The 55,959-nt window shown below is 71.9% G+C and carries 47 protein-coding genes, 1 rRNA gene and 2 pseudogenes (1 of these 50 only partly in view); 23 read left to right on the forward strand and 27 right to left on the reverse strand.

Annotated features, from left to right (window positions below; genetic code table 11):
* Positions 1 to 205: 205 nt before the first annotated feature.
* The 4 genes and pseudogenes from ACSNN8_RS00900 to tyrS form a co-directional block, all read right to left on the reverse strand.
* Positions 206 to 1,749 (reverse strand): 16S ribosomal RNA (locus ACSNN8_RS00900).
* A 120-nt stretch (positions 1,750 to 1,869) separates the two neighbouring features.
* Positions 1,870 to 2,826, reverse strand: a complete 957-nt coding sequence (locus tag ACSNN8_RS00905) for a transposase (RefSeq protein ID WP_436646214.1) — start codon at positions 2,824 to 2,826, stop codon at positions 1,870 to 1,872.
* A gap of 247 nt (positions 2,827 to 3,073) precedes the next feature.
* A pseudogene (locus ACSNN8_RS00910) lies at positions 3,074 to 3,172 on the reverse strand (IS5 family transposase); the annotation flags it as partial.
* Between the two features lie 148 nt (positions 3,173 to 3,320).
* Positions 3,321 to 4,628 carry a tyrosine--tRNA ligase gene (gene tyrS / locus ACSNN8_RS00915; RefSeq protein ID WP_436646216.1) on the reverse strand — a complete coding sequence of 436 codons (1,308 nt, stop codon included), beginning with the start codon at positions 4,626 to 4,628 and terminating at the stop codon, positions 3,321 to 3,323.
* 9 nt (positions 4,629 to 4,637) lie between these two features.
* Between tyrS and ACSNN8_RS00920 the strand changes: the two genes are divergently transcribed.
* Entirely contained in the window at positions 4,638 to 5,387 is a 750-nt protein-coding gene (locus ACSNN8_RS00920) for a polyphosphate kinase 2 family protein (protein WP_436646218.1), read from the forward strand.
* Here ACSNN8_RS00920 and ACSNN8_RS00925 read toward each other — a convergent pair.
* From ACSNN8_RS00925 to ACSNN8_RS00940, 4 genes are read right to left on the reverse strand one after another with little or no spacing between them, the layout of a single operon-like run.
* Positions 5,384 to 6,037: an adenylate kinase family protein gene (locus tag ACSNN8_RS00925; RefSeq protein WP_436646219.1), complete on the reverse strand. Its 654-nt coding sequence runs from the start codon at positions 6,035 to 6,037 to the stop codon at positions 5,384 to 5,386. The genes ACSNN8_RS00920 and ACSNN8_RS00925 overlap by 4 nt on opposite strands.
* Positions 6,038 to 6,047: 10 nt before the next feature.
* On the reverse strand, positions 6,048 to 6,650 hold the full coding sequence (locus ACSNN8_RS00930; RefSeq protein WP_436646221.1) for a hypothetical protein: 603 nt from the start codon (positions 6,648 to 6,650) through the stop codon (positions 6,048 to 6,050).
* 51 nt (positions 6,651 to 6,701) lie between these two features.
* Positions 6,702 to 7,184: a type II toxin-antitoxin system PemK/MazF family toxin gene (locus tag ACSNN8_RS00935; RefSeq protein ID WP_436646222.1), complete on the reverse strand. Its 483-nt coding sequence runs from the start codon at positions 7,182 to 7,184 to the stop codon at positions 6,702 to 6,704.
* 46 nt (positions 7,185 to 7,230) lie between these two features.
* Positions 7,231 to 8,016, reverse strand: coding sequence for a CAP domain-containing protein (locus ACSNN8_RS00940; RefSeq protein ID WP_436649352.1), 786 nt, complete (start codon positions 8,014 to 8,016; stop codon positions 7,231 to 7,233).
* Between the two features lie 180 nt (positions 8,017 to 8,196).
* On the opposite strand from ACSNN8_RS00940, the gene ACSNN8_RS00945 reads away from it, so the two are divergent.
* On the forward strand, positions 8,197 to 8,988 hold the full coding sequence (locus tag ACSNN8_RS00945; protein WP_436646223.1) for an SAM-dependent methyltransferase: 792 nt from the start codon (positions 8,197 to 8,199) through the stop codon (positions 8,986 to 8,988).
* Here ACSNN8_RS00945 and ACSNN8_RS00950 read toward each other — a convergent pair.
* Positions 8,985 to 9,755: a hypothetical protein gene (locus ACSNN8_RS00950; protein ID WP_436646225.1), complete on the reverse strand. Its 771-nt coding sequence runs from the start codon at positions 9,753 to 9,755 to the stop codon at positions 8,985 to 8,987. The genes ACSNN8_RS00945 and ACSNN8_RS00950 overlap by 4 nt on opposite strands.
* Before the next feature lie 64 nt (positions 9,756 to 9,819).
* Here ACSNN8_RS00950 and ACSNN8_RS00955 point away from each other — a divergent pair, with 64 nt between their 5' ends.
* Both ACSNN8_RS00955 and ACSNN8_RS00960 read left to right on the forward strand, forming a co-directional pair.
* On the forward strand, positions 9,820 to 10,434 hold the full coding sequence (locus ACSNN8_RS00955) for a DNA-3-methyladenine glycosylase (protein ID WP_436646227.1): 615 nt from the start codon (positions 9,820 to 9,822) through the stop codon (positions 10,432 to 10,434).
* Positions 10,435 to 10,502: 68 nt separating this feature from the next.
* Complete coding sequence (locus tag ACSNN8_RS00960; protein ID WP_436646228.1) at positions 10,503 to 11,057, forward strand: hypothetical protein; 555 nt, start codon at positions 10,503 to 10,505, stop codon at positions 11,055 to 11,057.
* Positions 11,058 to 11,270: 213 nt separating this feature from the next.
* Here ACSNN8_RS00960 and ACSNN8_RS00965 read toward each other — a convergent pair whose 3' ends face one another.
* A complete protein-coding gene (locus ACSNN8_RS00965) occupies positions 11,271 to 13,256 on the reverse strand; it encodes an ATP-binding protein (protein WP_436646230.1) in 1,986 nt (661 codons plus the stop codon).
* A 131-nt stretch (positions 13,257 to 13,387) separates the two neighbouring features.
* Here ACSNN8_RS00965 and ACSNN8_RS00970 point away from each other — a divergent pair, with 131 nt between their 5' ends.
* The 4 genes from ACSNN8_RS00970 to ACSNN8_RS00985 all read left to right on the forward strand — a co-directional run bounded on the left by ACSNN8_RS00970 (position 13,388) and on the right by ACSNN8_RS00985 (position 17,847).
* A complete protein-coding gene (locus ACSNN8_RS00970) occupies positions 13,388 to 14,917 on the forward strand; it encodes an MDR family MFS transporter (RefSeq protein WP_436646232.1) in 1,530 nt (509 codons plus the stop codon).
* A 989-nt stretch (positions 14,918 to 15,906) separates the two neighbouring features.
* Positions 15,907 to 16,263, forward strand: coding sequence for a PadR family transcriptional regulator (locus tag ACSNN8_RS00975; RefSeq protein ID WP_436646233.1), 357 nt, complete (start codon positions 15,907 to 15,909; stop codon positions 16,261 to 16,263).
* On the forward strand, positions 16,260 to 17,231 hold the full coding sequence (locus tag ACSNN8_RS00980) for a permease prefix domain 1-containing protein (protein ID WP_436646234.1): 972 nt from the start codon (positions 16,260 to 16,262) through the stop codon (positions 17,229 to 17,231). Before ACSNN8_RS00975 ends, ACSNN8_RS00980 begins: the two co-directional genes overlap by 4 nt.
* A gap of 73 nt (positions 17,232 to 17,304) precedes the next feature.
* Positions 17,305 to 17,847 (forward strand): GNAT family N-acetyltransferase, encoded by a 543-nt coding sequence (locus ACSNN8_RS00985; RefSeq protein ID WP_436646236.1) that lies wholly within the window; start codon positions 17,305 to 17,307, stop codon positions 17,845 to 17,847.
* Between the two features lie 134 nt (positions 17,848 to 17,981).
* Here the strand turns inward: ACSNN8_RS00985 and ACSNN8_RS00990 are convergent, their stop codons facing one another.
* The 5 genes from ACSNN8_RS00990 to ACSNN8_RS01010 form a co-directional block, all read right to left on the reverse strand.
* Entirely contained in the window at positions 17,982 to 19,487 is a 1,506-nt protein-coding gene (locus ACSNN8_RS00990; protein WP_436646238.1) for an MFS transporter, read from the reverse strand.
* An 85-nt stretch (positions 19,488 to 19,572) separates the two neighbouring features.
* Entirely contained in the window at positions 19,573 to 20,175 is a 603-nt protein-coding gene (locus ACSNN8_RS00995) for a TetR/AcrR family transcriptional regulator (protein ID WP_436646239.1), read from the reverse strand.
* Between the two features lie 213 nt (positions 20,176 to 20,388).
* Positions 20,389 to 20,802 carry a CBS domain-containing protein gene (locus ACSNN8_RS01000; protein WP_436646241.1) on the reverse strand — a complete coding sequence of 138 codons (414 nt, stop codon included), beginning with the start codon at positions 20,800 to 20,802 and terminating at the stop codon, positions 20,389 to 20,391.
* Positions 20,803 to 20,849: 47 nt separating this feature from the next.
* A complete protein-coding gene (locus ACSNN8_RS01005) occupies positions 20,850 to 21,683 on the reverse strand; it encodes an NAD(P)H-hydrate dehydratase (RefSeq protein ID WP_436646242.1) in 834 nt (277 codons plus the stop codon).
* On the reverse strand, positions 21,667 to 22,383 hold the full coding sequence (locus tag ACSNN8_RS01010; protein ID WP_436646244.1) for a histidine phosphatase family protein: 717 nt from the start codon (positions 22,381 to 22,383) through the stop codon (positions 21,667 to 21,669). The genes ACSNN8_RS01005 and ACSNN8_RS01010 overlap by 17 nt, the downstream gene beginning before the upstream one ends.
* 150 nt (positions 22,384 to 22,533) lie before the next feature.
* On the opposite strand from ACSNN8_RS01010, the gene ACSNN8_RS01015 reads away from it, so the two are divergent.
* The gene (locus ACSNN8_RS01015) at positions 22,534 to 24,924 is read left to right on the forward strand and encodes an EAL domain-containing protein (protein ID WP_436646245.1); all 2,391 of its coding nucleotides are present in this window, start codon (positions 22,534 to 22,536) and stop codon (positions 24,922 to 24,924) included.
* Here ACSNN8_RS01015 and pulA read toward each other — a convergent pair.
* The 5 genes from pulA to ACSNN8_RS01040 are packed head-to-tail and all read right to left on the reverse strand — an operon-like array spanning position 24,921 to position 35,687.
* A complete protein-coding gene (gene pulA / locus ACSNN8_RS01020; protein ID WP_436646247.1) occupies positions 24,921 to 30,239 on the reverse strand; it encodes a pullulanase-type alpha-1,6-glucosidase in 5,319 nt (1,772 codons plus the stop codon). The two genes, ACSNN8_RS01015 and pulA, sit on opposite strands and share 4 nt — an antisense overlap.
* A gap of 11 nt (positions 30,240 to 30,250) precedes the next feature.
* Positions 30,251 to 32,002, reverse strand: coding sequence for a glycoside hydrolase family 13 protein (locus tag ACSNN8_RS01025; protein ID WP_436646248.1), 1,752 nt, complete (start codon positions 32,000 to 32,002; stop codon positions 30,251 to 30,253).
* Entirely contained in the window at positions 31,999 to 32,841 is an 843-nt protein-coding gene (locus tag ACSNN8_RS01030) for a sugar ABC transporter permease (RefSeq protein ID WP_436646250.1), read from the reverse strand. The genes ACSNN8_RS01025 and ACSNN8_RS01030 overlap by 4 nt, the downstream gene beginning before the upstream one ends.
* The gene (locus ACSNN8_RS01035) at positions 32,838 to 34,433 is read right to left on the reverse strand and encodes an ABC transporter permease subunit (RefSeq protein ID WP_436646251.1); all 1,596 of its coding nucleotides are present in this window, start codon (positions 34,431 to 34,433) and stop codon (positions 32,838 to 32,840) included. Before ACSNN8_RS01035 ends, ACSNN8_RS01030 begins: the two co-directional genes overlap by 4 nt.
* A complete protein-coding gene (locus tag ACSNN8_RS01040; RefSeq protein WP_436646252.1) occupies positions 34,434 to 35,687 on the reverse strand; it encodes a sugar ABC transporter substrate-binding protein in 1,254 nt (417 codons plus the stop codon).
* Positions 35,688 to 35,914: 227 nt separating this feature from the next.
* Here ACSNN8_RS01040 and ACSNN8_RS01045 point away from each other — a divergent pair, with 227 nt between their 5' ends.
* Positions 35,915 to 36,964: a LacI family DNA-binding transcriptional regulator gene (locus ACSNN8_RS01045; protein ID WP_436646253.1), complete on the forward strand. Its 1,050-nt coding sequence runs from the start codon at positions 35,915 to 35,917 to the stop codon at positions 36,962 to 36,964.
* Positions 36,965 to 37,231: 267 nt separating this feature from the next.
* Here ACSNN8_RS01045 and ACSNN8_RS01050 read toward each other — a convergent pair whose 3' ends face one another.
* Positions 37,232 to 38,350 carry a GNAT family N-acetyltransferase gene (locus ACSNN8_RS01050; RefSeq protein ID WP_436646254.1) on the reverse strand — a complete coding sequence of 373 codons (1,119 nt, stop codon included), beginning with the start codon at positions 38,348 to 38,350 and terminating at the stop codon, positions 37,232 to 37,234.
* 228 nt (positions 38,351 to 38,578) lie between these two features.
* On the opposite strand from ACSNN8_RS01050, the gene ACSNN8_RS01055 reads away from it, so the two are divergent.
* The 10 genes from ACSNN8_RS01055 to ACSNN8_RS01100 are packed head-to-tail and all read left to right on the forward strand — an operon-like array spanning position 38,579 to position 50,309.
* Complete coding sequence (locus tag ACSNN8_RS01055; RefSeq protein WP_436646255.1) at positions 38,579 to 39,349, forward strand: polysaccharide deacetylase family protein; 771 nt, start codon at positions 38,579 to 38,581, stop codon at positions 39,347 to 39,349.
* Entirely contained in the window at positions 39,342 to 40,490 is a 1,149-nt protein-coding gene (locus ACSNN8_RS01060; RefSeq protein WP_436646257.1) for an aminotransferase class I/II-fold pyridoxal phosphate-dependent enzyme, read from the forward strand. The genes ACSNN8_RS01055 and ACSNN8_RS01060 overlap by 8 nt, the downstream gene beginning before the upstream one ends.
* Before the next feature lie 7 nt (positions 40,491 to 40,497).
* The gene (locus ACSNN8_RS01065; RefSeq protein WP_436646259.1) at positions 40,498 to 41,733 is read left to right on the forward strand and encodes a glycosyltransferase family 4 protein; all 1,236 of its coding nucleotides are present in this window, start codon (positions 40,498 to 40,500) and stop codon (positions 41,731 to 41,733) included.
* A 2-nt stretch (positions 41,734 to 41,735) separates the two neighbouring features.
* Positions 41,736 to 43,445, forward strand: a complete 1,710-nt coding sequence (locus ACSNN8_RS01070; RefSeq protein WP_436646261.1) for a polysaccharide biosynthesis tyrosine autokinase — start codon at positions 41,736 to 41,738, stop codon at positions 43,443 to 43,445.
* On the forward strand, positions 43,438 to 44,718 hold the full coding sequence (locus ACSNN8_RS01075) for a lipopolysaccharide biosynthesis protein (protein WP_436646263.1): 1,281 nt from the start codon (positions 43,438 to 43,440) through the stop codon (positions 44,716 to 44,718). The genes ACSNN8_RS01070 and ACSNN8_RS01075 overlap by 8 nt, the downstream gene beginning before the upstream one ends.
* A complete protein-coding gene (locus tag ACSNN8_RS01080; protein WP_436646264.1) occupies positions 44,715 to 45,932 on the forward strand; it encodes an O-antigen ligase family protein in 1,218 nt (405 codons plus the stop codon). Before ACSNN8_RS01075 ends, ACSNN8_RS01080 begins: the two co-directional genes overlap by 4 nt.
* Positions 45,929 to 47,059 carry a hypothetical protein gene (locus tag ACSNN8_RS01085; RefSeq protein ID WP_436646265.1) on the forward strand — a complete coding sequence of 377 codons (1,131 nt, stop codon included), beginning with the start codon at positions 45,929 to 45,931 and terminating at the stop codon, positions 47,057 to 47,059. The genes ACSNN8_RS01080 and ACSNN8_RS01085 overlap by 4 nt, the downstream gene beginning before the upstream one ends.
* An 11-nt stretch (positions 47,060 to 47,070) precedes the next feature.
* Positions 47,071 to 48,084, forward strand: coding sequence for a GNAT family N-acetyltransferase (locus ACSNN8_RS01090; RefSeq protein WP_436646267.1), 1,014 nt, complete (start codon positions 47,071 to 47,073; stop codon positions 48,082 to 48,084).
* A gap of 12 nt (positions 48,085 to 48,096) precedes the next feature.
* Entirely contained in the window at positions 48,097 to 49,308 is a 1,212-nt protein-coding gene (locus tag ACSNN8_RS01095; RefSeq protein WP_436646268.1) for an FAD-dependent monooxygenase, read from the forward strand.
* Positions 49,309 to 49,310: 2 nt separating this feature from the next.
* Complete coding sequence (locus ACSNN8_RS01100; RefSeq protein WP_436646270.1) at positions 49,311 to 50,309, forward strand: GNAT family N-acetyltransferase; 999 nt, start codon at positions 49,311 to 49,313, stop codon at positions 50,307 to 50,309.
* On the opposite strand, the gene ACSNN8_RS01105 is transcribed toward ACSNN8_RS01100, so the two are convergent.
* Positions 50,300 to 50,833, reverse strand: a complete 534-nt coding sequence (locus ACSNN8_RS01105; protein ID WP_436646271.1) for an N-acetyltransferase family protein — start codon at positions 50,831 to 50,833, stop codon at positions 50,300 to 50,302. The two genes, ACSNN8_RS01100 and ACSNN8_RS01105, sit on opposite strands and share 10 nt — an antisense overlap.
* Positions 50,834 to 50,855: 22 nt before the next feature.
* Here ACSNN8_RS01105 and ACSNN8_RS01110 point away from each other — a divergent pair, with 22 nt between their 5' ends.
* Positions 50,856 to 51,641, forward strand: a complete 786-nt coding sequence (locus tag ACSNN8_RS01110) for an alpha/beta fold hydrolase (RefSeq protein ID WP_436646272.1) — start codon at positions 50,856 to 50,858, stop codon at positions 51,639 to 51,641.
* Between the two features lie 150 nt (positions 51,642 to 51,791).
* Here the strand turns inward: ACSNN8_RS01110 and ACSNN8_RS01115 are convergent.
* Positions 51,792 to 52,013 (reverse strand): annotated as a pseudogene (locus ACSNN8_RS01115) (leucine zipper domain-containing protein); the annotation flags it as partial.
* 154 nt (positions 52,014 to 52,167) lie between these two features.
* Here ACSNN8_RS01115 and ACSNN8_RS01120 point away from each other — a divergent pair.
* Complete coding sequence (locus tag ACSNN8_RS01120; RefSeq protein ID WP_436646273.1) at positions 52,168 to 53,145, forward strand: IS481 family transposase; 978 nt, start codon at positions 52,168 to 52,170, stop codon at positions 53,143 to 53,145.
* A gap of 131 nt (positions 53,146 to 53,276) precedes the next feature.
* Here the strand turns inward: ACSNN8_RS01120 and ACSNN8_RS01125 are convergent, their stop codons facing one another.
* Both ACSNN8_RS01125 and ACSNN8_RS01130 read right to left on the reverse strand, forming a co-directional pair.
* Entirely contained in the window at positions 53,277 to 53,525 is a 249-nt protein-coding gene (locus tag ACSNN8_RS01125) for a hypothetical protein (protein WP_436646275.1), read from the reverse strand.
* Positions 53,522 to 54,019, reverse strand: coding sequence for a hypothetical protein (locus ACSNN8_RS01130; protein ID WP_436646277.1), 498 nt, complete (start codon positions 54,017 to 54,019; stop codon positions 53,522 to 53,524). The genes ACSNN8_RS01125 and ACSNN8_RS01130 overlap by 4 nt, the downstream gene beginning before the upstream one ends.
* A 247-nt stretch (positions 54,020 to 54,266) precedes the next feature.
* Here ACSNN8_RS01130 and ACSNN8_RS01135 point away from each other — a divergent pair, with 247 nt between their 5' ends.
* Complete coding sequence (locus tag ACSNN8_RS01135; protein ID WP_436646278.1) at positions 54,267 to 54,800, forward strand: hypothetical protein; 534 nt, start codon at positions 54,267 to 54,269, stop codon at positions 54,798 to 54,800.
* Positions 54,801 to 54,862: 62 nt separating this feature from the next.
* On the opposite strand, the gene ACSNN8_RS01140 is transcribed toward ACSNN8_RS01135, so the two are convergent.
* The gene (locus ACSNN8_RS01140; protein ID WP_436646280.1) at positions 54,863 to 55,336 is read right to left on the reverse strand and encodes a GNAT family N-acetyltransferase; all 474 of its coding nucleotides are present in this window, start codon (positions 55,334 to 55,336) and stop codon (positions 54,863 to 54,865) included.
* Positions 55,333 to 55,959: the 3' portion of a hypothetical protein gene (locus ACSNN8_RS01145; RefSeq protein ID WP_436646281.1), read on the reverse strand. Its footprint extends 414 nt past the window's final position; only the last 627 of its 1,041 coding nucleotides appear in the window; its start codon lies beyond the right edge, outside the window; its stop codon occupies positions 55,333 to 55,335. Before ACSNN8_RS01145 ends, ACSNN8_RS01140 begins: the two co-directional genes overlap by 4 nt.

Consider the following 55,959-nt stretch of genomic DNA (forward strand, 5'->3'; position numbering starts at 1 on the left):
GTTCTTTCAGATACCCAACAGGGTGCTATCTCTTGTCGCCAGGTCCCAGCCGCACCAGCTCGTGTTCCACACCCCGAAGGGTTGTACTAGCGATGCCGGCCGTTGCCGGATCCTGACTGGCCAGTGTCTCCGCCTTTGAGCTCCTCGACCTGACATTCGCAGGTCGCAGGCTCCTTGCCACCTTTCGGTGGAAGGTGCTCCTTAGAAAGGAGGTGATCCAGCCGCACCTTCCGGTACGGCTACCTTGTTACGACTTCGTCCCAATCGCCAGCCCCACCTTCGACGGCTCCCTCCCTTGCGGGTTAGGCCACCGACTTCGGGTGTTACAGACTTTCGTGACGTGACGGGCGGTGTGTACAAGGCCCGGGAACGTATTCACCGCGGCGTTGCTGATCTGCGATTACTAGCGATTCCGACTTCACGCAGTCGAGTTGCAGACTCCGATCCGAACTGAGAACAGCTTTGTGCGATTGGCTTCCCCTCGCGGTTTCGCTACCCTTTGTTCTGTCCATTGTAGCATGTGTGTAGCCCAGGTCATAAGGGGCATGATGATTTGACGTCATCCCCACCTTCCTCCGGTTTGTCCCCGGCAGTCTACCTTAGAGTGCCCGACTTAACGCTGGCAACTTAGAACAAGGGTTGCGCTCGTTGCGGGACTTAACCCAACATCTCACGACACGAGCTGACGACAACCATGCACCACCTGTCACTCGCCCCCGAAGGGGACCTCCTATCTCTAGGATTGTCGAGGATGTCAAGACCTGGTAAGGTTCTTCGCGTTGCTTCGAATTAAACCACATGCTCCACCGCTTGTGCGGGCCCCCGTCAATTCCTTTGAGTTTCAGTCTTGCGACCGTACTCCCCAGGCGGAGTGCTTAATGCGTTAGCTGCGGCACTAAGGGGCGGAAAGGCCCCCTAACACTTAGCACTCATCGTTTACGGCGTGGACTACCAGGGTATCTAATCCTGTTCGCTCCCCACGCTTTCGCTCCTCAGCGTCAGTTACAGACCAGAGAGTCGCCTTCGCCACTGGTGTTCCTCCACATCTCTACGCATTTCACCGCTACACGTGGAATTCCACTCTCCTCTTCTGCACTCAAGTTCCCCAGTTTCCAATGACCGGCTCCCCGGTTGAGCCGGGGGCTTTCACATCAGACTTAAGAAACCGCCTGCGAGCCCTTTACGCCCAATAATTCCGGACAACGCTTGCCACCTACGTATTACCGCGGCTGCTGGCACGTAGTTAGCCGTGGCTTTCTGGTTAGGTACCGTCAAGGTACCGTCTACTTGAACGGTACTTGTTCTTCCCTAACAACAGAGCTTTACGATCCGAAAACCTTCATCACTCACGCGGCGTTGCTCCGTCAGACTTTCGTCCATTGCGGAAGATTCCCTACTGCTGCCTCCCGTAGGAGTCTGGGCCGTGTCTCAGTCCCAGTGTGGCCGATCACCCTCTCAGGTCGGCTACGCATCGTTGCCTTGGTGAGCCGTTACCTCACCAACTAGCTAATGCGCCGCGGGTCCATCGTGGTAGCCGAAGCCACCTTTTATATTTGAACCATGCGGTTCAAAGAAGCTATCCGGTATTAGCCCCGGTTTCCCGGAGTTATCCCAAAGCTTACAGGCAGGTTACCCACGTGTTACTCACCCGTTCGCCGCTCGAGCACCCCGAAGGCCTGTCCGCTCGACTTGCATGTATTAGGCACGCCGCCAGCGTTCGTCCTGAGCCAGGATCAAACTCTCCAACAAAAACTTGTTGAACAATCGTCCCGGCAACAAAAAGTTGCCAAAGGAATCCAGCTCATCCCGAAGGACAAGCCAGGGGTAAATCATTCTTGGCACTGGCTTATCAAGCACCCTGTTGAGTTCTCAAAGAACAACCACACCCGGCCAACCGCTCCGGGGCACTCGCTCAACTTTACTCGGGCTTTTCCTTCTCGTCAAACCCCGGTAATCAACCGGAAATTCGCGATCCGAATCTGTCCGAGCCCGCAGAAATGTACACCAGCTTTCGCCGGAGCAATTCCTCGGGGTTCCTCCAGGACGGCCGCGCCGGGCCTCCGAAGAGTCCCGCTCGCTCGCCCGTCTCCCTGGCGGCTCGGTAAACATTACAGGTCGCCGTGGCGGGCGCCAAATCGGCCCCCTGCGAGCCGCGTCACAAGGGTCCGCACACCGGGCCGCGCACTGGGTCGCACACGTGGCCCGCCCTCCCAGGGGGCCCCCGCTGGTCAGTGTGGCGGAAGGAGGCGATCTCTGCTGAGGGGCTGTGGACAGCGGCGGAATGTGGACAGCGGCGGAATGTGGACGAGCGGGGTCGGGGCCCGTCCAGGCCGAGTTTCGTAGGGCTCGAAGCCACTGGTTGATGGCGGCGATGGTGAGGCCGGCTTCGTAGCGGGCGGCGAGTTCGTCGTACCTGGTGGCCATGGCGCGGTGTTGTTCGAGCTGGTTGATGCCGCACTCCACGGCGTGGCGCAGGCGGTAGGCCTCGGCCTCGAGGGCGGGCGTCCGCCCTTCGACCCTTTGGCCTTGCGCTGGGCGCGGGATGCATGCGCGGATGCCACATGAGCGCAGGTGGGGTCGGTCGGCCTTAGACGTGTATGCCCTGTCGGCCAGGACCATGTCCGGTCGCGTCCGGGGCCGGCCGACACCGATGCGAGCGACGCGGAGTTTGGTCAGCACCGTGATGAACTGCGGGCTCCAACCGCGCCGGGCGGCGGTCACCACCACAGCCATCAGTTTGCGGACTTGCTCGCAGGCCGGATGGGTCTTGGTGGTCCGGCCGCCCCGCGAACGCACGAGTCCGTGATCGGCCGGCTTGGCCTGCACCCCACCGGGCGGGTCTTTCTGCGCGTGACCGTCGCGCCGGGCGCCGGCCGCGTGCTGATGAGCGCGGCTGGATGGTCGAATCGACGCTGACCGTCCAGCCGATCAGCCCGGCCGCATCCGCTCGGGCCCGCAACGAGGCTAGGAAGAACTCAGACGCCGTCACGCTGCCGGCGGCGGAACCGATACAAGGTTTGCCAGGGCGGATACACCTCGGGACGTCGCGCCGGGGTGAGCCGGTGCGGACCCGCCACCGGATCCCGTCGACGATCATTCTGACGGTCCATCTGCGTGGCCGATCACGACCCTTCCCCGCGGGCAGCAACGGCTCGAGAACCGCCCACAGCACGGGGTGAAGTCGTGTCGCTTTGCTGCCGCTACGCGCGGCACGAGGTCTCCGGTGTGAAGTTCTGGCTTGGTCGCTGAACCAACCACCGGAGACCTCTTCAGTTATCGATCACCGCCATGCCGCGACATCGACGCCTCTGAAAAACGGCCTAGGCGGAATACTCGACGCCGGCGAAGGTGCGCTTGCCGCGGCGCAGGACGAGGAAACGACCGTGCAGGAGGGAGGTGGGTGCGGGGACGGCCTCGCCGTCGGTGATGCGCTCGTTGTTCACGTAGGCGCCGCCTTCGGTGATCGTGCGGCGGGCCTCGTTGGCGCTGGCCACCAGGCCGGACTCGCGGAGCAGGGTCGCGTAGGTGGGCATCTCACCCCGTACGGCGAGAAGTCCTGCCTCTCCGAGAGCGGCACGCAGCGTCTCGGGAGAGAGGTCGTCGAGCGAACCGCGCCCGAACAGGGCCTGGCTGGCCATGACCGCCTGCTCGGCCTCGGCGGGGCCGTGCACGAGCGCGGTGATCTCGGAGGCCAGCGCGCGCTGGGCGAGCCGGGCCTGGGGACGGTCGGCGGTCGCCTTCTCGAGCTCCTCGAGCTCCTCGCGGCTCTTGAAGCTGAAGAACCGCAGGTAGTTGTTGACGTCGCGGTCGTCCGCGTTGATCCAGAACTGGTAGAACGCGTACGGGCTGGTCATCTCGGGGTCGAGCCAGACCGCGCCGCCCTCGCTCTTGCCGAACTTGGTGCCGTCGGCCTTGAGCACGAGCGGGGTGGTGAAGGCGTGCACGGGGCCGGCCCCGCGGCGGCGCACGAAGTCGACGCCGGCGGTGATGTTGCCCCACTGGTCGGAGCCGCCGAACTGCAGCGCGCAGCCGTGCCGCACGTGCAGCTGGTAGAAGTCGTTGGCCTGCAGCAGCTGGTAGCTGAACTCGGTGAAGCTGATGCCGCTCTCGAGCCGGTTGCGCACCACGTCGCGGGCGAGCATCTTGTTGACCGGGAAGTGCTTGCCGACGTCGCGCAGGAACTCGACGACCGAGGTGGGGCCGGTCCAGTCGAGGTTGTTGACCAGCGTCGCCGCGTTGTCACCCTCGTACGTCATGAAGGGCGCGAGCTGGGCGCGGATGCGCTCGACCCAGCCCTCGACCACCTCGGGCGAGTTCAGGATCCGCTCGGCGGACTCGCGCGGGTCGCCGATCTGCCCGGTGGCACCGCCGACCAGCAGCAGCGGACGGTGCCCGGCCTGCTGGAGCCGGCGCGCGGTCACGACCTGCATGAGGTTGCCGACGTGCAGCGACGCGGCGGTGGGGTCGAAGCCCACATAGAACGTGATCGGCCCGCCGGTGAGCGCCTCGGCCAGCGCGGCCGGGTCGGTCGAGTCCTGGATCAGTCCACGCCATGTCAGGTCGTCTACGAGAGTCACCCGGGAATTGTCCCGCACGCCCCGATCGCAAGGACACCGGGTTTCGGCCATGCTGTACGGATGAGTCGCCTGGGCAGCGGGGATCCGCCGATCGACATCTCGAAGAAGAAGGCTGTGGCCCGTCTCGAGGAGGCACAGCAGCGGCTGCTGCGGCTGCGCCTGATCCTCGGCGGGCAGATCGGCACGAAGGAGATCGGCCCGCCGCTGTGCTGCGTGTTCGAGGGCTGGGACGCCTCGGGCAAGGGCGGCGCGATCAAACGGCTGGTCAACCCGCTCGACCCGCGGCACGTCCGCGTCTCGCAGTTCGCCGCGCCGACGTACGACGAGAAGCGCCACCACTTCCTGTGGCGGTTCTGGCCGAAGCTGCCCGGCTGGGGCGGCATGGCGGTGTTCGACCGGTCCTGGTACGGGCGGGTGCTGGTCGAGCGGGTCGAGGGCTTCGCGAGCAAGGACCAGTGGTCGCGGGCGTACAACGAGATCGTCGAGTTCGAGCGGACGCTCGTGCACGAGGGCATGATCATGGTCAAGTTCTGGATGCACGTGTCCGAGGACGAGCAGCTGCGCCGCTTCGAGGACCGGGCGGGTGACCCGCTGCGGCAGTGGAAGCTGACCGACGAGGACTGGCGCAACCGCGAGAAGCGGCCCGCGTACGAGGCGGCGGTCGAGGAGATGCTCGAGCGCTGCGACCCGACGTGGGCGCCGTGGCACGTGATCCCCGGCAACAACAAGCACTACGCGCGGTTCGCCGTGGTGGAGGCGGTCTGCGACGCGATCGAGGCCGAGCTGCACAAGCGCGGCATCGAGTTCTAGGCGGCCGGCTTCCAGGGCGGCAGGCCGAGCGAGTCGCGGATGGCCTGCTGCACCTGGTCGGAGCCCGGGCTCGCGTCGATGTCGTGGACGACCTCCTTGCGCCCGAACAGGTCGAGCACCGGGCGGGTCTTCTCGTGGTAGTCGCGCAGCCGGGCGTCGAGCGCCTCGGGGGTGTCGTCGGCGCGGGTGATCAGCTGGTGGCCGCAGATGTCGCAGCGGCCCTCGACCTCGGGCCGGTCGGCGATCAGGTTGTAGTCCATGCCGCAGTTGGGGCACAGCCGCCGGCTGAGCACGCGGCGGCGCACCTCGTCCTCGGCCAGCTCGAGGTGGATGACCGCGTCGATGTCGTAGCTCTCCATGAAGAACTCGGCCTGCCGGCCGTTGCGTGGGAAGCCGTCGATGACGAACCCGTAGTTCCAGTCGTGCCGGTCGAGCCGTTCCCGGACGACCGACTCGACCAGGTCATCGCCGACCAGCTCGCCGGCGGCCATGGTGCGGCGCACCTGAGCGCCGAGCTTGGTGTGGCTCTGCACGTTCCAGCGGAAGATGTCGCCGACGGAGATGTGCACCAGGTCCAGGTCCTTGCAGAGCAGCTCGCTCTGCGTGCCCTTGCCGCTGCCCTGCACTCCCATGATGACGAACTTGCGCATGGTGACCCTCTCAGTCGGCCGCGCCTATCCGCAGCGGTCCCGGCGCCGGGCGCCCGGTCAGGGTGGTGGGGTCGATGCTCCAGGCGCCCGCCACGGCGAGCACGTCCTTCTCGCCCACCAGGACGGTTGTCTCCTCCTGCAGCACGCCGGGCAGGCCGGCGTCGCGTTCGGCCGGGTCGGGCTCGCCGTGCCACGACGTGACCTCGCCGGTCTGACCCACATACCCGAACGCGCGCACGAGCTCACCTCGGACCGCGCGCTGCCAGCGGTGCAGCTCGGTGACCCGGTGGGTGGCGAACAGCTGCACCTCGGTGCCGAGTTCGGCGGAGAGCCCGGCGACCTCGACCGGCGTGCCGGGCCGCATCAGCCAGCGGCCGGTGGCGAGCACCCACAGCTGGTCGCGCGCGCCGGGCAGCGGCGGCGAGACGGCGAGCCGGTCGTCGGTCAGGTGGGCCAGGTCGATGCCGTCGCGCCACGGCACCTCGCCGAGGTCGCGCAGGCCCAGCGCGGCGAGCAGGCTCTGCGGATCGACGTCCGGGCCGTCCCGGCCGTCGGCACGGACGGCGAGCCAGGCCTGCTTGCCGCCGAAACCGACCATTACGTCCTTATCCATGCCCCCACGCTATCCGGCCGGCACGCCGGTCCGTCCACCGAAGGCGCGAGCTCAGCGCCAGCCGTACTCCTGGCGGAGCCGAGCGGCGACCTCGTCGAAGCGGGCGCGGTCGAGGATCGCGCCCTCGCGCCGGATGCCGTCGGCGTCGACCTCGATCACCCGGTCCAGCCGGATCCAGCTCGGGCGGGCCTCGCGGTCCCAGTCCCCCGGGCCGAGCGCCAGCCAGTTGTGCTGCCCGTCGCGCTCGCTCTGCGAGGAGAGCATCAGCGTGAGCACGTCGCGGCCGTCGCGGCCGACCACGAGCACCGGGCGGTCCTTGCCCTGCGAGGGGTCGTCCTCGTACGGCACCCAGGTCCACACGATCTCGCCGGGGTCGGCGTCGCCGTCGCGGTCGGGGGCGTACTCGATGTGGCGGCCACGCTCGTGGGTGGGCACATGGCGCGGGCGCGGGGCCGCCTGCGGGGCGCGAGGCGCCGGCACGGCGGAGACACGTGCCGTCACACGGCGGAGGAGGTTCTTGAGAATCTTGACCACGGCTGCACTCTAGGCCGCCCGCGGCGGCCCGGCCCGGTGGCGGTCGTCAGTTGACGAAGTCCTGGGTCATCCAGGTGACGCCCTTGCTGTCGCGGACGATGCTCAGGCCGATGCGCTTGAGGCCCGGGTTGAGCAGGTTCTTGCGGTGCCCGTCGTTCGGGGGCGTCTCGGCCAGCATGCTGTCGGTGAGGCCGTTGGCCGCCTGCACCTTCGCGGCGTCGCTGGAGCCGCTCGAGCCGTAGCCGATGTTCTCGGCGGCGGCCGACCACTTGACGCCCTGCGCGCTGAAACGGTCGCCGATGCCGCCCTCGCCCGGGCACTGGTGGGACAGGCCGCAGCCGTCGATCATCAGCTGGGTGTGGATGGCGGCCGCCCGGGACAGGTCGGCGTCGAGGCTGAGCGTGCCCAGGCCCTCGTCCTTGCGGGCGGCGTTGATGTGCGCGAGGACCTGCTCGGCGACCGAGCCGCTGGTCTGCGGCGCGCTGGTGCTGGGCTTCTTGGTCTTCTTCTTCGTCGGCGTGGGCCGCGGCGAGGTCGTCTGCGTCTTCTTGCGCGCGGGGGCGGTGGTGGCCGGCGCCTTGGTCGTGGGCTTGACCGACGGGGACGCGGAGGCCGACGGGGACGGCGGCAGGGTGGGCGGCGCCGACGTGTCGGCCAGGGGCGCCGCCGGGGTGCCGGGGTCGGCGGCGAGCGGCTGCTCGGCGCCGGTGGTGACCGTGGTGGTCTCGGCGTCGGCGTCCTTGGTGAGCCCGGCGAAGGTGAAGCCGCCTCCGATCACCACGGCGGTGGCGCCGGCCACCAGGGTGTAGCGGAAACGGGCGGCAGCGGACATCGACACGGGAAAGGCACCTCGGGGATCGGTGGGGACAGCGCGACCCCACTATGCGGGTCACCCGGGGCTTGATCCGCCCGGCTAAGAAGTCCTTAAGGTTCGGGACACCGAGATCTAAAGATCGACGCCGCTGCGGGTGAGCGGCCGGCCGCCGCCGATGATCCAATTAGGATGGCCGCCATGACCGACAGGTTCGACACCGGCGTGGCCCACCCGGCCCGGCGCTACAACTACTGGCTGGGCGGCAAGGACAACTTCGCCGCCGATCGCGAGTCCGGCGACCTGCTCGCCAAGTCGTACCCGGCGGCCCGCATCGCGGCCCGGGCGAACCGCGCCTTCCTGCGGCGGGCCGTGCGCTACGTGGCGGCCGAGGCGGGCGTACGCCAGTTCCTCGACATCGGCACCGGCCTGCCCACCGCCGACAACACCCACGAGGTCGCGCAGCGCATCGCGCCGGAGTCACGGATCGTGTACGTCGACAACGACCCGATGGTCATGGTGCACGCCCGGGCGCTGCTCACCAGCACCCCCGAGGGCGCGACCCGCTACCTCGAGCAGGACCTGCGCGACCCGGCCCGCATCCTGGCCACGGCCGAGATCCTCGACTTCGCCCAGCCGGTCGCGCTGATCCTGGTCGCGGTCGTGCACTTCCTGCCCGAGCAGGAGCAGGCGCAGCGGATCGTGCGGACGCTGGTCGACGCGCTGCCCTCCGGCAGCCACCTGGTCATGTCGATGGCGACCACCGACCTGCTGACGCCCGAGCTCAAGGCGGCGTGGGACGAGTCGCTGCGGACCGGCCGCTCCGACGTGCATCCGCGAACCCGGGAGCAGTTCGCGTCGTTCTTCGACGGCCTCGAGCTCGTCGAGCCGGGGATCGCGCCGGTCGGCGACTGGCGGCCCGACCCGGACGCCGAGGAGCGCCCCAGCCCGGTCGAGGCGTCGATCTTCGGGGCCGTGGGGCGCAAGCCCTAGACGGGTGCGCCGACCCTGGCGAGGGTCTCGCGGGCCGTGGCGACCAGCTCCCTGGAGTGGGCGCAGGCGGCCCTAGCCCGGTCGAGGTTCGCCTGATGGCGGTGGGGCTGCGGCGGGGGCGCCTCGGCGATCGGCGGCGGCGCGGGGCGTGGGCGGCTGCCGCTGCTGCGGCGCTCGATGCCGTACTCGACGAGCAGCTCGCGGACGGCCTCGGCGCTGACCCCGGCCCGCTCGGCGATGCGCGGGCAGCTGAGGCCCTCGTCCTGGTAGAGCCGCAGCAGCGTCTCGCGGGTCAACCGGCGGCGCAGCCGCGGCGCGGGGCCGGGCCGGCCGGTCGACAGCTTGTAGTGCGCGAGGCGGTAGCGCACCTGGCGCGCGGTGGTGCCGGTCAGCGCGGCCACCTGCGCCGCGGTGAAGCCCTCCCGGACGACCCAGTCGCGCAGCAGCCGCTCGGGCAGCGGGTCCTCCGGGGAGCCGATCACGAAGTAGCTGCGGTCGGGCACGAGCACGGCGGCGGTCACCAGCCGCTCGCGGACGCCGTCGGCCGCGACACCGGTCTCGATCGCGATGCGCGAGGCCAGCATGCCCGCCCGCCAGAACCCGATCAGGCGATCCTGCGGCACGAACGGGGCACCCGCGACGATGCCGTAGCGGCGCAGCCAGCCGTAGCCCGCGGCGCGGCTCAGACCCAGCCGGGCGCCGACCCCGGAGGCCGGGACGCCATCGCGCAGCACCCACTGCTGCAGCCGGTCGGGATCGGGTCGCATGCCTCGCCTCGTCGCTTACGTTCCCCACCATCATGGCGCTTCGCGGGTGTGCTTGGGTGTCCCTGTGGACAGTTCGTGGCTCGATCTTCCGGCGAGCGAGGTGGACGAGGCCGCGCGGCAACTGCTCGGGCGGCGGCTCACCGCGCACGGCGTCACCGTCCGGCTGACCGAGGTCGAGGCGTACAGCGGTCTCGGCGAGGACCCGGCGTCGCACGCGCACCGCGGGATGACCAGCCGCAACGCCGTCATGTTCGGTCCCGCCGGGCGGCTGTACGTCTATCAGATCTACGGCATGCACTTCTGCGCGAACATCGTCTGCGGCGAAGAGGGCCGCGCCGCGGCGGTGCTGCTGCGCGCGGGCGAGGTGGTCGAGGGCCTCCCGTACGCCCGGGAGCGCCGGCCCGCCGCGCGCAAGGACACGGATCTGGCCGCCGGGCCCGCGAAGCTCATGCAGGTGCTGGCGCTCGACCGCAGCGCGAACGGGACGTCGGTGATCGACGGGACCGGGCCGCTGACCCTCACCGACGGTCCCGCGGACCCCTTCGTCGTCGAGGCCGGGCCGCGGGTCGGCGTGACCGCCGCGCACGACGTCGCCTGGCGCTTCTGGATCAAGGGCGACCCGACCGTGAGCGCCTACCGCCGGCACGCCCCGCGCGCCCGCCGTCCGCAAGTGTCGTAGGGCGACGGCAGGGCGCTCCGGCTGATTCGGCCACGCTGAGGCGCGTGGGCCGCTAGCGTCCATTTCTGATGATTCCGCAGCGGTGGTTGATCGTGTGCAGCGCGATGAGCTCCGCCGGCCTGCTGTGGTCGGCCGCGCTCATCGGTGGGCTGCTGGCAGGCGTACGGCTGGTGCCGACCGCGGCGGCCGTGGCGGTGGCCGCGGCGCTGACCGTGCCGGGCGTGATCGCCGGGGTGATCGGCAACCGGTGGTACTACCGCACCACGCGCCCGCGCAGCCCGTGGAGCCTGACCTCGTGGGTGCCGCCGCACGTGCCGCACTGGGCGGGCATGCTCGCCGGGGTGCTGTTCTTCGCGTTCTGGCTCGCCGTGGTGGTGGCCTTCGCGGGCCTCGACGGCAGCCCCGAGCTGCGCGACGGCCAGTACGTGCTGACCGACAACGGCCGCACGACCGTCGTCACCGAGTCGGACCACACGCGCCAGGACCACCTGCAGCAGCAGATCTCGCTGGGCGTGCTCGGGGCGCTGGCGGTCGGGGCCACCTTCATGACCGGGGCCGTCCTGACCCACCACGCCGCCCCGCAGCCCACCGAGACGCAGTCCGCCGGTCGGCCCCTCGCCTGAGCGATTCATACCTGCTCGCGGCGGGCCGGCTCGGCGATCGAGAGCGGCCCGGCGCGGTCGAGGTGGCCGAGGACGGCGGCTCGGTGGGCGGGCATCCGGCCGTGTGCCCGCACCCGCCGCACGAAGTCGCCGACGGCAGCGCGCAGGTCTTCGGCCAGCTCGAGGTCGCTCGCCGGCAGAACATACAGCTCCGCCGCGGGGCGTCGTCGCGGCTCAGTCGCGGGTGCGGGGCAGGCGGACGATGACCGTGGTGCCGGTGAGCTGGTTGGACTCCAGCGTGATCGTGCCGTGGTGGCGTTCCACGACCACGCGGCAGAGGGCCAGGCCCAGGCCGGCGCCGGGGATGCCGGTGTGGCGGGCGTTGCCGCCGCGGTAGAGACGGCGGAACAGGCGGGGCTGCTCGGCGGACGCGACGCCGGGGCCGTTGTCGGCGACGGTCAGCACGGCGGCCTCGCCCTGGTCGTCGGCGAGCGACACGGTGACCGTGGAGTCGGCGCGGCTGAACTTGACGGCGTTCTCGAGCAGCGCGTCGGCGACCTGGCGCAGGCGCTCGGCGTCGCCGGGGACGACCAGCTCGCCGGGCAGCGTGGCGTGCACGGTGATCCCGCGGCCGGCGGCGCGGCGCGTCACGGCGTCGACCGCGGCGGTGACGACCCCGGTCAGGTCGACCGGGCCGGTGGCGAGCTGGGCGTGGCCCGACTCGAGAGCCGCCAGGTCCAGCAGCTTCTCGACGAGGTCGCGCAGGCGCGCGTTGTTGCGCTGCACCACCTCGAGCAGCTCGCGGACCTCCCCCAGGCGTGCCTCGTCGGGGGACTCGGCGATCAGGTCGACGTACGCCCCGATCGAGGTCAGCGGCGTGCGCAGCTCGTGGCCCACGAGCGCGATGTACTCGTCGGTGGCGGCGGCCAGGTGCAGCGCGAGCACCTCGGCGCGGCGCTGCTCGAGGAACGCGCCGATCAGGCTCGCCAGGCCGGTCAGCAGCACACCGAGCGCGGGGTCGGGCTCCTGCCGGTCGTACGCGAAGAAGGTCAGCACGCCGACGACGCGGTCCCCGCTGCGCACCGGCACGGCGCCGGCCGCCCGGTAGTCGCTGCCCTCGACGATGCCGGGCAGCACCGGCGAGTCGGCGGCCCGCAGGTCGGGCACCCAGATCAGGTCGGCGCGCTGCCAGCACGACCCGGCCAGGCCGGCGCCGCGGGCCATGCTGACGGGCACGGGCAGGGAGCGCTCGTTCGGGGCGGTGTGGACGCCGGCCGGGCGCAGCAGGTCGGTCACCTCGTCGACCAGCCACAACCGCAGGTACGGCCAGCCCAGCGCGACGCCGATCGCCTCGAGGATCCGGTCGGTGGCGTCGGCGGCGTGCGGATGGTCGGCGATGACCTTCAGCACCTCGTTCTCGCAGTGCTGGAACTGCCGGGTGCGGTGCAGGCCGGTCACGTCGTGGATCGCGGTCACCGCCCCGGTCACCGCGCCCGACTCGTCGCGCACCGGGCGGGCGTTCACCGAGAACCACCGCGGGCGGCCCAGGTCGTCGTGGGCGAGCAGCTCGGACTGCTGCACCTCCTGACCGGCCAGCGCACGGGAGATCGCGAGCTCGTGCGTACGCAAGGGGGTGCCGTCCGGGTGGAGCAGGACGAACTTGTGCGTGGCGTCGGCCACCGGGACGTCCCGGATGCCCGCGCCGATGAACTCGTGCATCTTGCGGTTGGCCAGCACCACGCGCCCCGAGGCGTCACAGGCCGCCACCCCGCTGTCCAGGCAGTCCAGCAGCGCCTCGAGGAGGGCGGGGTTGTTCGCCGGCGGCGTGCCGATCGGCTCCGGTTCGACGGTGGGCTCGGCCGTGCCCAGGTGCGCGCGCAGCGCCTCGCTCAGCTCGGGGACGCCGAACGGCTTGCCGATCACCGCGAGCGCGCCCGTCCCGGTCAGCCGCGGGTCGCCCGGCAGCAGGTACGCCGTGACCAGCACGACCCGGGTGCCGGCAATCTCGGGGTCGTGCCGGATCGCCGCGCACAACTCCAGCCCGTCCAGGTGCGGCATGTCGACGTCGGCCACGACCAGCGAGGGCCGGTGCTCGGCGATGGCCTTGAGCGCCGCCCGTCCGTCCCCGGTCACCACGACCTCGTGCCCGAGCCGCCGGACCACCTCAGCGATCACTCGCTGGTGGTCAGGGTTGTCCTCGGCCACCACCACACATGCCACCCGGCCAGGCTAGGACGGTCGTGCGGTCGGCCGAGCCGGATCGCCCGATCATCCGCCGTACGGGGGTGATGTCCGACTCTTCTCGGCCGCTGCGCCGGGCTGAAGACGGATTCCGGGGGTAGGTGAACAGGGTGCCGGAGAACAATGTCGGACTGCGGTCCGAGCGCGGGCCCGTCCTCGCCGCCGTGATGCTGTCCACCGCGTTGATCGCGATCGACTCGACGATCATCGCGACCGCGGTGCCCTCGATCGTGAAGGACATCGGCGGCTTCACCGAGTTCCCGTGGCTGTTCTCGGTCTATCTGCTCGCCCAGGCCGTCTCGGTGCCGATCTACGGCAAGCTCAACGACCTGTTCGGCCGCAAGCCGGTCATCCTGTGGGGCATCGGGCTGTTCCTGCTCGGCTCGGTGCTGTGCGGCCTCGCGTGGAACATGCTGGCGCTGATCATCTTCCGGGTGGTGCAGGGCCTGGGCGCCGGGGCGATCGCGCCGACCACCATCACGATCGTGGGCGACCTCTACTCGGTGCGCGAGCGCTCCAAGGTGCAGGGGTACGTCGCCAGCGTCTGGGGCGTCTCGTCGGTGGTCGGCCCGACGCTGGGCGGCGTGTTCAGCGAGTGGGCGGACTGGCGCTGGATCTTCCTGATCAACGTCCCGCTCTGCCTGTTCGCCGGCGCGATGATCCTGACCAAGTTCACCGAACGGATGGACCGGGGCCGGCCCGCCATCGACTACCGCGGGGCGGCGCTGCTCACCGTGGGGCTCACGCTGGTGATCCTGGGCGTGCTCGAGGGCGGCCAGGCGTGGGCGTGGGACTCCCCCGTCAGCCTGATCGTGCTCGCCGGCGGGCTGGCGCTGCTCGTGCTGTTCGGCCTCGCCGAGCGCCGCGCCGCCGCCCCCGTGCTGCCGCTGTGGGTGTTCCGGCGCCGGCTGCTGGTGACCAGCGGTCAGCTCGCCGTGGGCGTCGGCGCCATCCTGCTCGGGCTCAGCTCGTACGTGCCGATCTACGTCCAGGACGTGCTCGGGTACGGGCCGCTGGTCGCCGGCTTCGCGCTGGCCGCGCTGACCCTGGGCTGGCCGATCTCCGCCAGCCAGGCCGGACGGGTCTACCTGCGGTACGGGTTCCGGATGTGCGCGCTGGCCGGCACCACGCTCGTGCTCTTCGGCTCCGCGCTGCTGTTGCTGCTCGACGAGGGCTCGTCGGTGTACGCCGTCGGGGCGTACTGCCTGATCATCGGCCTGGGCATGGGCCTGACCGCGGCGCCCACGCTGATCGCCGCCCAGTCCAGCGTCGGCTGGTCCGAGCGCGGCGTCGTGACCGCCAACAACATCTTCCTGCGGTCGCTGGGCAGCGCCCTCGGCGCGGCCGTCTTCGGCGCCATCGCCAACGCCATCGTGGGCGGCGGGGACCGGGTGGATCCGGCCAAGCTGACCGACGCCGTCCAGCGCATCTTCCTCGGCCTGCTGCTGGTGGCCGCCGTGATGGTGGTGCTGGCTGCGCTGATCCCGAAGTCCGCGGACGCCGTCACCCACGATGCATCCGCCTCTGAGGACGGCCCGGACCGTGGCTCCGATGACGGCTCCGGCGGTGGCTCCGATGACGGCTCTGGCGGTGGCTCCGGCGCGGCGGAGAAGGCGGGGGCCGCCGAGCCGGCCTCCTGAGGCGTCGGCCTGTTCGACTTTCGCTTCTGGTCATGGTCTTAAGTCCGCCCTCCTTGTCATGTCGCGGGTCCTCCTCACCTCAAGGACGTCCGTAAGGACGTGCGTCTCCTTCGTCATGGCCGCAGGTGCGCCGCCTCAGCAGCTCGCTCAGCGATGCATGCTGCACCGCAGGGTTGGTGCGGGAGGTGCTCTGTGGGGCTAAAGATCGCCTGACGGCGGTCGCCAGTGGAAGGGGTTGGCTACCGAGGCATCGACGCCATAACGCAATGCATGCTGCACCGCTCACCGCGCGGGCGAGAGAGCCTGCGGAGCGGTCGGGCTGACGGCGGTGAGCTATCGGGCGGTGGGCTGAAAGTGGGAGGCTGACAGGTGATCGGCGCGGTAGCGACACACCGCCGGGACGTCCAATCGCATCACGCGAATGCATGCTGCACCAGCCGAACGCGCTGTGGAGGGTTGGCGGCGATGGGCTGACCGCGGCAGGGGCGACCACGGCGGTCGGCCGCGACGGGCGATGCGGCGGGGCCACCACGGCGGGCGACCACGGCGGGCGACGCGGCGGGGCCACCACGGCGGGCGACCACGGCGGGGCCACCACGGCTGGGCCACGGCGGGGCGACCGCGGCGGGCTGACCACGGCGGGATGGCCCTGCTGGGCTGACCCGGTGGACTAACGGCGGTGGGCTCATGGGCGGTGGCGTGACAGGCGATCGGCGGCGGTAGCGACACGCCGCCGGGGCGAGACCATCCCGCGGATGCATGCTGCACCGCGCTGGTGAAACGCCGGAGGTTAGCGGTGGCGAGGCCTGGCTGGGCGGCCGCTCAAGCGTGCCGCCGGCAAAGGAGCTGCGCCGCGGGACGGCGACGGTGAATTGAGGGCGGCCGGACGGCCATGACGAAGTAGGGGTGGGGTCGCCTCGACAATGCTCGTGTGCGCACCTTGGTGTAGGACGTTGCTATAGTGTGTGAGACACAGTATGGTGTTGAGCATGACAACGGACGCGACACTGGCTAGCCACCTGCAGGAGCTGCGGCGCGGCACGGTGGTGGTGGCGAGCCTCACGGTGCTGCGGACGCCGGGCTACGGCTACTCGCTGCTCGAGACGTTGAGCGAGGCCGGCTTCGAGGTCGAGGCCAACACGCTCTACCCGCTGCTGCGCCGGCTCGAGACGCAGGGGCTGCTGACCAGCGCGTGGAACACCGACGAGGCGCGGCCGCGGAAGTTCTACACCACCACCGAGCAGGGCAACGCGGTCGCGGACGCCCTGCGCACCGAATGGGCGCGCCTCGACGACGCCATCAACGACCTCTCCACCCCCACCACCCCCGCCAAGGAGTCGAAATGAACGCCGACCTCGTCGACCGCTACGTCTACACCGCCCTGCGCCGCGTGCCGGAGCAGCAGCGCTCCGACATCGACCGCGAGCTGCGCGCCTCCATCGAGGATGCGGTGGACGCCCGCATCGAGGCGGGTGAGGACCGCGACGAGGCGGTCGAGCACACGCTGCTGGAGCTGGGCGACCCGGACCGCCTCGCGGACAGCTACGCGAACAGACCCAACTTCCTGATCGGCCCGGAGATGTACGGGTTGTGGCGGCGAGCCATGGTCATGCTGTTCACGACCGTGCTGCCGATCATCGTGGTGGTGGCCGCGGTCATCCAGATCGCCTCGGGCGACGGGGTCGGCGCGGTGATCGGGTCGGCGATCAGCACGATCATCACCGTGGGCGCGCACATGGCGTTCTGGACCACCGGGGCGTTCGCCGTCATCGAGCGCACCGGCCTGGCCAAGGACGAGCTGAAGCACGACTGGACGCCGGCCGACCTGCCCAAGTACGAGCGGGGCGCGCTCACCCGGGTGCAGCTCGCGGCCAACCTGCTCTGGCCCGTCCTGCTGATCACGGCGCTGGTCCTGCAGCAGTTCGCGTTCACCGACGTGCCGCTGCTCGACCCGGCGAACTGGTCCACCTGGTGGCCCGTGCTGATCGCGATGTTCGTCCTCAAGGGCTTCTGGTCGGTCTGGGTCTACCGCCAGGGCAGCTGGACCCGCCCGATCGCGGCCGTGAACGCCGTGCTGAACGTCGTCACCGGCGGCATCATCGTCTACCTGCTGGTGAACGGGCACTTCTTCAACCCGGCGTTCGACGGCCTCGACGACGCCGACGTGCAGGGCTGGATCTCGCTGGTGATCGCCGCCTCGGTGGCCCTGAGCCTCGCGTGGGACGCCATCGACATCGCCCGCAAGGCGGAGCAGGCGCGCAAGGGCCTGCCGAGCAAGGTCTACGGCAGCGGCAACCCGTACGGCATCGGCTGAACGCACCGCACCGCACACAGAGGACGCGCCCCGGGGCGCGTCCTCTGTCGCGTGCCCGCACTAGGTTGGCCGCATGCCGGAGCTGCTCGCGCCCACAACCCGCCTGCACGCCGCGTTCCTGGAGTGCCGCGACGAGTGGGGTCCCGGCGTGCACGAGGACGGCTTCGGCCTGCGGGCCGGGGACGACGTGGACTCGCCCGAGGGTTTCGCCGTCTGGGTGCGCGAGCGGGTGGGGCCGCCGCATCCGGCCGGCACGCCCTGCCCGGCCGGGCGGCACACCTCGTACCGCTGGATCGTGGAGGACGGCCGCGTGCTCGGCGGGATCGCGCTCCGGCACCAGGCCGACGACCGCTTCGGACACATCGGGTACGGCGTACGGCCGTCCGCGCGCCGCCGGGGTCTGGCGGGCTGGGCGCTGGGCGCGATCCTCGACGAGGCGCGGGCGGTGCTCGGCGCGGACCGGGTGCTCGTCTGCTGCGTCGCGGACAACGTCGCGTCGGCCCGCACGATCGAGCGCAACGGCGGCGTCCTCGACTGCGTCCGGGAAACGGAGAACGGGCCGGTCCGGCGCTATTGGATAGCGCTGACCCGGCCCGCCGGCGCCGCCGGGAGGTGAGGCCGCAGGCGCCGCCGAGAGCTGAGCCCCGACCGCGCCGCCGGGAGCTGAGCTCTGACGGCGCCGGCGGGAAGTGCGCTGACAGCGCCGCCGGGAGGTGAGGCCCGACGGCGCCGACGCAAGCGGAGGGGCGGTCAGACCGCCACGGGGACTCCGGAGTTCGAGGACGCCTCTTCGCGGCCCGCCCGCACCAGGACGACGGCCACCAGGGCGGCCAGGCCGATCAGGGCGGCGCTCACCCAGAACGCCACGGTGTAGCTGTGGACGGTGGCGACCGCCTGGAGGGCGGGGAGCTGGTCGGGGCTGGTGGCCTCGCCGCGGTGGTCGGTCAGGTAGCCGGCCACGGCCGAGGTGAAGATGGTGTTCAGCAGCGCGGTGCCCAGCGAGCCGCCGATCTGCTGGGTGGTGTTGATCAGGGCGCTGGCCACGCCGGCGTCGTGGTCGGCCACGCCGACCAGGGCCGTGTTGGACATCGGGCCGAACGTGACGCCCATGCCGAAGCTGAGCACGAGCTCGGCCGGCAGCACGTGCGACCAGAAGCTGGTGTCCACGCCGATGCGGGTCAGCATCACCATGCCGGCCGCGGCCAGCAGCAGACCGCCGAACATGAGGACCCGCGGACCGAACCGGGTCTGCACCTGGGCCGAGAAGCCCGCGCCGGCGATGATGCCGAACGTGAACGGCAGGAACGCCACACCGCTCATCAGCGCCGAGTAGCCGAGGGTCTGCTGCAGGTAGAAGGTGAGGAACAGGAACGTGCCGAACAGTCCGACGCCGATCAGCAGCGAGGCGATGAACGCTCCCCCGCGGTTGCGGTCGAGGATGACGCGCATCGGCAGCAGCGGGTGCGAGCTGCGCAGCTCGATCACCACGAACGCGACCAGCAGCAGCGCGGCGGCGACCAGCCAGCCGACGGTGACGGCCGAGCCCCAGCCGTCCTCGCTGGCCTTCGTGAAGCCGTACACCAGGGCGACGAGGCCGACCGTGGACGTGAGGGCGCCGGGCAGGTCGTAGCGGGTGTTGCCCTCGGCGCGGCTCTCGCCGACGAACCGCACGGCGGCGAGCGCGGCGACGATCGCGATCGGGGCGCTGACGAGCAGCGTCCAGCGCCAGGAGGCGTACTCGGTGAGAACTCCGCCCATCAGCAGACCGACGGCACCGCCGCCGCCCGCGATGGCGCCGTACACGCCGAAGGCCCTGGCCCTTTCCCGGGCCTCGGTGAACGTGACGGTGAGCAGCGAGAGCGCGGCCGGGGCCATGAGCGCGCCGAACGCGCCCTGCAGCGCGCGGGCCGCGAACAGCGTGCCGGCGTTGGTGGCCAGGCCGCCCAGCGCGGACGCGGCGGCGAAGCCCAGCAGGCCGATGATGAACGCCCGCTTGCGGCCGGTGAAGTCGGCGATCCGGCCGCCGAGCAGCAGCAGGCCGCCGAAGGCCAGGGTGTACGCGGTGATCATCCACTGCCGGTCGGCGTCGCTGATGTGCAGCGCGGTCTGCGCGGTCGGCAGCGCGATGTTGACGATCGTGGCGTCCAGGACGATCAGGAGCTGCGACACCGCGATGACGGTGAGCGCCAGCCACCGCGATGGTGACTTGGGCGATATATCCGGCGCAGCGGCGGCGTCGGAAGTCGTGACGGACATGGAACGTCCCCCTTGGAGGCATGCGGAGATCCACCCTCGTCGGCGACGGGGTGTCGGTGTGCGGGAGCGTGGCCGGGTGCGGCCTTTACGAACGGGTCAGCAGGGGCAGGATGATGTCGTCGACGAGGTGGTCGAGGAAGGCCTGGTCGAGCGGCTCTCCGAGGGCGAACCGCCGCATGAAGAGCAGGGCCGGGACGATCTCGTCGATCAACCGGGCGTCGTAGCCGGGGCGCAGCTCGCCACGGGCCTCCGCCCGCGCGCAGATGGTCTCCGCGAGCGGGATCTTGGAGTCACGCATCTGGCGCAGCTGCGTGGCGAGCTCCGGGTCGGTGTGCAGGGCCATGAACAGGCCGGCGAGGATCGGACCCTCCTCGCTGCCGATCATGCAGGCCATGTCGCAGAACCAGGCCACCAGGTCGCCGCGGAGCGACCCGGTGTCCGGCAGCGGCGCGTCGGCCGCCTTGCACGTCCGGACGGCGTCGGTGACCAGCTCGGCCTTGGTGGGCCAGTGCCGGTACAGCGTCGCCTTGCTCGCCTGGGCCCGGGCGGCCACCGCGTCCACCCGCAACCCTTGGTAGCCCGTCTCGCCGAGCAGGTCGTAGGCGGCGCGCAGGATCGCCTGCTCACGCTCGCCGCCGAGCCTGCGGGAACGACCGGGCTGCGAGGCGGTTCGCGCCTGCTCAGCCATGGTGATCCCCCGTCCTGGATGCTCTGCGAAACGAAACTGTTTCGTACACTACGCCTCCCACGCCGCACAATCGATCTCCACCAGCGATTGTGACCGAGCCGACTGTCCCCGGCCGAACGCAAAACAGCGAGGCGGTCGTGCCATCAGGGGCACGACCGCCTCGTGGGAGCCGTTCGGCCAACCGGCCGACCGGCCTTTCTCAGAGGGTGGCGATCACTCGCTGATCGCGTCGATCAGGTCGCCGACCGGGCGGTCCGGCAGCGCGCGGGCCACGTCGGCGACGGCCACGATGCCGACCAGCCGGTGGCCGTCGATCACCGGGAGGCGGCGCACCTTGTGCTGGGCCATGGTGCGCAGGATCTCGTCCGTGTCGTCGTCGGCGCCGATGGTCACCGGCTTGCCCTGCGCGAACTCGGACACGGTGCTCGACGAGGCGTCGCGGCCCTGGGCCAGCGCCTTCACGACGATGTCGCGGTCGGTCAGCATGCCCTTGAGCCGGTTGTCCTCGCCGCAGATCGGCAGCGAGCCCACGCCGAGGTCGGCCATCTTGCGGGCGGCGTCGGCGAGGGTCTCCTTCTCGCCCACGCAGGTCGCGTCGGGAGTCATGATTTCGCGTGCGGTGGTCACGGGGGTCTCCCTTCCGTATCGAGGGTGCTCTTCCTCCCGTACCCGCCTCACACCGTTGCAATCGTGTGCGCGACCTCGTCCACCAACTCGCGGGCGAGGAACCCGGTGCGCCCGTGCCGCAGCGCCAGCCGCTGGCCGCTCACCGCGTGGGCGTAAGCGCCCCAGCAGGCGGCCTGCGCCGGTTCGGCGCCGCGGGCGAGCAGCCCGGCGACGATCCCCGCACGGGCGTCGCCGCTGCCCGAGGTGCCCAGCCCGGCGTCGCCGCTCTCCTCCACCCAGGCCCGGCCGTCGGGCGTGGCGATGTGCCCGTAGAGCGACACCACAGCGTTGTGCCGCTCGGCCAGCTCGGCGGAGGCGGCGGCCAGGTCGTCGCCCGGGTCGCGGCCGAGCAGGTGCTGCGCCTCCACCACGTTGGGGGTGAGCACCGTGCGCCGCTGGCGCAGCAGCCCGGCGTCCTTGCTGAGCGCCCCCAGGGCGTACGCGTCGAGCACCACCCCGGTGTCGGGGCCGGCCGCACCCAGCACGTCGCGCATCAGCGCGGTGGTCTCCTCGATGTCGTCCAGGCCGGGGCCGAGCGCGACCACGTCGGCGCCCTCGGCCAGCTTGCGCAGCTGGTCACCCTGGGACAGCCCGACCACCTTGGCCTCGGGCACCGCGATGCTCAGCTGCACCGCCGTCTCCTCGGCCACGGCAAGCTGCAGGCGGCCCGCGCCGGCGCGCAGCGCGGCCTCCCCGGCCAGCAGCACCGCGCCGGGCGTGAACTTGGAGCCACCCACGACCAGCACCGTGCCGCGGGCCTCCTTGCTGCCCTGCGGATCGGGCAGCGGCCACTCGCGCAGCACCTTGAGGGTGATGACCCGTTCCTCAAACCGGTTCGTCATCGACGTCCTCCTGCCTGGTCGGGACGGTGTCCTCGGCGTGCAGATGCTCGACGGAGTTGAACAGCTCGGGGCGCAGCCGGCCGCCCTCGTCGCGCCAGGTGCTGATCGAGCAGTTCGCCACGGTGGTGCGGTGCGCGATCTCCATGAGCTCGGCCTCGCCGAGCCCCTCGGCAAGGTAGCGCACCAGCAGCACGATCGCCTCGTGCCCGAACAGCACCACCCGGCCGCCGGGGTGGTCCTCGCGCAGCTCGCGCAGCAGCGCCCGCAGCCGCAGCAGCACGTCGGCCCAGGACTCGCCGCCCGGCGGGCGGTAGTAGAACTTGCCGTGCCGGGCGCGCCGGGCCGCCTCGCCGGGCAGCCGCTGCTGCACGCCGTACGCGGTGAGCAGGTCGAGGATGCCCAGCTCGCGGTCGCGCAGGCGCTCGTCGACCACCATCGGCACGTCGAGGCCCGCGAGCGCCAGCTCGGCGGTCTGCCGGGTGCGCAGGTACGGCGACACGACGGCCACCGTGGGGCGCGCGTCGGCCAGGAAGGTTCCGACCGCCTTGGCCTGTTCACGGCCCAGGTCGGACAGGGGCACGTCGGCGTCCCGCTCCGGAATGTCGATCTCCTCGACGCCCGCGGTCTCGGCGTCCTGCGCGGTGACGTTCCCGGTGCTCTGGCCGTGCCGGACCACGGCGAGCCACTGCAGCTGTTCCATGTCCCGCCGTTTACCCCACCCGGGCGCGGATCACCCCTGCCGCTCCCCGGAAGACCGGCATGGGCGGCGGCGAGCCGATAACTCTCACTTCACCCCGGGGCCCGCCGATCGGGAAAGGGAAGCTCGCGCGGCGGAACGGGACACGGTGGGATGAACGTACGGCAGAAGCTGCTCGGCGGCTTCTTCGCGGTGGCCGCGATGGTGGCGGTGACCGGCGGCATCGTGCTGCACGCCGACGCCGAGACGACGCGGCGGGCCGCGGTCACCGAGGCGGAGCAGGTCGCCCGGGGAATCGCCAAGGACGTCGCCTTCGGCCTGGCCGTGGACACCCCCGGCGAGGAACCGCCGCCGCTGATCGACCAGCCCATCGCCCTCGAGGCCTACCTTCAGCGCCTGCACGACCTGCAGGACCGCGACATCGTCGTGGTCGACACCGGCAAGAGGATCCGGGCGGACGCCGTGCCCGAGAACGTCGGCACGGTGTTCGACCACGACACCGGCAACCAGGTCGGGCTGACGATCGCCGACGGGCGGCCCCGCGTCTTCGTCGAGAAGAGCGTCGACTACCCCGCCGGCATCCAGCAGGTCGTCGTGCCGCTGACCGGCAAGAACGACGTCCAGCTGGGCGCGATCATCCTCGAGTACACCCCGCTCTACGAGCAGATGGAGGCGGTCACCGGGCGGGCCGAGCGGATCATCGTGGTCGCCGGGGTGATCTGCATCGTGCTGGTCCTGACGCTCGGCGCGGTCACCACGGAGTCGATCATCCGGCGGATCCGGGCCCTGACCCGCGCGGTCGAGAGCATCCGCGACGGCGACTACTCGCAGCGGGTGGCGCTGGGGCGGCGCGACGAGATCTCGCGGCTCGGCGACGCGTTCAACGACATGGCGTACCGGCTGGACCGGTCGGCGCGCGAGATCCTGGCAAAGGAGTACACCGACCGGATCCTGGCCAACGCGGGCGAGGGCATCTGCGGCGTGGACGCGCGCGGCCGCATCACGTTCGCCAACGACGCGGCGGGGCGGATCACCGGGCTGGGCGTGGACGGCCTGCTCGACCTGGAGGCCAGCACGCTGCTGCCGGACGCGCACGAGCGGGCCGAGGTCACCCTGCAGCGGCCGGACGGCAGCTCGGTGCGGGTGGAGTACACCGTCAGCCCGATCACCAAGGAGGACCGGCGGATCGGCGCGGTCGTGGTGCTGCGCGACGTCACCCGGCAGCGCGCGCTCGAGCGCGACCTGCGCCACCAGGCCCTGCACGACGCGCTGACCGGGCTGCCCAACCGCAAGCTGCTGCTCGACCGGCTGGACCACGCGATGAGCCGCGCGCGGGCGACCGGCGAGCACGCCGCCGCGCTCTACCTCGACCTGGACGGGTTCAAGAAGGTCAACGACAGCCTCGGCCACAACGCCGGCGACCTGCTGCTGCGCACGGCGGCCGAGCGGCTGACCGCGGCGCTGCGGCCGCTGGACACGGTGGCGCGGCTGGGCGGCGACGAGTTCGCCGTCCTGCTGGAGAACGCCGATCAGCGCACGGCCGAGGCGCTGGCACAGGCCTGCGTCGACGCGCTGTCCGAGCCGTTCCTGCTGCACGGCCGCGAGGCGGTGGTGAGCGTGAGCGTGGGCGTGGTGCCCGGCGCGCAGCTCTACGGCGACGCGGACGAGGTGATGCGCAACGCGGACGTCGCCATGTACGCGGCGAAGGCCCGCGGCAAGGCCTGCTTCCAGGTCTTCGAGACCCGCATGCACGAGCAGCTGCTGGATCGGCTGGACAGCGAGTCCCGGCTGCGCGACGCGGTGCACCAGGGCCAGCTGCGCGTCGACCTGCAACCCGTGGTGGAGGTGGGCACCCGGCGCACCCGCGGGGTGGAGGCGCTGGTCCGCTGGGCCGACCCCGAGCGGGGGCTGCAGCAGCCGGGCTCGTTCATCCCGCTGGCCGAGGAGACCGGGCTGATCACCGAGGTGGACCGGTGGATGCTCAACGAGGCCTGTGCGGTCGTGCGGAGGTGGCAGGAGACCGCGCCCGCCACGGCGCCGGAGTGGGTGAGCGTCAACCTGTCCGCGGCCAACCTCGAGGTGCCCGACCTGACCGACCGGGTGGCGTACGCGCTGGCGAGCACCGGGCTGCCGCCGCGCTGCCTGGTGCTCGAGCTGACCGAGACGGTGCTCATGCGCGACCTGGCGGTGACCGCGGGACGGCTGCAGGAGCTGCGCGAGCTGGGCGTGCAGATCGCGATCGACGACTTCGGCACCGGGTACTCGTCGCTGGGCTACCTGCGGGACATCCCGGTCGACGTGCTCAAGGTCGACCGGTCGTTCATCACCGGGCTGGCCGGCAACGAACGGCAGCAGCAGCTGGTCAGCGCCGTGCTGCAGCTCGGGCACACGCTGGGCCTCAAGGTGGTGGCCGAGGGCGTCGAGACCGAGGAGCAGCTCGATCTGCTCGCGGCGATGGGCTGCCGGTACGCCCAGGGCTACCACCTGGGCGTACCGGAGCCCGCGGCGACCTTGATCAGCAAGGACGCCGTGACCGTCGGCTAGCGCTCGACGAACACCGCCGCGGTGCGGGCCGGCACGGTGAAGGTGCCGGTCGCCCTGGCGAACGAGGCCGGCCCGGCCAGCGAGCGCTGGACCGGGTGCAGCGTGACCGCCTTGCCGGCCAGCGCCGGGACGGTCTGGGTGGTGGCCGCCGAGGTGCCGTTGAAGACCACCGTCACCGATCTCCACTTGCGGTCGATCCCCCGTCCGTCCAGGGTCATCGTGACGACCCCCGGGGTCTCGCCCGCGCCGGAGAGCGGGAACGACAGCCTCTTGCGCACCTCGGCGGCGGTCGGCAGGCCGAAGACCGGCGACGAGCGGCGGATCCTCAGCAGTTCCTGGTAGCGGGTGTCCGCGAGCGCCACGTCGGCGCACGACGGGACGAGCGCGGGGTCGGCCAGCAGCGGCCGGGCGTACGGCCACTTGTCCTGGTTGTCCGCGGCGGGCGGCAGGCCGCGGCCGAACCCGTTGCCGTCGGCGCAGTCCCAGACGATCTGGTTGAACCAGTCCCCCGAGTCGAACGAGTTGCGGTCGAGCGACTTGGACCGCAGCCGTTCGCTGCCCGCGGCGGCGAACCCGGCGCCCTGCCCGAGGACCGTGGTGGCCAGCGCGACCGACTGCGCCCGGGCCCGGTCGGCGCCCGTGGTGGCCTGCGGCAGCTTGAACGCCAGCGCGTCGTACAGGATCTCGTTGTCGTGCGCGTCGACGTAGGTGATCGCCTCCCCCGGCGCCGCCGTGTAGCCGGCCGGCGAGCCGTTGTAGTCGATCTGCGCGCCGGTGACGGTGGCGCCGGACGATCCGACGAACTCGTACGACGCGAGGTTGCCGGTCAGCCCGACCTTGATCAGGTCCTGGTAGTGCAGCAGCCGCGCGCGTTGCTCGGCGGCGGTGCCGTTGACCGCGTCCCCGTTGGGAGCGCTCAGCAGCCCCGTCGCGAAACCCTGCACCCGCGGCGCGTCGAACGGGCCGCCGCCGCGCACGGCGTCGCGCAGCCGGTCGTTGAACGTGGCGATCCCGGTGCCCGCCATGTTCGCCTGGGTGGCCTGCACGAACCGTGCGCCGCCGGCCACCTCGCCGAAGTCCCACCCCTCGCCGTACAGGTTGATGGCCTTGCCGTCCACGCCGTCGCGCGCCACGGTCAGCCGGTCGAGCGCCGCCCGTACGGCCAGGATATTGGCCTTGGGGTGGTGGCCCATGAGGTCGAAGCGGAAACCGTCCACCTTGTACGCCCGGGCCCAGGTGACGATCGAGTCGACGACCAGCTTGCCCATCATCGCGTTCTCCGGCGCCGTGTTCGCGCAGCAGGTGGAGTTGGCGACCGTGCCGTCGGCGAGCAGCCGGTGGTAGTAGCCGGGCACGATCTGGTCGAGCACGGACCTCGGATCGGTGCCCGCCGCGGCCGTGTGGTTGTAGACGACGTCCATGACCACGCGCAGCCCGGCCCGGTTGACCCCGGCGACCATCTGCCGGAACTCGCTGGTGCGCCGGTCGGGATCGACCGCGTAGCCGCCCTCGGGGACCGTGTGGTGCAGCGGGTCGTAGCCCCAGTTGTAGCCGTCGGTCGCGGCCACCTGGGCGATGCACCGCTGCTGCTCCTCGGAGTCGGGCGGCAGCGAGGGCAGGTCGCACGGCGGCTGCTTCTGGTCGGCGCGCCGCTCGGGGATCGTCGCGAAGTCGAACACCGGCAGCAGGTGCAGGTGGGTGACCCCGGCGTCCGCGAGCGCCGCGAGGTGCTTCATGCCGGTGGTAGAGGGATCGGTGAAGGCCGCGTACGTGCCGCGGCGCCCGGCCGGCACGGAGGCGTCGGCCATGGAGAAGTCGCGCACCGACAGCTCGGAGATCTGGATCCGTGCCGCGGGCACGGCGGGCGGCTTGCGCAGCGACGACCAGCCCGCCGGGGCGAGCGCCGGGTCGGCCAGGTCGACGATCCGGCTGAGCTTGGAGTCGGTCGACAGACCCAGGGCGTACGGGTCGGTGACCGCGGCCGTGACCACCTTGTTCGCGGCGGGCTGCCACGCGGTGACCCGGTAGCGGTAGTACCTGCCCTTCCAGGACGCCGGGCCGCGCACCGACCAGACGCCCGTACGGTCGTCGCGTCTCATCGCCACGGTCGCGGGCTGCGACGCTGCGGTGTCGGACAGCTCCAGCTCCACCCGCCGGGCCGTGGGCGCCCACACCGACAGCGTGGTGCCGACCGGCCCGAGCCGCGCGCCGGCCGCCGCGTCCGCGTAGAGGTCGTCGAGCACGCCGGCGGTCTGCACGCCGGTCGCGGCGAGCAGCTTGCCCGCCGCGTCGCGTTCGGCGACGGCGACCTGGCCGCGCAGGATCTCCTTCACGCCGGCGCCCGGCGGCAGGCGGAAGGCGTCGTACTGCCACAGGTGCGGGAAGCGGGCGCGCTGGGCCTCGGTCAGCCGCCCGGCGGTCAGCCTGAGGCCGGCGGATGCGGCGGCCGGGTCGCCGATGCCGTCGCGGGCGTGCTGCAACTCGTACACCTTGCCGTCCGTGGATCCGCCGCGCTGCCAGGCGATCGTGCTGCGGTCGAGCCACACGGCCGACGACTTGGTCAGGTCCACCACGCCGCCCGCGCCGGTGCGGGGCACGACCGGGGCCAGCCGCGGCGACACCCCGGCGAGCAGCCAGATCTCACCGGGCGCGGTCCGCTGGTCGTCGGGCAGATCCTTGGCATCTCCCTTGTGGATGATGTAGTTCACGCCGGTGGCGCCGGCCGCGAGCGGCACCTTCCAGTACGCGCCGAACGTGTCCGTGCCCGTTGGCGGCAGCGGCGACGCCCAGTCGGTCGCCGTGGCCGCGCCGTCCCAGACGTGCAGGCCCCAGCCGGAGTAGTCACCGCCGGGGCGGCGGTAGTGGATGGTCGCCGTGCCGGGATCGGGTTCGCCGGCGGCGGGCGGGGTGGTCGTGATCGCCGGGTTCCCCTGCTCGAGCCAGATCTCGGGAGTCTTCGAGGGGTCGAACGAGCGGTCCGCCTCGACGTCCTTCACCCCGTCCTTGCCCACCACGACGAAACCGACGTTCGTGGCGTCCGGGGCGAGCTTCACGTACGCGAACCGGCCGTACGCGTCCTCGCCGGTGAACGGCTGCCCGGCGGGCCACGTGGTCGTCATCGAGGGGTCGACGTCGCCGAAGACGGACAGCGCGTGGTCGTCGTAGCCCCCCGCGGGCCGCTGGTAGTGCACCACGGCGTAATCGGGGCTCGTCGCAGTCGTGGGCGTGCCCACCTTGATGGACGTGGTCGCGGAGGCCAGGCGGCCCCGGCTGTCGCGCACGACCGCCTTGTAGCGCACGGTCGTGCCGCCCGCCAGCCCGGTGAGGTCGTGCCAGGCCTCGTCCGTTCCCGATCCGACGAGCTGCCACGGCCCGTCGCCGACCTGGGCGGCGAAGGTGACAGTGGCGAGCGGGTCGCCGGTGGTGACGGTCGTCAGCTTCGCGCGGGCGGCCACAGTGGATCCGGCTGCGGGGCTGAGCTCGATGGTCGGCGCGGCCGACGGGGACGCGATGGGCTTGTCCGCCTTGAGCGCAACCGCCGACAGCGGGGGCACGGTGATGGTCAGCTTGCCGTCCGCGGCGGCTGCGGCCACCGCGGACGTGCCGTAGATGCCACGGAACGTCGTCGACGACGACCACGTGGGGAGGGTGACGGTCTGCGCAGTGGTCGCGCTGTTCGCCGCCACCACGTACTCGAGCCGCTGCCTCTGGTCGAGCCGGGACGCGGCGAAGACGCCCGGCCCGTCGGCGGCGTGCCGGGTGACCTGGATTCCGCCGCGCAGCGCGGGGTTGGCCTTGCGCAGCGCGCCGAGCGAGGCGATCGTGCGGTACAGCGGGTGCGTGGTGTCGTAGTTGTCCACCGCGTGGGTGCGGTCGGTGCCGAGCAGGTCGTCGTCGAGGTAGTCGGCGGTCTTCGAGGCGAACATGTCCTGGCGGGCGTCCTTGTCGCCGCCCGGCCCGGTGAAGCCCTGCTCGTCGCCGGAGTAGACGACCGGCTGCCCGCGGGTGAGGAACATCAGCTCGTGCGCGAGCTGATCCCTGCGGAGTGCGTCGGCGCCGGCGGGGAGGAACGACCCGATGCGGCCCATGTCGTGGTTGCCGAGGAACGTGGGCAGCCGCCCGGCGTTCGTGTCGCGGGCGGTGTAGAGGTCGTCCTTCGCGTACAGGTCCGCCAGCGCCTTCGCCGAGCCGTTGCCGGCCACGAAGCCCTTCGCCGCCTCCTGGAACGAGAAGTCGAGGGTGGCGGGCAGGCCGCCGCGGCGCACGTAGGTGGACTCCACCTCCTGGTCGGCGCTGTAGACCTCGCCGAACATGAAGAAGTCCGGCTTGCCGGCGCGGGCCGCGGCCTTCTCGATGCCGGCGCTGAACTGCGGCCAGAAGTCGAGGTTCACGTGCTTGACCGTGTCGAGCCGGTAACCGTCGATGCCCGCCTCGGCGATCCAGTGGGCGTAGATGTCGGTGAGCCCGCGGACGACGTCGGGCCGCTCCGTCCACAGGTCGTCGAGGCCCGCGAAGTCGCCGTACTCGCTGTTCTCGCCGGTGTAGGTCGAGTTGCCGCGGTTGTGGTACATCGTCGGGTCGTTGAGCCATGCGGGCTTCTTGACCGTCCGGTCGGCCGGCGAGGCGAAGACCGGCGTGTACGGGAACGAGGCCGTGGACACCTTCGGGAAGCTGCCGACCATGCGGTCGTCGAAGGGGCGGCCCCGCGCGTCCTCGTACGGCTTGGTCGCCTTGTCGATGTAGTCGTATCTGCCACCGGCGTACTGGATGATGTCCGCGGTGTGGTTGGCGATGATGTCCAGATAGACCTTCATGCCGCGCCGGTGAGCGAGCCGGACGAGCTTCTTCAGCTCGTCGTTGGTGCCGAAGTGCGGGTCGACCCGGGTGAAGTCGGTGATCCAGTAGCCGTGGTACCCGGCCGACACGTCGGCGCCGCTGCCCTGCACGGGCCGGTTCTTGAAGACCGGCGCCAGCCAGATGGCGGTCGTGCCGAGGCCCTGGATGTAGGGGAGCTTGTCGATGACGCCGGCCAGGTCGCCGCCGTGGTAGAAGCCCTTGTCCGCGGGGTCGAGGCCGGTGGTGAGCCGGTCGCCGGTGAGCCCGCCGCGGTCGTTGGCCTGGTCGCCGTTGGCGAAGCGGTCGGGCAGCACGAAGTAGTACTGCTCGTTGTCCGCCGGCGCGTCGGCGCCCCAGGCGGCGATGGCGGCGTCGCCTGGTGTGGCGGGAGCGGCTCGGGCTTGCGAGGGCACTGCTGTCAGGAACGGGAGGAGCAGGCCGATCACGGCCGCCGCGAGGCGCCGCTTCGTTGAGACCACAGTGTCCCTCTCTACGAGGCCCAGACCTGCACGGCCGGGCTGAATCCATCGATGACGGTGGAACCGTCGGGTTCAATCCGCAACGGCTGCGCGCCGCCGTAGAGGTTCCCCAGGGTGGCGCCGGGAGCCAGCCCGGTCAGGCGTACGGGGTCGCCGGCCGCGCGCCGGACGGAGACGAGCACGGTCTGCGCGGCGCTCTCGCGCAGGAACACCAGGCTGTCGCCGCCGGCGTGCACCCAGCGCAGCCCGCCGCGGCGCAGCGCGGGCGACGACCGGCGCAGCGCGATCAGGTCGCGGTAGCGGCCGAGCGTGGTGGTGTCCCACGAGTCCGGCCGGTCCCACGGCATCGGCACGCGGGCCGACTCGTTGCCGCCGCCGGTCAGCCCGAGCTCGTCGCCCGCGAAGACCATCGGCGTGCCGGGCAGCGTGAACAGCAGGGCCGCGGCGACGTGCTGCCGCTCGGCGTCGCCCACGACCGTCCGGATGCGGGCCGTGTCGTGCGAGCCGAGCAGCAGCCAGGAGGCCTCCCACGAGCGCCACGACATCTGCGCCGCGAACGCCGACATGGTCGCCACGAGCGCCGCCGCGTCCGGCCGCTGCGGCTCCTGCACTGCGCCGGGGAAAGCGTCGTCCCGCAGCCAGCTGCACACCGGACGGGTGAAGCCGGCGTAGTTCATCGTGCCGTGCCAGCCGTCGCGGTCGAGGTCGCCGGTCGCGTCGTGGCCGTGCTCGGCGATCAGCAGGCCGTCCGGCCGGGCGTCGTCCACGGCCCGGCGCAGCATCGCGGCGACCTCGTGGTTCCAGTCGTCGGCGCCGAAGCGGGCGGTCATGTTCGCCACGTCGATCCGCCAGCCGGACAGGCCGTACGGCTCGGTCAGCCACCGCTGCACGATTCCGCGGAACTCCCGGCGCAGCTCGTCGCTCGCCCAGTTGAGCTTGGGCAGCGACGGCACGTCGAGCCACGAGACGTGGCCGCCGTCCGGCTTGGTGTAGTAGAAGTCCGGCCTGTCCGCGAACCACGGGTGCGAGTCGCCGGTGTGGTTGGTGGTGAGGTCGCCGATCAGCCGGATGCCGCGCTCGCGGGCCGCCGAGGCGAGCCGTTCCAGGGCCCGGTCGCCGCCGAGCAGCGGGTCGACCCGGTCGAACGCGGCGGCGTCGTAGCGGTGGTTGGAACGGGCCGGGAAGAACGGGGTCAGATAGATCGTGTCGGCGCCCAGCGCGGTGACGTGGTCGAGCCGGCGGGCGATGCCGTCCAGGTCTCCGCCGTAGAGGACCTGGGTGGCGTCCGGTCCGGGCACGACGGGCTCGTCCCAGGAGGCGCGGACGGCCCAGTCCGGGGTCTCGCGCTGTCCGGCTGCGGCCGACCGGGCGTACCGGTCGGGGAAGATCTGGTAGACGACGGCGTCGCGCGCCCACGCCGGCGCGGGTGGCTGGGCCACCAGCCGGAAGTCGGTGCTGTCCGGGACGTCGTACGCGGTCAGCCCGGATGCCGTCAGCCAGCGCACCCCGGAGGTGGTGCCGAGCAGAAAGCGGTAGCGGGTGACCGGGTTGTGCGCCACCAGCTCGGCCCGCCACCAGGTGTCGCCGTCCCGGCGGTCGACCACTGCCGAGGTGAAGACCGGCTCGCCGTCGCGCACCCACCGCAGGTGCACCCGCGACACCCCGGTGCCGCGCGGCACCCGCACGAAGACGGCCACCGTGTCGCCGAGCTCCGGCGCGGGGTTGCTGACGTGGAGCTCGCTGCCGTCGTGGTGCGGCCTCATCCCTTCACCGCCCCCGCCGTGAGCCCGTCGGTGATGGAGCGCTGCAGCAGCTGGAACACCACCACCGTGGGGATCGCGGTGAGCAGCGTGCCGGCGCAGAACATGCCGAAGTTGGTGTTGCGCTCCCCCGCCACCAGCCCCCACAGCCCCACCGCGAGCGTCTTGGAGCCCTGGTCGGTGAGGAACACGTTGGCGATGAGGAACTCGTTGATCGTGCCGATGAACGAGAGCAGCGCGGTGACCGCGAGGATCGGCGCGACCAGCGGCAGCAGGATGCGGAAGAAGACCTGCGCGTGCGAGGCGCCGTCCACCGTGGCCGACTCGTCGAGCTCGCGCGGCAGCGTGTCGAAGAACCCCTTCATCAGCCACGTGTTCACGCCCAGCGCGCCGCCGAGGTAGAGCAGGATCAGCCCCCACGAGGAGTTGAAGCCGATCGCGGGCCACAGGCCGGTGACCGCCGAGAAGATCAGGAAGATCGCGACGATCGCCAGGAACTGCGGGAACATCTGGATCAGCAGGATCGCCAGCAGGCCCGTCCGGCGCCCGCGGAAGCGCCGGCGGCTGAAGGCGTACGCGGCCAGGGCGGACAGGAAGACCGAGGCGCCCGCCGAGGTTGCCGCGATCAGCAGCGAGTTGAGGAACCAGCGGCCGAACGGAGTGTCGGACAGCAGCCGGGCGAAGTTGCCGAGCGAGGCGCCGGTCGGCACCAGGTCGCTCGAGGACAGCGTGCCGAGCGGGTTGAGCGCCGCCGACACCACGAAGACGATCGGCACCATCGCGAAGGCGAGCACGAGCAGGCCGACGCCGTGCCGCCAGCCCACCTGGCGCAACCAGGTCATGAGTGGACCTCCTCGAGGTGGCGGGTGCGCCGGAAGCTCGCGGCGGAGACGACGGCGACGAGCAGGAAGATGAAGATGCTGATCGCGGCCGCGAAGCCGTACTGCGCGCCGCCGCCGCCGAAGGCGAGCCGGTACGTGTAGGTGATCAGCAGGTCCGTTGCCCCGGTGGCAGGGTTGTCCGCGGGGAACGGCGCGCCCTCGGTGGTCAGGTGGATCGCGTTGAAGTTGTTGAAGTTGAACGCGAACGACGAGATCAGCAGCGGGGTGAGCGCGACCATCAGCAGCGGCAGCGTGATCCGCCGGAAGCCGGCCCACGCGCCCGCCCCGTCGATGCGCGCCGCCTCGGCGAGCTCGCGCGGGATGGCCTGCAGGGCGCCGGTGGCGACCAGGAACATGTACGGGTAGCCGAGCCACAGCTGCACGAGGATCACCGCGAACCGGGCCGAGGCGCTGCCGCCGAACCAGTCGACGTGGGCGCCGAACAGGTTGTTGACCAGCCCGAAGTCGGTGTTGAACATGTCCCGCCAGACCAGCAGCATCGCGAACGACGGCATGGCGTACGGCAGCACGAGCAGCACCCGGTAGGCGGTGCGCCCGCGGACCCGCGGGGAGTGCAACGCCATCGCCACGAGCAGGCCGAGCGCGAAGGTGCCGCCGGTCGACCCGGCCGCGAAGGCGAAGTTCCAGACCAGCGTACGCAGGAACGGCCCCGCGACGGCCGGCTCGGTGAGCACCCGCGCGAAGTTGCCGAGCCCGACGCCCACCTTCCACCCCTGGGTCAGCCGCTCGCCGTCCGCGGCCACGAAGGCGCCCACGTCGTCGTCCGCCGTCCAGATCCGCCCGGTGGTCGTGTCCCGGATGCAGTCACAGCCCTGGTCGTAGACGCGCCCGGCGCGGCCCTCGTACGCGCGGGACAGCCCGGACGAGCGGATCGCGCCGCCCGGCGTGGGCACGGCGAGCGCGATGATCTCGGCGCTGCGCCGGGCGGCCTGGCCCGCGGTGAGCACGGTGTAGCCGCCGGCCGCGGTGACCCGCCCGGTGCTGCCCACGGTGACGTCGTCGAGCGGCTTCAACCCGTCCGCGTCGCCCGCCGACACGCGGCGGGTGGCCGGGTCGGTGACGAGCAGGATCAGGGGGCCGGTGGCCGGGTCGCCGGTCGTCGCGACCGTCAGCGCGTACTGCGGGGAGCCCGGCACCTGCTTGACCGACGCCGTCTGGATGGCCACGACGGCGTCCTGCTTGCTGCCCCGGTGGCCGTCGCCGAAATTCGTGAAAGCCGTGCTCGCGGTGTAGAGCACCGGGAAGACCTGGAACAGGATCAGCAGGATCGTGCCCGGCGCCAGGTACTTCAGCGGAATGTGGCGCGGCGTCACATAGAGCCAGAGCAGCCCCGCCGTGGTCGCGGCGAGGACCGCCAGCCCGGCCCAGTGCCCGCCCCCGATCAGCGGGAACGCGGCCCAGACCGCGATCGCGACGGTGAGGCCGAGCAGCACGATCTTGACCAGCAGGCCGGTCGTCCGCGTCCGCGGCTCCGGTCGCTCGGGCACGGGGCGGGCCCGCGTGACGGGCCCGCCGAGCTTGGTCGCGGTCATCTACTTGATCGCGGCCGAGATGGTCCTGCCGGCCGCCGTCAGGGTCTTCGCCGGGTCGGCGCCGCCGATCACCGCGGCCTCCGCCTTGCCGAACGGGTCCCAGATCGCCGCCATCTCCGGAATCGCGGGCAGCGGCTGCCCGTCCTTGCCCGCTCGCACGAACTTCTCGAGGTCCGGGTCCTTCGTCTTGACCTGGTCGAAGGCGGCGGTGAGCGCGGGCGGCCGGGGCTCCGCCTCGTAGAGCGCGACGGCCAGCTCGGGCGTGGTGACGTAGTTGGTCACGAACTCCTGCGCGAGCGCCTTGTTCCTGCCCTTCGCGGCGACGTAGAAGGTCTGCACGCCGAGGAACGGGCGCGCCGGCTGTCCACCCCGGAACCCGGGAACGGCGCTGATGTCGTACCGGAGCCCGGCCTTCTCGACGTCGGTGACCGCCCACGGGCCGGACACCAGGAACGCGCACTTCTTCGAGGTGAACGTGGCGATCGAGTTCTCCGGGGTGATCGAGCGCTTGAGCGCGCCGTCGCCCTTCTCGCCGAGCGTCGCGATCTTCCGGAACGCCGCGACCGACCCGGGCTTGCCGACGCCGAGGTCCTCCGGGTCGTAGTCGCCGCCGGCCTTCGTGCCGAACAGGTAGCCGCCGGCGCTGGAGTAGAGCGGGTAGAGGTGGTACGCGTCGCCGACCTGGCCGACCTGCAGGCACAGCTTCTCGGAGACCTTCCCGGCCCGCTGGAGCTGGGTCGCGGTCGCCACCAGCGCCTCGATCGTGCCGGGCGCCTGCGGGGCGAGGGCGGTGTTGCGGATCAGGGCGAGGTTCTCCATGGCGTACGGGACCCCGTACGTCCGGCCGTTGAACGTGACCGCCTTGAGCGCGTTCGGGTCGAAGCTCGCGGTCTGCTCGGTGGACAGCTGCACCGGGTCGATCGCGCCGTTCTGCACGAGGTTGCCGATCCAGTCGTGCGCGCCGACCATCACGTCGGGGCCGCTGCCCTGCTGCGACGCGGTGACGAAGGTGGTCTGCTGGTCCTTGGAGATCGCCTGGACCTTGACCGCGACGCCGTTCTCGGCGCCGAACCGCTCGGCGAACGGCTTGAGCGCGGCGGCCCGCTTGTCGTCGGCCCAGATCACGAGCTCACCGGCGGCCTTCGGCCCCGCGGAGGCTCCGGTGCTTGCTTCGTCGTCGCCGCCACCGCCGCAGCCGGCCAGGGCCAGGGCGCAGGTCAGGGCGGCGGCTACACCCGAGGCACGGATGCGCATGGACGTCTCCCGTCATTTGTTGCTGAAGTTTTCATCACGAGCACCGCCGCTCACGACGGTGTTTTCGTTCGCCAATGTGGTGTTGCACCGCAAAATCCCAGCATGCGGCCCTGATCCGCAAGATCGACGGATGTCGCTCCCGCTGCGGGGACGGTAGCAAGAGCTTGCATTCAATGGAAGAGCTTGCAGGAACTCACCGGCAACTCTGCGGCACTAGAGTTGGCGGCATGCGTGCACGGATGGCCGACATCGCCCGTCAGGCCCAGGTCAGTGAGGCGACGGTCTCGCGTGTCATCAACGACCGCCCCGGGGTCTCCCCCGAGACCCGCCAGGCGGTGCTCACCGCGCTCGACGTGCTGGGCTACGAGCGGCCCGAGCGGCTGCGCAAACGCAGCGCGGGGCTGGTCGGCCTGGTCGTCCCCGAGCTGGACAACCCGATCTTCCCGGCCATCGCGCAGGTGATCGAGTCGACGCTCGCCCAGCAGGGCTACACGCCCGTGCTCTGCACGCAGTCCCCCGGCGGCATCACCGAGGACGAGTACGTCGAGATGCTGCTCGACCGGCAGGTCTCCGGCATCGTCTTCGTGGCCGGGCTGTCCGCCGACACCACCGCCGACCACGCCCGCTACCAGCGGCTGCTCGACCGCCCGCTGCCGATCGTGCTGATGAACGGCTACGCCGAGGGCATCGAGGCGCCGTTCGTCTCCTGCGACGAGCGGCTGGCCGGCGACCTGGCCGTCACGCACCTGGTCGCGCTGGGCCACCGCCGGATCGGGCTGGTGTCCGGCCCCAACCGTTTCATCGCGACCCAGCGCAAGCTGGCCGGCTACCGCCAGGCCATGAAGCGTGAACTCGGCGTCGCCGACTCGGCCCTCGACGACTACGTCTCGCTCACGCTGTTCGGCGTGGAGGGCGGCGAGGTGGGCGCCGACCGCCTGCTGGCGATGGGCGTCACCGGCCTGGTGTGCGGCTCCGACCTGATGGCGCTGGGCGCGATCCGGGCGGCGAGGCGCCGCGGCCTGTCGGTGCCCGGCGACGTCTCCGTCATCGGCTTCGACGACTCCCCGCTGGTCGCCTTCACCGACCCGCCGCTGACCACGCTGCGCCAGCCGGTCACCGCCATGGCCGTGGCGGCCGTCCGCTCGCTGATGGACGAGATCAACGGCCACGGCGCCCCGCACTCGGAATACCTGTTCCGCCCCGAGCTGGTCGTCCGCGACTCCACCGCCAAGGCCCCCCAGCGCCGCGACCGCCCGGTCGAGACCCCCGCCGCCTGACCCGCCCTCACTCCGCCGCGTCGACGTCCCGCCCGCCGTGTCCCGCGGCAACGCCGCCCGCCCGCCGGAACCGCCGCCGCGCGGATCACCGAAGCGGGACCTCATGCCCGGGCGAACACCCGCGCAAGCGCTTGCGGATTGCGGAAGGAGCTGCGGGCGTGCTTAGGCTCGCGGCGTGACGGTGGTGTGGGTGAGGGGCGGGGCGCGACGGTCGTCGACGGCTCCCGGCCGCCGGCGGAGGTCGTTGACCGGGTGGTCGGCGCGGCCTCAGGCCAGGACCTGTAGGGCCTCGGTGAGCGGGGCCCCGAAGCACGCGGCGTCCCAGCCGGGCCCGGACGACTCGAGGCCGGGCAGGCCCCAGACCGGGAGGGCCAGCCGGCTGCGGGCGGCCACCAGGCGGGCGGCGGCCCGCTGTTTGAGGGCGAAACCCTGCTGGGCGGCGTCGCGCAGGTGGGCCACGACCGGTGAGCGGGAGCGGCGGGCCCACGGGACGGCGACCTCCGTGGTGCCGTACTTGGCCTTGTAGGCGTTGCCGCCGACGAAGTCGAACTCCGTGACGCCGCGCGACCGGGCCCAGCGCATCGCATGCCAGATCAGGGTCTCGTTGGGGCGCAGGTGCTGATGCTCGCGATAGCTGGCCCCGCCCCAGAAATACATCGTGCGGTGATACCAGGGCAGGATCGCGGTGGCGATGCAGCGGCCGTCGCCGTCGCGGGCCCGCAGCAGCAGCAACTGGCCCGCCCCGCCCACGTGGCGAATGAGCGAACGGACCCGCTCGATCGAATAAGTGGGCACGAGATTCTGTTTGGCGAAAACGTCACGGAGCTGGTCGTAGAAATCGTCGGCGAATGTCGGATCGTCGACAACTTCCTCGACCACCACCGCACTGCGGGCCGCCTTGCGGATATTGCGCCGGCACGCGCTCGCCATCGCGCCGAAGAGGGCGTCCTCGGACGGGCTCAGGTCGATCACCGCGGTGGGCGCGGTGGTCCAGCGCAGGCCGAGGCCCGCGAGGTCGCCGGCCGTCGCGCCGCGGTCGCGGACCTCGAGGTGGGCGCAGCCCAGGTCGTCGAAGGCGAACGGGAGCAGCGCCTGCAGCGCGTGCCGCCGCGGCACCCCCGCGTCGAGCAGGAACCCGCCGTACGACGTGGTCCAGCCGGCCATCGGGCTGCCCAGGATCCGCAGGCCGAACCGCCTGGTGACCAGGCCGGTGAAGTGGCCGACGGTGGTGGCGCCGTCGGCGACGCGGGCCAGCACCGGCTCGGCGCGCTGCGCCTCGGCGACGAAGCGCACCCACGGCTCGGTGTGGAAGATCAGCCGGTCGTCGTGGCCGGCGAGCTCGGCCCACACGTCGGCCGCGGGCGTCACGCGGTGCAGTCGCAACATCTTTCACCCTCGTCCCGGTTTTCGCGCGCGCCGGAAAATCTGCCAGGCGCCGATGATGCGCCGCCCGGAACGCATTCCGCAAGGTTGTCATATTTCATGTGAGCCACTTTCACGTTCCTTATGACAATTGCTACTGACGCGGCCCGGCGCCTATTTGCCATCGTCGGTTTCAGGGCACGGCGGCCGCCGTGGCGATTCCCCTGAAGATCAATCCGCCGGAGGGCGCCCATGCAGTCCCCGACCTTGATCAGGAAGCGCCTGAACGAGCTCGAGCTGCGCACCCGGCTCCGCGCCCGGCCACGGATGCAGGGCCGCGTCCTCGCGCCGGCCGGCGCGTTGCGCCGGCTGCCGCGCACCGCGGGGCTGTACTTCCCCTTCTACCACGACGTGCCGCCGGAGTACGCCGGCGACCTGCGCCGCCACCTGGGCACGTTCCGGCGGCTCGGCCCGCTGGTCTCGTGGGAGCAGGCGCTCGACGTCCTCGCCGGCCGCAAGCCGCTCGACGGCCCGGTGTTCTGCCTGTCGTTCGACGACGGGCACGCGAGCTGGCGCGACGTGGTCGTGCCCGTGCTGCTCGAGCTCGGACTGCCGGCGACGTTCTTCCTCACCACCGGGCTGGTCGGCCGCCCCGGCAACCTCACGTGGGACGACTGCCGCGAGATCGCCGCGGCCGGCTTCGCGTTCGGCTCGCACTCGGTGACCCACCGGCGGCTCGCCGACTGCAGCAACGGCGAGGCGCTCGCCGAGATCCTCGACTCCAAGAAGGAGATCGAGGACGAGCTCGGCGCCGAGATCCTGGACTTCGCCGCGCCGTACGGTCATCCGGCCGTCGACTACGGCGACCGCGACGTGGTCATCGCCCGCGGCGCCGGCTACCGCAGCTTCGCCAGCACGCTGCGCCCGGCCATGCACCCGGGCGACTCGCCGCTGCGCATCCACCGCCAGGGCCTGCACCCGGCGTGGCCGCTGTGGGCGGTAAGGACCCGGGTCCATGACTGAGACCCGGATCTGGCTGTCCCCGCCGGACGTGGGCGACCTCGAGCGCAAGCTGCTGCTCGAGGCGTTCGACTCCAACTGGGTCGCGCCGGTGGGGCCCGACCTCGACGCGTTCGAGGCCCAGGTCGCCGAGATCGTGGGCGTGCGTCACGCGGTCGCGCTCAGCAGCGGCACGGCCGCGCTGCACCTGGCGCTGGTCGCCGCCGGGGTGCGCCACGGCGACACCGTGCTCGTCCCGTCGTTCACCTTCGCCGCGACCGCGAACGCGGTGATGTACCTCGGCGCCCGCCCGGTGTTCCTCGACAGCACCGCGGACAGCTGGAACGTCGACCCCGCGCTGGTCGCCGAGGAGCTCAAGCGGCGCTGCGCCAAGGGCCGCCCGCCGCGCGCGGTGATCGCCGTCGACATGTACGGCCAGTGCGCCGACTACGAGCCGCTGGTGGACGCCTGCGACCGCTACGGCGTCGCGCTGATCGAGGACGCGGCCGAGGCGCTCGGCGCGACCTACCGCGGCCGGCCCGCCGGTTCGTTCGGCCTCGCCGGGATCCTCTCGTTCAACGGCAACAAGATCATCACGACCGGCGGAGGCGGCATGCTCGTCACCGACGACGACCGGGTCGCCGCCCGCACCCGGCACCTGTCCACCCAGGCCCGCGAGCCGCTGCCCTACTACGAGCACCGCTCGGTGGGCTACAACTACCGGCTCAGCAACCTGCTCGCCGCGGTCGGCCGGGGCCAGCTCCAGCGGCTCGACGCGATGATCGCCGCCCGCCGCGAGACGGGTCGCCACTACCGCGCCGCGCTCGGCGACCTGCCCGGCGTGACGTTCATGCCGATCGCCGGCTACGGCGAGGGGAACTGGTGGCTCACCTGCCTGCTGATCGATCCCGTGCGGTTCGGCACGAGCCGCGACCGGGTCCTCGAGCACCTCGCCGCCCGCGACATCGAGGCGCGGCCCACCTGGAAGCCGATGCACCTGCAACCGGTCTTCCGCGACTGCGTGATGCGCGGCGGCGACGTGTGCGCCGGCCTGTTCCGCGACGGGCTCTGCCTGCCCAGCGGTTCCGCGCTCACCGAGCACGACCGGGAACGCGTGGTGGCCGCCGTGCGCGCGGTCGCCGCCGAGCACGAGGGGCAGGGGTAGCACCGGCATGCACATCGTCTACATCCACCAGTACTACTGCAACCCTTCGATGGCCGGCGGGATCCGCTCGTACGAGCAGGCCCGCCGGCTGGTCGCGCGGGGCCACACCGTCGACGTCATCACCACCGACATCACCGGCACGCAGACCCGGCTCGGCTGGCGGCAGACCGAGGACGAGGGCGTGCGGGTGCACTGGTTCTCCATCCCCTACAACAACTCGATGTCGTACGCGCGGCGCATCCGCGCGTTCGCCCAGTTCATGGTCGTCGCCACCGCCAAGGCCGCCGCGCTGCGCGCCGACCTGGTGTTCGCCACGAGCACGCCGCTGACCGTGGCGGTGCCCGGGGTGCTCGCGGCGAAGCTGCGCCGGGTGCCGTTCGTGTTCGAGGTGCGCGACCTGTGGCCCGAGGTGCCGATCGAGATGGGCGCGCTGCGCAATCCGCTGGCCCGCGGGGCGGCCGGGGCGCTGGCGAGCTTCGCGTACCGCAACGCCGCCGAGGTCGTCGCGCTCTCCCCCGGCATGGCCGCGGGCGTGCTCGCGCGGCGCCCGTCGACCCGCACGACGGTCGTCCCCAACGCCGCCGACCTCGCGATGTTCCGGGTGCGCCAGGACGAGGTCGACCGGTTCCGGGCCCGGCACGAGTGGCTGGGCGACCGGCCGCTGATCGTCTACACCGGAGCGCTGGGCGCGGTGAACGGCGTCGACTACCTCGTACGGGCCGCGCGGCGCCTGCGTGAGCTGGATCCCGGCGTCCGCGTGCTCATCGTCGGGCACGGCAAGGAGTGGGAGCCCACCAAGCGGCTCGCTGCCTCGCTCGGGCTGCTCGGCGACACCGTGCACATGTGGGAGAAGGTGCCCAAGGCCGAGCTCCCGGTCATCCTGGGCGCCGCCACGATGTCGACCAGCTTCGTGCGGCCGATCCGCGCGCTGTGGGACAACTCCGCGAACAAGTTCTTCGACGCGCTCGCCGCGGGCCGCCCGATAGCCGTCAACTACGGCGGCTGGCAGGCCGACCTGCTCACCGGGTCGGGCGCCGGGCTCGTGCTCGACCCCGTCGACGCCGACGACGCCGCCGAGCAGTTCGCCAAGCACTGCCGCGACGAGTCCTGGCTGGCGCAGGCCCGCGCCGCGGCGCACCGGCTCGCGGTCGAGCAGTTCTCCCGCGACCTGCTCTTCGACCGCTTCGCCGCGGTGCTCGACCGGGCCGCGGGCCGCCGTGCCGTTCCGACGACCGGGGAGTGAGCGTGGAGCTGCAGGAGTACGTGCGGGCGTGCCGGCGCCGATGGGTGTGGCTCGTCGTACCGGTGCTGCTCGCCATGGGCGCGGCGGCCGGCTGGTCGCTGACGCGCGAGCCCGCGTACCGGTCCTCGATGGTGCTGTTCGTGAGCACCGGCTCGGGTGATCCGGACGCGAAGGTGAGCCGGCTCAACTCGTACATCGCCCTGCTCACCGGCCCGCGGGTGGCGCAGACCGTCAGCACCAAGCTCGGCGAGCCGTACACCTCCGACCGGGTGCGCGAGAGCCTGTCGGCGGAGGTGCAGTCGGGCACCGACCTGCTGGTCGTCACGGCCACCGACCCGTCGGCCGCGCGCAGCCGGACGATGGTCACCTCGGCCACGTCCGCGCTGGTCGCGATCGCCAAGAAGCTCGACCCCCCGCCCGCCTCGGCGGACGCCGGGCCGCCACCGTCGATCTCGGTGGCGCAGGACCCGGTCACCACGCAGGAGCCGGGCACGCTCGTGCGCGACGTGAGCTTCTCGGCCGTGCTCGGACTCCTCGTGGGTGGAGTCGCGGTCGCGGTCCGGCAGGCCACGAGCCGGACGGTCGCCGACGGGGACGACCTGCGGCGGCTGGGGATCGCCACGGTGGGGGTCATCGCGCTGGGCGGGCGCCGCAGCCGCTCCGGGCATGCGGACGCCGAGCTGGCCGAGGGGTTCCGGCGGCTGCGCAGCCTGCTGCCGGAGCCGGGGGCGCCGGACGGCGAGCGGCAGCGCGGCACGGCGCTCATGCTCACCGCCGCGAACACCAAGGAGGGCACGACCGCGGTGGCGTGCGGGCTGGCGATCGCGATGGCCGAGACCGGCGCGCGGGTGCTGCTCGTCGACGCGAACCTGCGCTCGCCGGGCGTGGGCCGCTACCTCGGGATGGCGGGCGGGCCGGGGCTGGCCGACGTGCTGGCCGGGCAGTCCCGCGTGGACGACGTGCTGTGCGACCCGCTGGGCGGCCGGCTGACCGTGCTGCCGCCGGGCGAGAGCCGGCCCGACCCGGGCGAGGTGCTGGCCTCGCCCCGGCTCGCGGCGACCGTGCGCGACCTGACCGAGCGGTTCGACGTCGTGCTGGTGGACGCGCCGCCGCTGCGGGGCGTGGCCGACGCGACCGTGCTGGGCAAGGTGACCGACGGCGCGCTGCTCGTGGTGCGCGCCAACCGCACCCGCACGGCCGACGTGCAGCGCTCGACCGACCTGCTCGAGCAGGTCGGCGCCGAGCTGGTCGGCGCGGTGCTCAACGCCCTGCCGCGCCGCCTGCCCGACACGCGCGCCGTGCCGCCGGTGCCGCAGGTCTCCGGGCCGGCGGAGGCCCCGGGGCTGGTCACCACGCTGCTCGGCGGGGCCGGGGAGCCCGGCCACGCGCCGCCGTCACCGTCCAACCCGGTCAGCGGCCGGGCGCGCGTCGCGAAGGCCCCGGCCCGTCCGGTGGTCGACGGCACCGCGACCCAGAAGATCACGCCGCTGGACGGCACCGCGACGCAGCGGATCGTCCCGTTCGACGGCAGCGTCACCCAGCGGATCACGCCGCTGGGCAAGCCCCGCGCCACCGCCAACGGAGCCGCGGTGGCGCGCAACGGCAGCGGCACCTACGGGCAGTCCAGGCCCGATCACACCGACGACGTCACGCACCGCGAGCCCCGCCTCCTGAAGGACGAGCCCGGCGGGGCGGAGGACGAGCATGAGTGAGCTGCGCACGCAACGCCCACGGGCCGAGCCCGCCCCGGCCCGCGGGCACGGCGCCGCCGCGTGGATCGGCGGGCAGCTGCGCGAACCGTACGTGCAGCTGTTCGCCTCCCAGCTGCTCACCGGCGCGGTGGCCCTGGTCGCGAACATCCTCATGGTGCGGGCGCTCGCCCCGGCGCACCGCGGCGAGGTCGCGCTCATGCTCCAGGTCGTCTATCTCGCCACGCAGTTCATGCTGCTGGGCACCGAGCGCGCCTTCGTGGCGGGCTATCACGAGACCCCGCCCGCCGCGGCCGTCCGGGCGTACGCCCGGCTGCTGGCCGTGCCCTGCGCGGTGGGGCTGGTCGTGGCCGCCGGCTTCGAGCTCGTCGTGCCGCAGCGGTGGAACCCCGGGCTGCTGGTGATCGCGCTGATCGCCGGGTTCACGCTGGTCGAGGTCGCCGGGCTGGCCGCGCGGGCGGTCGCGATCGCCTCGGGACACGTGAGCGACTTCCTGGTGAGCCGCGTCGCCGAGGCGCTGCTGCTGCTGGCCCTGCTGGTCGCCTTCTACGTCGCGAACGTCACGACGCCGGCGCTCTGGATCGTCGCGTACCTCGTCGCCGGGCTGGTGCCCACCACGGCGTACGTCTGCCTCTGGCTGCGCGGCCCGGGCCCGCGCACCGCGCCCGAGCGGAACCGGCTCGTGCGCCGCGAGGGCATCGCGCTGTTCCCGGCCGCGGTGTCCAACATGGCCATGCTGCGCTCCGACCGGCTCGCCCTGCCCGCGCTCGCGTCCACCTCGGCGCTCGGCCTCTACACGTCGGTGGCCACGATGACCGAGCTGCTCGCCTGGCCGGTCCGGGCATACGCCGACTCGCGGCTCGGCCGCTGGCGCAAGGCGCACCGGGGCGGCGACCTCGTGACCCGCCCGATCCTGCTGGCCGTCGTCGTCTACTGCCTGGTCGTCGCGCCGATCGCCGCGGGTGGGCTGTACCTGTTCATCGTGCCGGTGTTCGGGCACGAATATGCGCCGGCCAAGGCGGTCGTCGTGCCGCTGGTGGCCGCCGCCGGGCTGTACGCGGTGTCGCGCGTCAGCCTCGGGCTGCTGATCGCCAAGGGCCGCGGCCGCCTCGTGTCGGCCGCCGAGATCACCGGCTTCGTGGTCAGCTTCACCGCGTACCTGCTGCTGATCCCGCCGTTCGGCATCCTCGGCGCCGCGTACGGCTCGCTCGTCGGCTACGGCTCCTGCCTGCTGTTCGCGCTGCTCGCCAACCGCCTGACCGGTGACAAGCCATGAGCAGGCCGTACACCCCGCCGGTCCTCCTCGCGCCCGGCCTGGTGCTGATCCTGGTGGCGGTCGGCGGCCGGTTCACCCTCGACCGCGCCGGATATCCCGACCTGGCCTGGGTCGACCTGCGCGTGGCCGGGCTGCTCGCCGCGCTCGCCGTGCTGATCGTCGACATCGCCCGCCGCCCCGCCGGCCCGGCCTTCGGAGCGGCCGACCGGCACGAGGGCTGGCTGGTCGCCACGGTGCTGTTCTTCGTGTTCCAGATCGCCTCGGGGCTGTGGGCGCCGCCGGCCGCGCGGGTCGGGCCGCAGGTGCTCGACCTGGTCCTGCTCGCCGCGCTGGTCGTCGCCTTCTACCTGTACGCGGTGGGCGACCCCGCCACGGTGGTGCGCACGACGTTCCTGCTGTTCTTCTTCACCGCGATCGTGTTCGCGCTGGCCGCGCTGTTCGTCAACGGCCCCGGCGAGCAGGGCCGCTACTCGGCGTTCGGCGGCGGCCCCAACGTGTTCGTCCGCATCGAGATCCTCGGCATCATCAGCGCGGTCGCGCTGTTCCTGTTCACCCGCCGCATCCTGCCGCTGCTGGTGACCCCGCTGTTCGGGCTCGCCGCGGTGCTCTCCGGCTCGCGCGCCGGGCTGCTCGCCGGGCTGGCCGTCGGCGGCGTGGCGCTGCTCAAGCTGCGCCGCCGGCTGCACCCGGGCGCCATCGCCGGCGCGCTCGCCTTCGTCGCCGCGGCCGTCGCCGCCGTGTGGGCGTTCGCGCCGCCCGCCTTCACCGATCTGTTCCGGGAGCGGTTCGTCGAGCAGACCGTGCAGGAGCGCTATCTCTCCGACCGCACCGACATCTGGGCGGCCTCGTGGCGGCTGTTCGTCGACCACCCCGTCGCCGGGACCGGGCTGGACGGCTTCTACGGCCTCATCGGCGTCAACCAGTTCGTCCAGTACCCGCACAACTACGTGCTCGGCGTCGCGGCCGAGGGCGGCCTGATCGGGCTGGGCCTGCTGACCGCCGCGGTGCTGTTGTGGACCGCGACCGTGCGCGGCGGCGGCCACCGGCCGCAGCTGACCGGCACGGCCGTCGCCGCCGCCGTGTTCGTCGGGCTGAGCAGCCTGTTCTCCGGCGACTACTACGACTCCCGGCTCGCCTGGCTGTTCGCGGCGCTGGCCGCGGCCGCCGCGGTGGTGCCGGTTTCCGTCCGCGTCAAGGAGGAGGTGCCGCGATGAACGCACGTATCGGCCGCCGGGCCGTGCTGCTGGCGGCCCTGGGATCGGCCGCCGCCGCGTGCGGGCCCGAGGAGAACGAGGTCACGCACGCGCTGAGCCCGCTACCCGCCTCGCCGGACGGGCCCCGCGTGGCGGCGGCCTCGCTGCGGCCGGTCAGCTACTGGACCACGGTGTTCGAGCGCAGCTGGGACTATCTGGGCCGGGTCGCCGTGCCGCTGAGCCGGTCGGGCGACAGCTGGGACCACTACGAACTGTCGTACAGCGTGGACTCCTGCGTGGCGATGTTCCGCGCCACCGGGCGCTCCCGCTACCTCGACCGGGCCCTGCAGCTCACCGAGAACGTCATGCGCTCGGCCACCGAAGTGCGCGGCGGCTACCTGGGCTGGACCTCGGCGCGCGAGGACGGCGACGAGGTGCCGCTCTACGAGAGCTACTTCTGGCGGTACGGCACGGGGCTACTCGCGGCCATGCGCGCCAGCCGCTCGGTGTACGGCACCCCGGCGTACCGGGCCCGCCACGACCGGCTGCTCGCCTTCGCCGAGAAGCACGTGTTCGAGAAGTGGCACACGCGCGGGCCGGCGGACACCATCTATCGCGAGCGCACCCACATGGCCTCGCACTGGGCGCTCATCTCGCTGCACCTGGCCGGGCTCACCGGCGACGCGGGCCGGCGCGGGCGCTACCGCACCGTGGTCGCCGACATCGACGCCCACCTGCCCGGCCGCGGCACCGGGCTCAAGCAGCAGATGCGCCGCAACCAGGCCGAGGCCACCGCGTACTTCTGGAACGACCGGTGGGGCTCGGCCGAGCGGCCGGGGCAGGACGTCAGCCACGGCAACGGCGTCCTGGCGTACGTCGTGGAGGCCCGCGACCGCGGCACCACCTGGAACCGGGGCGACCTGGCGGCCTTCTCGCGGCTGCTGACCCGGGTCGTCTGGCCGGGCGGCACCACGTACCGCGCCTATGTGGACGGCACCGGCAGCGACAACGGCTGGCTGTCCGACGGCTTCGTCAAGCTGGGCCGCTCGGACGCGGCCGTGCAGCAGCGGCTGGAGAGCCACCGGGTCGTCAACGACCAGTTCGCCGCGAACATGGCCCTCAACGCCCGCATCCTGGGCTCGCGTTAGGAGACACAGACATGACCGCAGCGCTCGTGGGACCGGCGGCCCGGGAATGGAAGGAGGCCCTGCACCGCGCCCGCCACGACACCTACCACCTGCCCGGCTACGTCGCCCTGGACGCCGGCCTGCACTCCGGCTCGCCCGCCGCGTACTGGTACACCGACGGCGACCGGCACCTGCTGCTCCCGCTGATCCTGCGCCAGATCCCCGGCACCGGGCTGCGCGACGCGCTCTCGCCGTACGGGTATCCGGGCCCGGTCAGCGACGCTGTGCCCGGCGACCGCGACTTCTGGGAGCGGGCCTGCGTGGCGATGCTCGAAACGCTGCGCGGCGCGGGCGTGGTGACCGCGTTCGTCCGGATGCACCCGCTGCTGCCCGCGCCGCTGCCGGTGCTCGCCCGGTTCGGCACGCTGGTGCACCACGGCGACACGGTCTCGATGGACCTGACCGTGAGCCTCGACGAGATGTGGAAGCAGACCCGCAGCGACCACCGCAACCACATCAACCGGGCCCGCCGGGCCGGCACCGAGGTGGTCTTCGACGACTGGGACCGCCTCGGTGAGTGGGTCGACGTCTACCACGACAACATGCGCCGGGTCGGGGCCGGCGACTACTACTTCTTCACCCGCGAGCACCTGGCCGCCGTGCACGACACGATGGGCGACCGCATGCACCTGGCGGTCGCGCTCGAGGACGGCGAGGTGGTCGGCGGCAATACGTTCTTCGAGCACGACGGCATCGCCACGGGCTACGTCTCCTCGACGCGGCGGGCCCCCAAGCGGTACGCCGACGAGCTGCTCTACGACGAGGTGCGGCGCTGGTGCAAGGCCCGCGGCGACACCGTCTTCCACCTGGGCGGCGGCAAGGGCGGCGCGTGCGACTCGCTGTTCACCTACAAGGCCGGCTTCTCGCCGCGGCGGCACCCGTTCCACACCTGGCGGATCGTGGCGGACCGGCCCGCGTACGAGGATCTGACCTCCGCCGCCGGCCGCGACGCCGACGAGTCCGGCACCTTCCCGCCCTACCGCTGAGGAGAGCACGCCATGCGGATCGTCTGTGCCGGCGGCGGGCCCGCCGGGTTGTACTTCGCGGTGCTGGCCAAGCTGGCCGACCCCGGCAACGCGGTCACGGTCCTCGAGCGCAACCCGCCCGGGGTCACGTACGGCTGGGGGGTCGTCTTCTGGGACGACCTGCTGGACGACCTGTTCGCGTACGACCCGGTGAGCGCGCGCCGGATCTGGGACGCGGCCTACAAGTGGGACGAGTACGAGGTGCGCGCCACCGGCAAGGCCGTCACCCACCTGGCCGGGTACGGGTTCAGCCTGGGGCGCCAGGAGCTGCTGTCCATCCTGGGCGACCGAGCCGCCGAGCTGGGCGTCGACGTGCGCTACTCCTGCGACCTGTCCGAGCTGCCCGACGCCGACCTGGTGATCGCCTGCGACGGCGCGGGCAGCCGGATCCGCTCGATGGACGCCGAGCACTTCGGCACCTCGGTCTCGCTCGGCCGCAACAAGTACATCTGGCTCGGCACCCCGCACGTGTTCCGCACGTTCACGTTCGGCTTCGAGAAGACCCACGCGGGCTGGATCTGGTTCCACGCCTACCCGTTCGACGACGCGACGAGCACCTTCATCGTCGAGTGCACCCCCGAGGTGTGGTCGGCGCTGGAGTTCGACCGGCTCAGCGCCGAGGCCGGCTGCGCGCGGCTCGAGACCGTCTTCGCCGCCCACCTGCAGGGGCAGCGGCTGATCGACCACCGCGCCGGCACCGGCGGCACCGGGTGGATGAACTTCCGCCGCGTCACCAACCAGCGCTGGGACAACGGCAACGTGGTGCTGATGGGCGACGCCGCGCACACCACGCACTTCGCGATCGGCTCGGGCACCAAGCTGGCGATCCAGGACGCGATGGCGCTGGCCGACGAGCTCGCCGAGGGCTGCGACCTGCCCGCCGCGCTGGAACGCTACGAGCACCGGCGCCGCGCCGCGATCGCCCCGCTGCAACGGGCGGCGCTGGCCAGCAGCCAATGGTTCGAGCGGATGCCCGAATACGCGGATCTGCCCTCGACCCGGTTCTCGTACGCCTTGTCCGACCGTCGCGGCGAGTATCCACTGTGGCGGTACCTGCTGCACCTGAGCACCCAGCAGTCCGTGCCCCGGGCCCTGCTGCGCCGCGCGCTCAGCGCCCGCCGCTGGAGCCGGGCCCGGCGCCGGCCGGCCGCCGAACTTCCCGTTCCCCTACTCACAGGAGGTTGACCATGGCGAATGCCGCACTGCTGTCACCCCGGGACCCGGCCTGGACGGAGGCGCTCGACCGGGTCCGGCACGACGTCTACCACATCCCCGAGTACGTGCGGCTCGACGCCGGTCTGACCGGCGCAACTCCGGTGGCCTTCCGCTACGACGAGGCGGGACGCGTCTTCCTGCTGCCCCTTCTGCTCCGGCCGGTGCCCGACACCGACCTGCAGGACGCGACCTCCCCGTACGGATATCCCGGCCCGGTCGGCAGTCTGGACGCTGCCTTCTGGTCCCGGGCCACCGAAGCGATGATCTCCCTGCTCAGCACCGAGAGCGTGGTGACCGTCTTCGCGCGGCTCCACCCGCTGCTGCCCCTCCATCCCGAAGCCCTCGCCGGCACCGTCGTGCGCCACGGCGAGACCGTCTCGCTCGACCTCACGCTGAGCCCGGAACAGACCTGGTCGCAGACGCACCGCAGCCACCGCAACCAGATCAGCAAGGCCCGGCGGGCCGGCGTCGAGATCGTCTTCGACGACTGGTCGCTCTACGACGCCTGGATCGGCACCTACCACGCCACGATGCGCCGCGTCGGGGCCGCCGGGTTCTACTTCTTCGGCGCCGACCACTTCCACCGGCTGCACGCCGCCCTCGCCGGGCACGTGCACCTGGCGGTCGCCCTGCTGGACGGCCGCGTCCTCGGCGGCAACCTGTTCTTCGAGTACGCCGGGACGATGCACACCCACCTGCAGTCCACCGCCGACGGACCGATCCACTACGCCGACAAGCTGCTCTACCACGCCGTGCGCACCTGGGGCCGCGACCGCGGCAACACCGTCTACCACCTCGGTGGCGGCGTGGGCGGCGCGGCCGACTCGCTGTTCCGCTACAAGTCCCAGTTCGGCGCCGGCCGCCACGAGTTCCACACGTGGCGCGTCATCACCGACCCGCCCAACTACGAGAAGCTCGCCGGGCCGCCGACGCCGGAGTCCCTGACCGGCCGGTTCCCGCCCTACCGCTGACGCCCGCCCGTCCGCCGGTCCGGCTCACCCACGAGCCGGACCATGCGGATCTCCCGCACCCCGTCGCGCACCTCGGCGGTCCCGTCGGCGGCGAAGCCGTGCTTGCGATAGAACGCCTGCGCCCGCGGGTTGGGGTCGGCCACCCACAGCGCCGCCGCCTCCCCCGGTGCGACCACCGCCTCGAGCAGCGCCCGCCCGGCCCCCGTGCCGTGCTCGGCCGCCAGCACGTAGAGCACATACAGCTGCCGGTCCCACGTCGCTCCCGGGTCCAGGGGCGGCCCCGACATGGCGACGCCCACGATCTCACCGTCGCGCTCGGCGACCGCCACGCGGTTGGCCCGGTAGCGCTCGTCGGTCAGCGCGGCCGTCCAGAACCTCTCCCGGGCGGTCACGAACCCCGGGTCGTCGAGCACCGCGTCGGGCACCAGGCCGCGGTACGTCTCCTGCCAGCACCGCACGGTGACGACCGCCATCCGCGCGGCGTCCGGGACGCGCGCCTCGCGAACCCGCGGCGGGGAGCCCACCGGCCCAGCGTAGTCTCGCTGCGTGTTCGCCCATGAGACAGGTTCCGGCACCCCCGTGGTGCTGGTGCACGGATTCGGTCTGGACCATCGCAGTCTGCTCCCGCTGGAGCCGGTGTTCGAGCGCTCCGGGGGATGGCGGCGCATCTACCTCGACCTGCCCGGCGCGACGGGCTCACCGGCGGGGTCGGTGGGCAGCTCGCAGCAGGTCGCCGACGCGGTCGTCGCCGAGGTCGTGGCGCGCGTCGGCGACGAGCCGTTCGCCGTGCTGGGCAACTCGTTCGGCGGGATGATCGCCCGTTACGTCGCCCACGAGCTGCGCCCGCAGGTCCTCGGGCTGGCCACCCTGGCCGGCGTCTTCATCGCCGCGCACGACCGGCGGACCGTGCCGCCCCGCACGGTCCTCCGCCAGGACCCCCGGGTCGTGCCGATCCTCGGCGCGGCGCTCGAGGCGTACCGCGAGGAGGCCGTGGTGGAGTCGCCGGACAACGCCCGCGCCTTCGTGGAGCACCTCCTGCCCGGCCTGGAGGGCGCCGACCAGGAAGCGCTGGACCGCATCGCCGGGAACTACTCGCTCGACCGCGAGCCGGAGGACGCCCACCCCGAGCCGTTCCTGCAGCCGGCCCTGCACCTCACCGCCCGCCAGGACGAGGTGGTCGGCTACTCCGACGCCTGGAGCCGCATCGACCACTACCCCCGCGCGTCGTTCGCCGTCCTCGACGCGGCCGGCCACAACGTCATCACCGAGCAGTCCGACCTGTGCGCGGCCCTGGTATCCGACTGGCTGACGCGAATCCGCCACGCCACCTGACGCCCGCCGCCGCCCACGACCTGCCCTAGGTGCTCCGTCTGGAGAGGTCGGGGACGCGACGCGGCCGACGGCCCGGCATCCGCCGCCGTCGGGGATGGTGCCGAGCTTCTTGGCGTCGTGGATCAGATCTCCGGGCGCTCGGTGTTCGCAGCGGCGGATCGACCGGCAATGCAACACCTTGCGCTCGGTCCGCCGGGCTGCGATGCGGCCGGCTGGACCGGTCGCTCATCGCCTCGATTCCCTCGCTGCGATACCGGTCGGCCCACCGTCATGCTCCGTGGTCACGTTGTTCTGGAACCGTTCCGCTGCGCGGCGCAGTGGCCAGCCGTCGTCGCACCGGGCCAGGCGCGGTCTGCCGGTCTCGGACAACACGGCATGACAAAGCTTGACCTCACCCGGACGCCCTCACCTCTTTCAAGATTCTGGACGTGTCATCAACGTCCATGGAGAGAACACCTAGGTCTAAAACTGCCAGAGGTTGTTAACACTTCGGGTCTCCGATCGTTGGAGACTTATGCCCCCGTCGATGGACCAGAAGCTGGACCGTCAGGCACAGCATCGCCTGGCGGTTCTGCGGCACGTTGAAGAAGTCACCGGCAACGTCGCCCGCACCTGCCGCTACTACGGCATCAGCCGGCCGACCTACTACAAATGGCTGCGCCGCTACCAGGACGAAGGCCTCACCGGCCTGCGCGATCGCTCGAGCGCCCCGCACCACTGCCCGACCGCGACGCATGCCGACATCGTCAACAAGATCGTCTACCTGCGGCAGAACTATCACTTCGGCCCGGTGAAGATCCAGATGTATCTCAAGCGATACCACGACATCACGATCACCAGCTCGGCGATCTACAACATCCTGGTCCGCCTCGGCCTCAACCGGCTGCCCGCCTCGCAGCGCTACACCAGCCGCGAGAAACGCTGGAAACGTTACGAGAAACCACTTCCCGGCAACCGGCTCCAGATCGACGTCAAGTTCATCGAGCCGATCGGCCTGCCCGCCGACCCCACGACCGGCACAGCGCCGGTATCAGGCCGGCTACCCAAGCAACGCCGCCGTGCCAGGTACTACCAGTTCACCGCGATCGACGACTGCACCCGGCTGCGCGTGCTGCGCATCTACCCGCGATGCGATCAGAAGACCGCCATCCAGTTCCTCGACTACGTCCTGCAACGCCTGCCGTTTCGGGTGGAGGTCATCCAGACCGACAACGGTGCCGAGTTCCAGACCCAGTTCCACTGGCACGTGCTCGACCAAGGCATCGCCCACACCTACATCAAACCCGCATCGCCGCACCTCAACGGCAAGGTCGAACGATCCCACCGCATCGACGCCGAAGAGTTCTACCGCATGCTCGAAGGCGTCGTCATCGACGACACCGGCGTCTTCAACGACAAGCTGCGCGAATGGGAGGATTACTACAACTACCACCGCCCACACGGCGCCCTGGACGGCCAGACACCCTACGAACGACTTAAGCAAAAGAGTCAGACCCAGGTGTAAACCGACTTCAACAGTTGCACACCTAGGCGGCCCAGCGTGGGGAGTTCTTCTGGCTCCACCGCGGCTGAGCGACGACATCGTTCGCGGCCCGGCCCGGCCCCGCCGACTGCCCAGGGGCCGGGTATCCGGGCTTACTCCGGCGTGCCGGTGTCCGTTTCGGCTTCGTTGCCGGTGCGCCGGGCAGGCGGGAGCAGCCGACTGAGTCTCGTCAGTTCCCGCTCGAGGCGGTCCAGACGCTCGCGGCGGCCGCCCGGCAAGGGATCGTCGGTGCCGGTCAGTTCGGCCATCAGGGCTTCCAGGTCGCGGAGGCGGCAGTCGGTCCGGAAGGCGTGCGCTTCCAGGCTGCGTGCGCGTGCCTCAAGGGTTTGATCGCTCCTCACGGGCGGGTGGTGGGCTGCTTCAGCCACTCGGCGTGCGCGGCGAGCACGTCGGCGGTGAGCCGGGCGGGCGGGTCGGGGTAGTGGTCCATCCACTGGTCGAGGTCGGCGCCCCAGCCGACCCGCAGACCGAACTCCTGCGCGGCGGCGGTCAACCGGCGGTAGTAGGCGTGCCGGCCGAGGGTGGACCGCTTCAGCTCGCGCAGCGCGGCGTCCAGGATGAACGCGTCGGCGTCGGGCAGCGAGTCGAGAAATGCCCCGAAGGTGTCGTCGACCTCGATCTCGACGTCGACCATCGCGCGGCCGTCCGCGTCGACCCAGCGCCGCGGCACGGGGGCGGACGGGTCGGGCGGCAGGGCGCGGACCGCGCTGGTGCCGGCCGTGGCCAGATCCGCCAGCAGCCGGTCGGCGTTCGCCCGGCCGGCCTCCGCCTCGGTCAGCTTGTCGCCGGCGGCGTCGGCCGCGGCGGACAGGTGTTTCAGAATCTCCGATGCCATGCGCCGGACCGTACGGACGGGGTCCGACAAGAACCCGCGACGGATCGGGACGCCCGGTGCGCAGCGCGGCAAATGCGGCGCACACTCCACCTGTTCGCCCGGTCAGTGCTCCACCGTTCGGTCACCCGGGAGTCGGCGATCGAGAGACGCAGCCCTGCGGGAAAGGCCGGCCCGTATCGGGGGGTGGGCGTCCGACTGTCGGGCGGCGTTCGGGCAGTGTGGTCCGGAAGGCGACGGAGGGGATGCGATGGCTTCGCGGGCGACGTCGATGTGGCGGACGACGGTGGGCGCCACCTATCGGATGTTCGGCGTCCACGATCCCACCTGCGCGGAATCCGATGCTGCTGTCGCGGTCGCCGCCGCGAGCCGTGAGGTGGTCGGCTGGGCACCCCATGCGGTGATGGTCGAGGTGGTGACCGACCTCGTGCCCATCGAGGTGCGGATCGACGTGCTGGGCGCGGCGCCGGCGGCGGACGACGACGCCGACCTGGTTCGGGACGGCGTACTCGCGACTCCCGGTGGAATGATCAGCCTCCCGGAGTCGGTGGACGAGACGGTGCGGCTCGGCGTCGAGCTTCCGGCGGGCCCGGGCACGTACGCCGTGCGGGTGTGCGGCTACGGCCGCGTCCGAGCCCGCCGGCTCTGGGACGAGGCGACCGGCGGTGACCTGGCCGAGTACGAGGAGATGGTGCGGGCGCTGGCCGGGACGGAGCGGTATCGCCTGCTCCTGTGGCACCTTTCGCCGGAGCCGCGGTGGACCGGCGACGACGAGGACGAGTAGCGGCTGCCCTCAACGCCGTCGAGCACCGTCACACCGTTGGGTAGACAGGCTTCGGGCTTCGCTCAGGCGGGGGCCTCGAGGGCGTACCAGTGGGCGCCCTCGGCGGTGTGGGTCCGGTGGAAGCCGGCCTTCTCGAGCACGCGGTGGGAGGCGGCGTTGCCGGTCAGCGGGTCGGCCGTGAGGGTGCGGACGCCGGGCTGGGTGAAGGCGTACCCGACAAGGGCGCGCAGCGCCTCGGTGGCGTAGCCGCGTTCGCGGGCGGCGGCCACCAGGCCGTAGCCGACCATGGCGGCGCCGTCGGGGTCGGGCGGGCCGTGGAAGCCGATCGTGCCGACGGCCAGGCCCGAGGCCTTCTCGACGATGACGTACGAGCCGAACACGGGGTCGGGGTGCCGCACGGTCATGGCGGCGGCGTCCTGGTCGTCCTCGCGGGGGAAGTCGTCCTGCCAGGAGCGGCCGGTGCGGTCGCCGGCCACGATGGCGGCGGCGGTGGCCGTGTCCAGGTCCTCGAGCAGGAGCCGCGCGGTCTCGATCATCCGATGAGGCTAGCGGGCCCTACGCGGGTGAAGGCGGCCAGCACCTCGGCGGCGCGGTGCACCTCGGCGGGGCCGCAGCGGTGGTCGATCGGCACGGTCAGGATGCGGGCGGCGAAGTCGGCGGCCTGCTCGTCGCCGCTCCACAGGGCACCCCGGTCCTGCCGCCAGTGCACGGGGGCGAAGATGCCGTTGCGGGCCAGGTGCCGCAGCAGGGCGTCGCGCGTGGGCTCGTCGGGGCTGAGCAGCTGCACCCGGAAGGGCGCGGCGCCCCGCACTTCGAGACCGAGCAAGGCCGACAGCGCGCGGGCGTTGCGGGTGGCGGCGGCGCGCAGACCGGTGATGTCGAGCAGCGGCAGGACGGCGGCGGTGAACGGGCTCGGCGGGGCGGCGCTGCCCAGCAGCGACTGCTCGCCGCGCTGTTGCAGGGAGCGGAACACGTCCTTGGGGACCGGGTGGCCGTCGAGCCAGGCGGCCTTGAGCAGCATGGCGGCCAGTTTCAGCGCGGCCCCCTCGGCGGGCGGGCCGGCCGGGGCGGGCAGGTCGAGGCCGCGGGGTGACCACAGCAGGCCGCCGTCGGGCACGGGCAGCGTCTTGCGGAGCGACGCCACGGCGTACGGTGCCGT

This window comes from Actinoplanes sp. URMC 104, assembly GCF_051386375.1.
GTDB lineage: Bacteria > Actinomycetota > Actinomycetes > Mycobacteriales > Micromonosporaceae > Actinoplanes.

Excerpts from the sequence above, each read along its gene's own strand:
- ACSNN8_RS01050 (WP_436646254.1), bottom strand. The coding sequence starts at position 38,350 with ATGTTGCGACTGCACCGCGTGACGCCCGCGGCCGACGTGTGGGCCGAG.
- ACSNN8_RS01095 (WP_436646268.1), top strand. The coding sequence starts at position 48,097 with ATGCGGATCGTCTGTGCCGGCGGCGGGCCCGCCGGGTTGTACTTCGCG.
- ACSNN8_RS01075 (WP_436646263.1), top strand. The coding sequence starts at position 43,438 with ATGAGTGAGCTGCGCACGCAACGCCCACGGGCCGAGCCCGCCCCGGCC.
- ACSNN8_RS00995 (WP_436646239.1), bottom strand. The coding sequence starts at position 20,175 with ATGGCTGAGCAGGCGCGAACCGCCTCGCAGCCCGGTCGTTCCCGCAGG.
- ACSNN8_RS01090 (WP_436646267.1), top strand. The coding sequence starts at position 47,071 with ATGACCGCAGCGCTCGTGGGACCGGCGGCCCGGGAATGGAAGGAGGCC.
- tyrS (WP_436646216.1), bottom strand. The coding sequence starts at position 4,628 with ATGGCCGAAACCCGGTGTCCTTGCGATCGGGGCGTGCGGGACAATTCC.
- ACSNN8_RS01100 (WP_436646270.1), top strand. The coding sequence starts at position 49,311 with ATGGCGAATGCCGCACTGCTGTCACCCCGGGACCCGGCCTGGACGGAG.
- ACSNN8_RS01060 (WP_436646257.1), top strand. The coding sequence starts at position 39,342 with ATGACTGAGACCCGGATCTGGCTGTCCCCGCCGGACGTGGGCGACCTC.
- ACSNN8_RS01030 (WP_436646250.1), bottom strand. The coding sequence starts at position 32,841 with ATGACCTGGTTGCGCCAGGTGGGCTGGCGGCACGGCGTCGGCCTGCTC.
- ACSNN8_RS01045 (WP_436646253.1), top strand. The coding sequence starts at position 35,915 with ATGCGTGCACGGATGGCCGACATCGCCCGTCAGGCCCAGGTCAGTGAG.
- ACSNN8_RS00960 (WP_436646228.1), top strand. The coding sequence starts at position 10,503 with ATGATTCCGCAGCGGTGGTTGATCGTGTGCAGCGCGATGAGCTCCGCC.
- ACSNN8_RS01010 (WP_436646244.1), bottom strand. The coding sequence starts at position 22,383 with ATGGAACAGCTGCAGTGGCTCGCCGTGGTCCGGCACGGCCAGAGCACC.
- ACSNN8_RS01120 (WP_436646273.1), top strand. The coding sequence starts at position 52,168 with ATGGACCAGAAGCTGGACCGTCAGGCACAGCATCGCCTGGCGGTTCTG.
- ACSNN8_RS01025 (WP_436646248.1), bottom strand. The coding sequence starts at position 32,002 with ATGAGGCCGCACCACGACGGCAGCGAGCTCCACGTCAGCAACCCCGCG.
- ACSNN8_RS01065 (WP_436646259.1), top strand. The coding sequence starts at position 40,498 with ATGCACATCGTCTACATCCACCAGTACTACTGCAACCCTTCGATGGCC.
- ACSNN8_RS01135 (WP_436646278.1), top strand. The coding sequence starts at position 54,267 with ATGGCTTCGCGGGCGACGTCGATGTGGCGGACGACGGTGGGCGCCACC.
- ACSNN8_RS01130 (WP_436646277.1), bottom strand. The coding sequence starts at position 54,019 with ATGGCATCGGAGATTCTGAAACACCTGTCCGCCGCGGCCGACGCCGCC.
- ACSNN8_RS00945 (WP_436646223.1), top strand. The coding sequence starts at position 8,197 with ATGACCGACAGGTTCGACACCGGCGTGGCCCACCCGGCCCGGCGCTAC.
- ACSNN8_RS01015 (WP_436646245.1), top strand. The coding sequence starts at position 22,534 with ATGAACGTACGGCAGAAGCTGCTCGGCGGCTTCTTCGCGGTGGCCGCG.
- ACSNN8_RS01040 (WP_436646252.1), bottom strand. The coding sequence starts at position 35,687 with ATGCGCATCCGTGCCTCGGGTGTAGCCGCCGCCCTGACCTGCGCCCTG.
- ACSNN8_RS01035 (WP_436646251.1), bottom strand. The coding sequence starts at position 34,433 with ATGACCGCGACCAAGCTCGGCGGGCCCGTCACGCGGGCCCGCCCCGTG.
- ACSNN8_RS00925 (WP_436646219.1), bottom strand. The coding sequence starts at position 6,037 with ATGCGCAAGTTCGTCATCATGGGAGTGCAGGGCAGCGGCAAGGGCACG.
- ACSNN8_RS01085 (WP_436646265.1), top strand. The coding sequence starts at position 45,929 with ATGAACGCACGTATCGGCCGCCGGGCCGTGCTGCTGGCGGCCCTGGGA.
- ACSNN8_RS00985 (WP_436646236.1), top strand. The coding sequence starts at position 17,305 with ATGCCGGAGCTGCTCGCGCCCACAACCCGCCTGCACGCCGCGTTCCTG.
- ACSNN8_RS01140 (WP_436646280.1), bottom strand. The coding sequence starts at position 55,336 with ATGATCGAGACCGCGCGGCTCCTGCTCGAGGACCTGGACACGGCCACC.
- ACSNN8_RS00980 (WP_436646234.1), top strand. The coding sequence starts at position 16,260 with ATGAACGCCGACCTCGTCGACCGCTACGTCTACACCGCCCTGCGCCGC.
- ACSNN8_RS01080 (WP_436646264.1), top strand. The coding sequence starts at position 44,715 with ATGAGCAGGCCGTACACCCCGCCGGTCCTCCTCGCGCCCGGCCTGGTG.
- ACSNN8_RS00940 (WP_436649352.1), bottom strand. The coding sequence starts at position 8,016 with ATGTCCGCTGCCGCCCGTTTCCGCTACACCCTGGTGGCCGGCGCCACC.
- ACSNN8_RS00930 (WP_436646221.1), bottom strand. The coding sequence starts at position 6,650 with ATGGATAAGGACGTAATGGTCGGTTTCGGCGGCAAGCAGGCCTGGCTC.
- ACSNN8_RS00950 (WP_436646225.1), bottom strand. The coding sequence starts at position 9,755 with ATGCGACCCGATCCCGACCGGCTGCAGCAGTGGGTGCTGCGCGATGGC.
- ACSNN8_RS00920 (WP_436646218.1), top strand. The coding sequence starts at position 4,638 with ATGAGTCGCCTGGGCAGCGGGGATCCGCCGATCGACATCTCGAAGAAG.
- ACSNN8_RS00975 (WP_436646233.1), top strand. The coding sequence starts at position 15,907 with ATGACAACGGACGCGACACTGGCTAGCCACCTGCAGGAGCTGCGGCGC.
- ACSNN8_RS01005 (WP_436646242.1), bottom strand. The coding sequence starts at position 21,683 with ATGACGAACCGGTTTGAGGAACGGGTCATCACCCTCAAGGTGCTGCGC.
- ACSNN8_RS00990 (WP_436646238.1), bottom strand. The coding sequence starts at position 19,487 with ATGTCCGTCACGACTTCCGACGCCGCCGCTGCGCCGGATATATCGCCC.
- ACSNN8_RS01055 (WP_436646255.1), top strand. The coding sequence starts at position 38,579 with ATGCAGTCCCCGACCTTGATCAGGAAGCGCCTGAACGAGCTCGAGCTG.